47 protein-coding genes (1 of these 47 only partly in view) are annotated in these 57,671 nt (G+C 67.1%); 31 read left to right on the top strand and 16 right to left on the bottom strand.

The window, feature by feature from the left end:
- The first annotated feature begins 4 nt into the window (after nt 1-4).
- Complete coding sequence (locus tag ABD231_RS40635; protein WP_344165364.1) at nt 5-256, top strand: BTAD domain-containing putative transcriptional regulator; 252 nt, start codon at nt 5-7, stop codon at nt 254-256.
- Nucleotides 257-305: 49 nt separating this feature from the next.
- Here the strand turns inward: ABD231_RS40635 and ABD231_RS40630 are convergent, their stop codons facing one another.
- The 5 genes from ABD231_RS40630 to ABD231_RS40610 are packed head-to-tail and all read right to left on the bottom strand — an operon-like array spanning nt 306 to nt 5,981.
- The gene (locus ABD231_RS40630) at nt 306-1,265 is read right to left on the bottom strand and encodes an ABC transporter permease (protein ID WP_344165361.1); all 960 of its coding nucleotides are present in this window, start codon (nt 1,263-1,265) and stop codon (nt 306-308) included.
- A 10-nt stretch (nt 1,266-1,275) separates the two neighbouring features.
- On the bottom strand, nt 1,276-2,202 hold the full coding sequence (locus ABD231_RS40625; protein ID WP_344165358.1) for an ABC transporter permease: 927 nt from the start codon (nt 2,200-2,202) through the stop codon (nt 1,276-1,278).
- Entirely contained in the window at nt 2,199-3,212 is a 1,014-nt protein-coding gene (locus tag ABD231_RS40620) for an ABC transporter ATP-binding protein (protein WP_344165355.1), read from the bottom strand. Before ABD231_RS40620 ends, ABD231_RS40625 begins: the two co-directional genes overlap by 4 nt.
- Complete coding sequence (locus ABD231_RS40615; protein WP_344165352.1) at nt 3,209-4,183, bottom strand: ABC transporter ATP-binding protein; 975 nt, start codon at nt 4,181-4,183, stop codon at nt 3,209-3,211. Before ABD231_RS40615 ends, ABD231_RS40620 begins: the two co-directional genes overlap by 4 nt.
- Before the next feature lie 4 nt (nt 4,184-4,187).
- Nucleotides 4,188-5,981 carry an ABC transporter substrate-binding protein gene (locus ABD231_RS40610; RefSeq protein WP_344165350.1) on the bottom strand — a complete coding sequence of 598 codons (1,794 nt, stop codon included), beginning with the start codon at nt 5,979-5,981 and terminating at the stop codon, nt 4,188-4,190.
- 165 nt (nt 5,982-6,146) lie between these two features.
- Between ABD231_RS40610 and ABD231_RS40605 the strand changes: the two genes are divergently transcribed.
- The 7 genes from ABD231_RS40605 (at nt 6,147) to ABD231_RS40575 (ending at nt 13,089) form a co-directional block, all read left to right on the top strand.
- The gene (locus tag ABD231_RS40605; protein WP_344165348.1) at nt 6,147-6,830 is read left to right on the top strand and encodes a response regulator; all 684 of its coding nucleotides are present in this window, start codon (nt 6,147-6,149) and stop codon (nt 6,828-6,830) included.
- Between the two features lies 1 nt (nt 6,831).
- Complete coding sequence (locus tag ABD231_RS40600; protein ID WP_344165345.1) at nt 6,832-8,241, top strand: ATP-binding protein; 1,410 nt, start codon at nt 6,832-6,834, stop codon at nt 8,239-8,241.
- Nucleotides 8,242-8,634: 393 nt separating this feature from the next.
- On the top strand, nt 8,635-10,233 hold the full coding sequence (locus ABD231_RS40595; protein ID WP_344165342.1) for an ABC-F family ATP-binding cassette domain-containing protein: 1,599 nt from the start codon (nt 8,635-8,637) through the stop codon (nt 10,231-10,233).
- 42 nt (nt 10,234-10,275) lie between these two features.
- Nucleotides 10,276-10,707: a hypothetical protein gene (locus ABD231_RS40590; RefSeq protein ID WP_344165339.1), complete on the top strand. Its 432-nt coding sequence runs from the start codon at nt 10,276-10,278 to the stop codon at nt 10,705-10,707.
- Nucleotides 10,708-10,824: 117 nt separating this feature from the next.
- A complete protein-coding gene (locus tag ABD231_RS40585; protein WP_344165336.1) occupies nt 10,825-11,313 on the top strand; it encodes a hypothetical protein in 489 nt (162 codons plus the stop codon).
- Between the two features lie 7 nt (nt 11,314-11,320).
- Nucleotides 11,321-12,463, top strand: a complete 1,143-nt coding sequence (locus ABD231_RS40580; RefSeq protein ID WP_344165333.1) for a sensor histidine kinase — start codon at nt 11,321-11,323, stop codon at nt 12,461-12,463.
- Nucleotides 12,460-13,089, top strand: coding sequence for a response regulator (locus ABD231_RS40575; protein ID WP_344165330.1), 630 nt, complete (start codon nt 12,460-12,462; stop codon nt 13,087-13,089). The genes ABD231_RS40580 and ABD231_RS40575 overlap by 4 nt, the downstream gene beginning before the upstream one ends.
- Here the strand turns inward: ABD231_RS40575 and ABD231_RS40570 are convergent.
- Nucleotides 13,068-13,580, bottom strand: a complete 513-nt coding sequence (locus ABD231_RS40570) for a DinB family protein (RefSeq protein ID WP_344165327.1) — start codon at nt 13,578-13,580, stop codon at nt 13,068-13,070. The genes ABD231_RS40575 and ABD231_RS40570 overlap by 22 nt on opposite strands.
- 175 nt (nt 13,581-13,755) lie before the next feature.
- Here ABD231_RS40570 and ABD231_RS40565 point away from each other — a divergent pair, with 175 nt between their 5' ends.
- Together ABD231_RS40565 and ABD231_RS40560 are read left to right on the top strand one after the other, a co-directional pair.
- The gene (locus ABD231_RS40565) at nt 13,756-17,697 is read left to right on the top strand and encodes a LamG-like jellyroll fold domain-containing protein (RefSeq protein WP_344165325.1); all 3,942 of its coding nucleotides are present in this window, start codon (nt 13,756-13,758) and stop codon (nt 17,695-17,697) included.
- A gap of 2 nt (nt 17,698-17,699) precedes the next feature.
- Nucleotides 17,700-23,468: an RHS repeat-associated core domain-containing protein gene (locus ABD231_RS40560; RefSeq protein ID WP_344165322.1), complete on the top strand. Its 5,769-nt coding sequence runs from the start codon at nt 17,700-17,702 to the stop codon at nt 23,466-23,468.
- A gap of 15 nt (nt 23,469-23,483) precedes the next feature.
- Here the strand turns inward: ABD231_RS40560 and ABD231_RS40555 are convergent, their stop codons facing one another.
- The 3 genes from ABD231_RS40555 to ABD231_RS40545 all read right to left on the bottom strand — a co-directional run bounded on the left by ABD231_RS40555 (nt 23,484) and on the right by ABD231_RS40545 (nt 33,273).
- A complete protein-coding gene (locus tag ABD231_RS40555; RefSeq protein WP_344165319.1) occupies nt 23,484-26,453 on the bottom strand; it encodes an AfsR/SARP family transcriptional regulator in 2,970 nt (989 codons plus the stop codon).
- Between the two features lie 749 nt (nt 26,454-27,202).
- Nucleotides 27,203-30,226 carry an AfsR/SARP family transcriptional regulator gene (locus tag ABD231_RS40550; protein ID WP_344165316.1) on the bottom strand — a complete coding sequence of 1,008 codons (3,024 nt, stop codon included), beginning with the start codon at nt 30,224-30,226 and terminating at the stop codon, nt 27,203-27,205.
- 2 nt (nt 30,227-30,228) lie between these two features.
- The gene (locus tag ABD231_RS40545) at nt 30,229-33,273 is read right to left on the bottom strand and encodes an AfsR/SARP family transcriptional regulator (RefSeq protein WP_344165313.1); all 3,045 of its coding nucleotides are present in this window, start codon (nt 33,271-33,273) and stop codon (nt 30,229-30,231) included.
- A 250-nt stretch (nt 33,274-33,523) separates the two neighbouring features.
- Between ABD231_RS40545 and ABD231_RS40540 the strand changes: the two genes are divergently transcribed.
- Nucleotides 33,524-33,919 carry an ArsR/SmtB family transcription factor gene (locus tag ABD231_RS40540; protein ID WP_344165310.1) on the top strand — a complete coding sequence of 132 codons (396 nt, stop codon included), beginning with the start codon at nt 33,524-33,526 and terminating at the stop codon, nt 33,917-33,919.
- A 1-nt stretch (nt 33,920) separates the two neighbouring features.
- The gene (locus ABD231_RS40535) at nt 33,921-34,904 is read left to right on the top strand and encodes a cation diffusion facilitator family transporter (protein WP_344165308.1); all 984 of its coding nucleotides are present in this window, start codon (nt 33,921-33,923) and stop codon (nt 34,902-34,904) included.
- On the opposite strand, the gene ABD231_RS40530 is transcribed toward ABD231_RS40535, so the two are convergent.
- The gene (locus ABD231_RS40530) at nt 34,858-35,376 is read right to left on the bottom strand and encodes a GNAT family N-acetyltransferase (RefSeq protein WP_344165305.1); all 519 of its coding nucleotides are present in this window, start codon (nt 35,374-35,376) and stop codon (nt 34,858-34,860) included. The two genes, ABD231_RS40535 and ABD231_RS40530, sit on opposite strands and share 47 nt — an antisense overlap.
- 67 nt (nt 35,377-35,443) lie before the next feature.
- Between ABD231_RS40530 and ABD231_RS40525 the strand changes: the two genes are divergently transcribed.
- From ABD231_RS40525 to ABD231_RS40485, 9 genes are all read left to right on the top strand, one after another.
- Entirely contained in the window at nt 35,444-35,722 is a 279-nt protein-coding gene (locus ABD231_RS40525) for a DUF1905 domain-containing protein (protein ID WP_344165302.1), read from the top strand.
- A 145-nt stretch (nt 35,723-35,867) separates the two neighbouring features.
- Nucleotides 35,868-36,197 carry a hypothetical protein gene (locus ABD231_RS40520; protein ID WP_344165299.1) on the top strand — a complete coding sequence of 110 codons (330 nt, stop codon included), beginning with the start codon at nt 35,868-35,870 and terminating at the stop codon, nt 36,195-36,197.
- Between the two features lie 42 nt (nt 36,198-36,239).
- Entirely contained in the window at nt 36,240-37,358 is a 1,119-nt protein-coding gene (locus tag ABD231_RS40515) for an epoxide hydrolase family protein (RefSeq protein WP_344165296.1), read from the top strand.
- Between the two features lie 67 nt (nt 37,359-37,425).
- Nucleotides 37,426-38,028, top strand: coding sequence for a response regulator transcription factor (locus ABD231_RS40510; RefSeq protein ID WP_344165294.1), 603 nt, complete (start codon nt 37,426-37,428; stop codon nt 38,026-38,028).
- Nucleotides 38,029-38,046: 18 nt separating this feature from the next.
- A complete protein-coding gene (locus tag ABD231_RS40505) occupies nt 38,047-38,673 on the top strand; it encodes a DUF2461 domain-containing protein (protein WP_344165291.1) in 627 nt (208 codons plus the stop codon).
- 85 nt (nt 38,674-38,758) lie between these two features.
- Nucleotides 38,759-39,976 carry an FAD-dependent monooxygenase gene (locus ABD231_RS40500; RefSeq protein ID WP_344165288.1) on the top strand — a complete coding sequence of 406 codons (1,218 nt, stop codon included), beginning with the start codon at nt 38,759-38,761 and terminating at the stop codon, nt 39,974-39,976.
- A gap of 14 nt (nt 39,977-39,990) precedes the next feature.
- Nucleotides 39,991-40,692 (top strand): TetR/AcrR family transcriptional regulator, encoded by a 702-nt coding sequence (locus ABD231_RS40495; RefSeq protein ID WP_344165285.1) that lies wholly within the window; start codon nt 39,991-39,993, stop codon nt 40,690-40,692.
- A gap of 31 nt (nt 40,693-40,723) precedes the next feature.
- The gene (locus ABD231_RS42325; RefSeq protein WP_425554252.1) at nt 40,724-41,392 is read left to right on the top strand and encodes an alpha/beta fold hydrolase; all 669 of its coding nucleotides are present in this window, start codon (nt 40,724-40,726) and stop codon (nt 41,390-41,392) included.
- 27 nt (nt 41,393-41,419) lie between these two features.
- Nucleotides 41,420-42,289: a helix-turn-helix domain-containing protein gene (locus tag ABD231_RS40485; protein WP_344165279.1), complete on the top strand. Its 870-nt coding sequence runs from the start codon at nt 41,420-41,422 to the stop codon at nt 42,287-42,289.
- 282 nt (nt 42,290-42,571) lie between these two features.
- On the opposite strand, the gene ABD231_RS40480 is transcribed toward ABD231_RS40485, so the two are convergent.
- On the bottom strand, nt 42,572-43,444 hold the full coding sequence (locus tag ABD231_RS40480; RefSeq protein ID WP_344165379.1) for a helix-turn-helix domain-containing protein: 873 nt from the start codon (nt 43,442-43,444) through the stop codon (nt 42,572-42,574).
- A 469-nt stretch (nt 43,445-43,913) separates the two neighbouring features.
- Between ABD231_RS40480 and ABD231_RS40475 the strand changes: the two genes are divergently transcribed.
- Nucleotides 43,914-44,105 carry a hypothetical protein gene (locus ABD231_RS40475; protein WP_132403887.1) on the top strand — a complete coding sequence of 64 codons (192 nt, stop codon included), beginning with the start codon at nt 43,914-43,916 and terminating at the stop codon, nt 44,103-44,105.
- A 23-nt stretch (nt 44,106-44,128) separates the two neighbouring features.
- Nucleotides 44,129-44,317, top strand: a complete 189-nt coding sequence (locus ABD231_RS40470; protein WP_132176115.1) for a hypothetical protein — start codon at nt 44,129-44,131, stop codon at nt 44,315-44,317.
- A 159-nt stretch (nt 44,318-44,476) separates the two neighbouring features.
- On the opposite strand, the gene ABD231_RS40465 is transcribed toward ABD231_RS40470, so the two are convergent.
- Nucleotides 44,477-44,710, bottom strand: a complete 234-nt coding sequence (locus tag ABD231_RS40465) for a DUF397 domain-containing protein (RefSeq protein ID WP_344165197.1) — start codon at nt 44,708-44,710, stop codon at nt 44,477-44,479.
- Between the two features lie 281 nt (nt 44,711-44,991).
- Here ABD231_RS40465 and ABD231_RS40460 point away from each other — a divergent pair, with 281 nt between their 5' ends.
- Complete coding sequence (locus ABD231_RS40460; protein ID WP_344165196.1) at nt 44,992-45,801, top strand: SigB/SigF/SigG family RNA polymerase sigma factor; 810 nt, start codon at nt 44,992-44,994, stop codon at nt 45,799-45,801.
- A 240-nt stretch (nt 45,802-46,041) separates the two neighbouring features.
- Nucleotides 46,042-46,815 carry a hypothetical protein gene (locus ABD231_RS40455; RefSeq protein WP_344165195.1) on the top strand — a complete coding sequence of 258 codons (774 nt, stop codon included), beginning with the start codon at nt 46,042-46,044 and terminating at the stop codon, nt 46,813-46,815.
- Here ABD231_RS40455 and ABD231_RS40450 read toward each other — a convergent pair.
- Together ABD231_RS40450 and ABD231_RS40445 are read right to left on the bottom strand one after the other, a co-directional pair.
- Complete coding sequence (locus ABD231_RS40450; protein WP_344165193.1) at nt 46,812-48,272, bottom strand: alpha/beta fold hydrolase; 1,461 nt, start codon at nt 48,270-48,272, stop codon at nt 46,812-46,814. The two genes, ABD231_RS40455 and ABD231_RS40450, sit on opposite strands and share 4 nt — an antisense overlap.
- An 88-nt stretch (nt 48,273-48,360) precedes the next feature.
- Nucleotides 48,361-49,968, bottom strand: a complete 1,608-nt coding sequence (locus ABD231_RS40445; RefSeq protein ID WP_344165191.1) for a DUF8189 domain-containing protein — start codon at nt 49,966-49,968, stop codon at nt 48,361-48,363.
- A gap of 85 nt (nt 49,969-50,053) precedes the next feature.
- On the opposite strand from ABD231_RS40445, the gene ABD231_RS40440 reads away from it, so the two are divergent.
- Nucleotides 50,054-51,154 (top strand): NAD(P)/FAD-dependent oxidoreductase, encoded by a 1,101-nt coding sequence (locus ABD231_RS40440; RefSeq protein WP_344165189.1) that lies wholly within the window; start codon nt 50,054-50,056, stop codon nt 51,152-51,154.
- On the opposite strand, the gene ABD231_RS40435 is transcribed toward ABD231_RS40440, so the two are convergent.
- A complete protein-coding gene (locus ABD231_RS40435; protein ID WP_344165187.1) occupies nt 51,151-51,984 on the bottom strand; it encodes a GbsR/MarR family transcriptional regulator in 834 nt (277 codons plus the stop codon). The two genes, ABD231_RS40440 and ABD231_RS40435, sit on opposite strands and share 4 nt — an antisense overlap.
- 107 nt (nt 51,985-52,091) lie before the next feature.
- On the opposite strand from ABD231_RS40435, the gene ABD231_RS40430 reads away from it, so the two are divergent.
- The 4 genes from ABD231_RS40430 (at nt 52,092) to ABD231_RS40415 (ending at nt 55,366) form a co-directional block, all read left to right on the top strand.
- Nucleotides 52,092-52,940: an ABC transporter ATP-binding protein gene (locus tag ABD231_RS40430; RefSeq protein WP_344165185.1), complete on the top strand. Its 849-nt coding sequence runs from the start codon at nt 52,092-52,094 to the stop codon at nt 52,938-52,940.
- Entirely contained in the window at nt 52,937-53,776 is an 840-nt protein-coding gene (locus ABD231_RS40425) for an ABC transporter permease (RefSeq protein ID WP_344165182.1), read from the top strand. The genes ABD231_RS40430 and ABD231_RS40425 overlap by 4 nt, the downstream gene beginning before the upstream one ends.
- A gap of 258 nt (nt 53,777-54,034) precedes the next feature.
- The gene (locus tag ABD231_RS40420) at nt 54,035-54,298 is read left to right on the top strand and encodes a hypothetical protein (protein ID WP_344165179.1); all 264 of its coding nucleotides are present in this window, start codon (nt 54,035-54,037) and stop codon (nt 54,296-54,298) included.
- Between the two features lie 45 nt (nt 54,299-54,343).
- On the top strand, nt 54,344-55,366 hold the full coding sequence (locus ABD231_RS40415; RefSeq protein ID WP_344165176.1) for a LacI family DNA-binding transcriptional regulator: 1,023 nt from the start codon (nt 54,344-54,346) through the stop codon (nt 55,364-55,366).
- Here ABD231_RS40415 and ABD231_RS40410 read toward each other — a convergent pair.
- Nucleotides 55,355-56,329 (bottom strand): aldo/keto reductase, encoded by a 975-nt coding sequence (locus ABD231_RS40410; protein WP_344165173.1) that lies wholly within the window; start codon nt 56,327-56,329, stop codon nt 55,355-55,357. The genes ABD231_RS40415 and ABD231_RS40410 overlap by 12 nt on opposite strands.
- A 177-nt stretch (nt 56,330-56,506) precedes the next feature.
- On the opposite strand from ABD231_RS40410, the gene ABD231_RS40405 reads away from it, so the two are divergent.
- Nucleotides 56,507-57,671: the 5' portion of a discoidin domain-containing protein gene (locus tag ABD231_RS40405; RefSeq protein ID WP_344165171.1), read on the top strand. The gene runs 446 nt beyond the window's last position; 1,165 of the gene's 1,611 nt are visible here — the first part of the coding sequence; its start codon is at nt 56,507-56,509; its stop codon lies beyond the right edge, outside the window.

Genomic DNA, 57,671 nt, shown 5'->3' with positions numbered 1-57,671 from the left:
TGAGATGGCGGAGGGGGATCTGCTGGCGTTGGCCGAGGCCAAGGCCACCGAGGGGCGGGTAGAGGAGAGCATCGCCTTGTATCAGCAGGCTGTGGGCCTCGAACCGCTGCTCGAGGCTGCCCACCGCGCGCTGATCTCGCTGCATCTCATCCAAGGCGACCGCGCGGCCGCCGTCCGCCAGTACGACGCCCTCACCGAGATCCTGGCCGCCGTCCAGTCCATCCCGAGCCCGCAGACGACGGCCCTCCTGTTTTAGGGCGTGTCTCTCAATCCCCCGCCTACTGCGCGGAATTGAGAGACACGCCCTAGTGCAATCGGACTCGCGGGTCTAGGAACGCGTAAGCGACATCGACGAGGATGTTCGCGACCACGACCGCGGCCGACGCGAACAGCACGATGCCGATGATCACCGGTAGATCCTGGCGGTTGATCGCGGTGACCACGGTCTGGCCCAGGCCCGGAAGGCTGAACACGGTCTCGGTCACCACGACACCACCGACCAGCTGCCCGAGGTCGATCCCGAACTGCGTGACCACCGGCGTGAGCGCGCTGCGCAGCCCATGCCGGACGACCACCCGACTCTCCCGGATCCCCTTCGACCGCGCCGTACGGATGTAGTCCTCGCCCAGTACGTCGAGCATCGAGCCGCGCGTCAACCGCGTGTACGTCGCCGCCAGCAGCAACGCGAGCGCGATCCACGGCAACACCAGGTGCTGGAGCCAGGCCCCCGGCCCGGCGGTGAACGGCGTATACCCACCGGCCGGGAACCAGTCGAAACCGGCCAGGGTGAGCTTGAAGTACAGGAAGTACAGCAACAGCAGACCGAGCAGGAATGACGGGAACGAGTAGAAGAACAACGCGAACATCGTCAGTCCACGATCGGCCAGCGACCGCGGATGCACCGCCGAGATGACGCCGTTCGTGACTCCGAGGAGCAGCCACAGTACGGCGGCGCCGAGGGCCAGCGACAACGTGACCGGTAAGGCCTGTCCGATGATCGTTGTCACCGGCACCTGGTGGTAGTAGTCGTACCCGAGATCGCCCTGCACGGCGTTCGTGACGAAGTTCAGGTACTGCTTCCAGACCGGAAGGTCGAGACCGAGCCGGTGCTGGATCAGTGCGATCGTCTCCGGGGTGGCCTGGCGGCCGGCCAGCGTCTGCGCAACGTTGCTGGGGGCAATGAAGAACAGCGCGAAGATGGCCATCGAGATCAGCCACAGCACCAGCACCCCGTGCCCGAGGCGGCGGAGCAGAAAACGAGCCATCACAAGCCTCCTACGTCCGGTCGGCGCGCGGGTCGAAGGCGTCCCGGACGCCGTCGCCGAACAGGTTGAACGCGAGCGTCGTGATCAGCAGGGCCAGACCGGGGAAGAGGATGTACCACCAGGACGTCGTGTAGTAGTTCTGCGACGAGTTGATCATTCCGCCCCAGTCGGCGGTTGGTGGTGGCAGGCCGAGTCCGAGGAACGACAACGTCGCCTGGGTCACGATCACCACCGGCACCAGCAAGGTCGTGTAGACGATGACCGGTGCCAGCACGTTCGGCAGCACGTCGACGAACATGATCCGGCCGTCACTCGCCCCCAGCGACCGGGCTGCCTCGACGAACTCGCGTTCGCGCAGGGACAGCACCTGGCCGCGGACGATCCGGGCCACCGACGCCCAGCTGAAGAAGCCGATCACCAGCACGGTCACGGTCAGGCTCGGCCCGGTGATGGACACCAGGGCGATCGCCACCAGCAGGAACGGGACCGACAGCACCACGTCGATCAGTCGCGTCAAGATCGTGTCGGTGATCCCCCCGAGGAACCCCGCGGCAAGACCCAGTACGACGCCGACCACGACCGTGATCGCGGTCGCGAACACCCCCACCAGCAGCGACACCCTGGCGCCGTACGCGATCCGGACCAGGATGTCCCGGCCCAGGTCGTCGGTGCCGAACCAGAAGGTGCCGTTCGGCGCGCGCGGCAACCCCTCCGGCGTCAGACCGATATCGCGGTACTGCTCGTTCGGCGGATGCCCGGTGATCGCGGCGAAGACTGGCGCGAACACCGCCATCAGCACGATCAGGACGATCACCACGAGCGAGATCATCGCCACCTTGTCCCGCCGCAGCCGCCGCAACGCCAGTACCAGCGGGCTGCGCCCCTCGATCGCCTTCGGCTCGTCCAGTACGTCGACGAGCTCCAATGTGGCCGTCATGACGCCTGCAAATCGGGTACGGCGGTGGACAGGTCCTCGCCGAGTGTCAACGGATGCAGGCACGCCGTCCGATGGTCGTCGGTGTCCTCCAGTACGGCGACCAATGGCGGCTCGATCGACGCACAGTCGGCCCGGGCCTTCGGGCACCGCGTGTGGAACCTGCACCCCTCCGGCGGGTTCGTCGCGGCGGGGATGTCGCCCCCGAGGATGATCTGCTCCCTGCTGTCGGCGGTGTCCGGGTCGGCGACCGGTAGCGCCGACAGCAGGGCCCGGGTATACGGATGCCGGGTCTGGCCGAACAGTTCGTCCGTCGGCGCCAGCTCGGCGATCCTGCCCAGGTACATGACCGCGATCCGGTCGCTCACATGCCGGACCACGGAGAGGTCGTGCGAAATGAACACGTAGGTCAGGTCCAGCTCCCGCTGGAGATCGGCCAGCAGGTTGATGATCTGGGCCTGGATCGACACGTCCAGCGCGGAGACCGGTTCGTCGCAGATGATCAGCTTCGGGCGGAGTGCAAGGGCGCGCGCGACTCCGATTCGTTGCCGTTGGCCCCCGGAGAACTCGGCCGGGAACCTGTTGTAGTGCTCGGGATTCAGGCCGACGAGCTCCATCAGCTCCTGAACCTTCTTCTTGCGTTCGTTGCCGGAGGCAATCCCGTGGATGGCGAACGGGTCGCCGATGATCGATCCGACCCGCCGGCGTGGATTGAGCGAACCGTACGGGTCCTGGAAGATCACCTGGATCTCCCGGCGGATCGGCCGCATCGCTCGCCGGGACAGGGCGCTGATCTCGGTACCCTCAAACGACACCGAGCCCGACGTCACGTCGTACAGATGAGCCATGCAACGGGCCAAGGACGACTTGCCGCAGCCGGTTTCGCCAACCAGGCCAAGGGTCTCGCCTTTGAAGACCTCGAGCGAGACACCGTCGACTGCCCGGACCACCTCCTTTGAGTGCGTCGGGAACTCCTTGCGAACGTTGTCCACCTTCAGCAGTACGTCGTTCATGACGCGATCGCCTCGCTTGCCTGAACCGGGAGCCAGCAGGCCGATTGGTGCCGCGGCCCGATGTCGGCCAACGGCGGTGCATCGGTCCGGCACTTGTCGAACACGTGCGGGCAGCGGGACGCGAACGGACAGCCCTTCGGCAGGCTGATCAGACTCGGCGGACTGCCCGGGATCGGGGTCAGCCGTTCGCCGCTCCGCGCCGGCAGTGACGCGAGCAGTCCCTGGGTGTACGGGTGGTGGTTGCGATAGAAGATGTCCCGGCGTGGTGCCCGCTCCATCACAGTCCCGGCGTACATCACCACGACCTCGTCGGCCATCTCGGCGACCACGCCGAGATCGTGGGTGATCAGGACGATCGCCGTACCGAACTGCTGTTGCAGGCGTCGCATCACGTTCAGGACCTGGGCCTGCACGGTCACGTCGAGTGCGGTGGTCGGCTCGTCCGCGATCAGCAGCGCCGGGTCGAGTGCCATCGCCATCGCGATCATCACCCGCTGCCGCATCCCGCCGGAGAACTGATGCGGATAGTCGTCGATCCGTTCCTCGGCCCGCGGGATGCCGACCAGCGTGAGCAGTTCGGCGGCCCGCTTCCGGGCATCCTGCTTGCTGATCTCGTGGTCGTGCGCGCGGATCATCTCGACGATCTGCCAGCCGATCCGGTAGTGCGGATGCAGGCTCGACAACGGGTCCTGAAAGATCATCCCGATCCGGGCGCCCCGCAGACGGCGGAGCGTCGACTGGTCCGCGGTGATCAGGTCGGTGCCGTCGAAGTACGCCGTACCGGACACTGTCGCACCGCGGGTCAGACCGGTGACCGTCTGCGTGGACACGCTCTTGCCGGAGCCGGACTCGCCCACCACCGCGAGGGTCTGTCCGGCCTCGACATCGAACGACAGGCCCCGGACGGCGCGGACGGTACCGTCCGCGGTGTCGAAGGAGACCCTTAGGTCTCTTACTTCAAGCAGAGCCATGAGGTCAGCCGCCCTGCTTGTCCTTGGAGAGCCAGACGTTGGCTGGGTCGAAGTTCTGCAGGGACGGTACGTAGACGGCGTTCTGCACCTGGGAGGCGTGGTAGTTCGCCTGCTTGTTGTTGGTGAGCGGGAAGAACGGCGCCTGGTCCATCACCCGGGCGTCGGCCTTGGCCCACAGCTCGGCGGCCTCGTCCTCGGTCTGCGCCTTGGCGGCTTGCTGGATCAGCGTGTTGGTCTCGGCGTCGTCGTACAGGCCGAAGTTGCTGCCGACCGGCGGGAACGCCGCCTTGCCGTAGAACAGCGGCTTGAAGAACGACAGCGCCGCGTTGCCGTACCAGTCCGCGCCCCAGCCGGCCAGGGACATGTCCCAGACACCCTTCTGCGCCACGGTCGGTACCTGCAGATACTTCACGTAGAAGTCCGAGTTCGGCGACGGTACGCCGGTCACCGTGATTCCGGCCTTCGACAGGTCCTGCTGGATCGTCTGGAACGCCTTGCTGCTGCCCTCGGCCGCGTTGCGGTAGAGGAACTTCAGCGTGAGGTTCGGGTAGCCGGCCTCGGCGAGCAGTTGCTTGGCCTTGTCCGGGTCGTACGGGTACGGGTCGATCTGCTTGGAACCGACGATCACGTCCGGGAGCACGTGGGTGAGCGGGGGAGCGAGCGTCTTGCCGCCGAGCACCTGCAGGACGTGGTCGCGGTTGATCGCGTAGCTGATCGCCTGCCGGACCTTCGGGTTCGCCAGCGCCTTGTTGTTGTTCGGCGAGGCGGTGTTGTAGATGACGTACGGGTTGGAGCCCGCGGTGTCACCGATCTGCAGGTTCGGATCCTTCTTGGCCTGCAAAGCCGGCAGTTGCGACGGCGGTGGCGCGACATCGAACTCCATGTCGGCATTCGGCGTACCGGTCTGCAGTTGCTGCTGGATCGAGTCCTGGGTCAGCCCTTGGGTGACCACGACCTTGTCGACGTACGCCTTGCGGACCGGGTCGCTGGCGGGATCCCAGGCGGGGTTGCGGGAGTACGTGATCGACTTGCTCGGCACCCACGAGTCGACCTTGTACGGGCCGTCGGCGGGGAAGTTGTTGCCGAGCTCGGTGCTGGCCGGGAGGTACTTCAGCGACTCGACCGGAGCCGGCGAGAAGGCCGGCAGCGTCAGCATGTCGACGAAGTAGCTGGCCGGCTGGGTGAGGTGGAAGACGACCGTGCTGTCGTCCTTCGCCTCGACACCGGGCAGCGGGGTCTTCTCGATGTAGTCCTGGATCCCGGCGACCGTCTTCGGCGCCTTGGCGAATCCGTCGGCGAACTTCTGGTAACCCACGATCAGGTCGGCGAAGTCCGGCGTACCGCCGAAGGGCTGGACCGGGTTCGCGGTCCGCTTGACGCCGCGGACCACATCGGCCGCGGTGACCTGGCGGGCCGGTGTCGTCCCCCACTTCACGCCCGGACGGATCTTGATCGTGTACGTCTTCCCGTCCGCGCTGATCCCGCCGTTCGCGGTGGTCGGGATCTCCGGCGCGATGTCCGGGACCGGCGTGGTGTTCTTGCCGTTGAGTTCGGCCGGATAGGTGAACAGCTGGCGGCTCCACAGGCGTAAGCTCAGATAGCCGACGGAGTAGTAGCTGATATTCGGATCCATGTAGTCGACGTCCTGTGCGCCGAGCATGTTCAGCGTTCCACCGGCGACCGGTGCACCGGCGGTGCCACCGGATCCGGTCGGCGATCCGCCGTTGCTGCTGCAGGCGGCGAGCAACAGGCTCGCCACGGCGGCAAGGGATAGGGCCGCCAGCCTCTTTCGTGCCATGTGTCCTCCTCCAGGACTGGATGGCCTGAAATTAGGACTTCCGGACCCGGCCGGAACGGCGATCACCCAAGCGTCAAGGAGTTGTCATCTGGCTCCGGGGCGAACATGACGGATTCATGACAGCCGTAACCGCCGTCCGGACCGCTGGTGAGCGACACTGGTCCCGTGGCACACAGCCTGTTGCTGGTCGACGACGAGCCCCGCATCCGCCGGGTACTGCGGCTCGCCCTGGAAGACGAGGGCTACGAGGTCGCGGAGGCGGCCAACGGGTTCGACGCGCTCGCGGCGCTGCGCCGGCAACCACCGGACGTGGTCCTGCTCGACATCATGCTGCCGGACCGCGACGGGTTCGCCGTCTGCCGCGAGATCCGGCGGAACAGCGACGTACCGGTGATCATGGTGACCGCGCGGACCGACAGCCACGACGTGGTCGCCGGGCTGGAGGCCGGGGCGGACGATTACGTGACCAAGCCGCTGGTCGCCAAGGAGCTGTCGGCCCGGATCCGCGCCCTGCTGCGCCGGGTCGAGCCCGCCAACGCGCGGCAGCCCGACGTACTGGTCGTGGGTGATCTGACCATCGACGTACCGGGGGCCGAGGTGACGCGGGGTGACACGGTGCTGCCGCTGACGCGGACCGAGTTCAAGCTGCTGGCCGAGCTGGCCGGGGCCGAGGGTCGGGTGCTGTCGCGGGAGCAGTTGCTGTCCAAGGTGTGGGGCTACGGGTACTTCGGGGACAGCCGGATCGTCGACGTACACATCCGGCGGTTGCGGCTGAAGATCGAGCACGACCCGGCCAGCCCGACGCACCTCGTGACGGCCCGCGGTCTCGGCTATCGATTGGTGAGCTGAGTTGCGGCTCCTGGGCAGCACGAGTCTGCGCGGGCGGGTGACGATCGCCTACGGCCTGCTCGCGCTCGGGCTGTCGCTGGTGCTCGCGATCGTCACGTGGAGCATCGTCTCGGACTACCTGACCGAACAGCGCCGAGAGTCCGCGATCAGCCAGACCGCCGACAACGCGGCCGCCTTCCGTTACGGTCTGTACGGCGCCTCGACGCCCTGCACGCCGGCCCGGCTGCGGGTGGAGTGCGTTCCGGCGGAGCCGAGACCGGGCGTGACGCCGATGGATGTGCTGAACAGCCTGCCGACGAGCGACTCGGCCGCCTCGATGGTCTACGTCGACGGCGAGTGGTACTCGCTGACCGGCCGTCCCGAGGACCTGCCGCAGAACCTGATCCAGTCGGCCCGACTGGGGACGGCGACCGACCAGCGGATCGTCGTGAGCGGTCAGCGGGTGCTCGCGGTCGGCGTACCGCTGGAGCGACCGGGGAATGCGCTCTTCGAGTGGCACCCCTTGTCCGGACTGGACGACACCCTGCAGACGCTGCGGCTCACCCTGATCGCCGCGACGATCGCGACTCTGCTGGTCGGCCTAGCGGTCGGCCGGCTGGCCAGCACGCTCGCGCTTCGTCCGTTGGCCGAGCTGACCAAGGTCGCCGACGCCGTCGCCCGCGGCCGCCTGGACGCCCGCCTGGACGCCGAGCAGGACCGCGACCTCGGCGGTATCGCCCGCTCCTTCAACCAGACCGCCGCCAACCTGGAACGCCGAGTCGCCGCCGACGCCCGCTTCGCCGGCGACGTCAGCCACGAACTCCGCACCCCGCTGATGACCATGCTCAACTCGATGCAACTCATCCAGAACCACCGCGCCGAACTCCCCGAAGCCGTCCGCGAACCAGTCGACCTCCTGGGCGACGACCTCGACCGCTTCCGCCGCCTGGTCATCGACCTCCTCGAGATCTCCCGCGACGACGGCGGCGACCGCGGCAGCCGCGAGATCGTCCGCATCGCCGACCTCGTCCGCGCCGCCGCCGACGCCGCCGCCGGCCGCCCCATCACCACCGTCGAACCACGCGCCGAATTCCTCGTCATGCAAGCCGACAAACGCCGCCTCGAACGAGTCATCGCCAACCTCGTCGAAAACGCCGAAGACCACGCCGGCGGCTGCAAAGGCGTCACCGTAGCCCCCGGCGGCCTAGGCGTCATCATCACCGTCGACGACGCCGGCCCCGGCATCGCCCCCGAAGACCGGGACCGCATCTTCGAACGCTTCGGCCGAGGCGAAACCAGCGGCCGAGGCCGCGGCGTAGGCCTAGGCCTGGCCATAGTCGCCCGCCACGTCATGTGGCACCAAGGCACCATCCAAGTAGCCACCAGCCCCACCAACGGCGCCCGCTTCGCCATCGAACTCCCCGCCAAATAACCCCCACGCCCGCACCCCCGCGCTCCCCGCGCAAAGGTGGGTCGGCTGCTCTTTGTGCACGACCCTCCACTTTGAGAACCCACCGACCATTTCGGCGGGCTCTGGGTGGTTGGTGGGTGCACAAAGATGCGATTCGTGCACAAGGGTGGGTCGGCTGCTCTTTGGGCGCTAGGCGCGAGGGGCGGGGCCGCGGGGCGCGGGGTGCGGGGCGGGGAGCGCGGGGTGAGGCGCGGGGTGCGGGAGGGAGGGTGCTGCGTGGTGGGCGGTTATTCGGGTGACGGGGGGTGGGCGGGTCGTTATGGTGGGGGCATGGCTACTTGCCTCTGTGTCTAGGTGTGCGACCCGCTTCCGTACCCGAAGTGTGTCCGTATGCCTTCACAGAGAGTTATAGTCATGATCACCGTCAGTGGTGTAGATCTTCGCGTCGGCGCTCGTTTGTTGCTGTCCGACCTTTCGTTTCATGTCGGCCCGGGGGATCGGGTCGGGCTTGTCGGGCGTAATGGCGCCGGCAAGACCACGTTGTTGAGGACGCTTGCGGGGGAAGAGCGCCCCGCGGCGGGGACAGTCACGGTTGCCGGTTCTGTCGGCTACCTGCCGCAGGACCCTCGCGCGGCCGACCCCGGTACGACGGTCACCGATCGGATCCTGTCCGCTCGTGACCTCGACACGGCGATCCGTGACCTGCGGAAGGCCGAAGCGGCCATGAGTACGGCGACTGGTGCCGCCCAGGAGCGCGCGATGGCGGCGTACGCACGAGCCGAGACGCGGTTTCAGGCGGGCGGCGGTTACGCCGCGGAGGCTGAGGCGGCTCGGTTGGCCGGGGGTGTTGGGATGCCGGTGCGGGCGTTGGAGCAGCCGGTGGGGGAGTTGTCCGGTGGGCAGCGGCGGCGGGTTGAGTTGGCGCGGATCCTGTTCGCGCAGCATGAGACGCTGCTGCTCGATGAGCCGACCAACCACCTGGACGCCGACTCGGTGGTGTGGTTGCGGTCGTTCCTGCTCGGGTACCCGGGTGGGCTGATCGTGATCAGTCACGACCGGGAGTTGCTCAAGGCAACGGTTAACCGCGTGTTCCACCTGGACCCGCAGCGGATCACGATCGACGTGCACAACACCGGCTGGAACAAGTACCTCCAGCAGCTCGAGCTCGACGAACGCCGCCGGACCCGGGAGCGGAACACGGCCGAGCGCAAGGCGGCGATCCTGCATGCCCAGTCGCGCAAGATGATGGCCGGGGCGAACACGACCGTTGCCGCGCGCAACATGGCGCGCCGGGCCGACAAACTCCTGTCCGGACTCGAACCTGCACGCCGTACCGATCGAGTAGCCAAGATCCGGCTGCCCGAACCTGCACCGTCCGGCAAGACGCCGCTGACCGCTCAAGGCCTCAAGAAGGCGTACGGCGGTCTGCAGGTACTCGACGGTGTCGACCTGGCGATCGACCGCGGCAGCAGAGTCGTCGTACTGGGCCTCAACGGCGCAGGCAAGACCACCCTGTTGCGGCTGCTCGCTGGTCGGGAAGAGGCGGACGCGGGTCGCGTCGTACCGGGTCATGGTCTGAGGCTCGGGTACTTCGCGCAGGAGCACGACACCCTGGACCTGGCAGGGACGGTCCGGCAGAACCTGGCGGCGGTTGCGCCCGGTCTGACCGACGGTGAGGTCCGGAATGTGCTCGGCTCGTTCCTGTTCAGTGGCGACGACGTGGACAAGCCGGCCGGCGTACTGTCCGGCGGCGAGAAGACCCGGCTGGCCCTGGCCGGCCTGGTTCACTCCGGCGCCAATGTGCTCCTGCTCGACGAGCCGACCAACAACCTGGACCCTGCCTCCCGCGACGAGGTCCTCGGCGCGGTCGGCAGCTACCCGGGCGCGATCGTCATGGTCACCCACGACGAGGGTGCCATCGAGGCACTGCGCCCGGACCGGGTCCTGATCCTGCCCGACGCCGACGAGGATCTGTGGTCCGACGACTACCTTTCCTTGGTCTCGTTGGCCTGAGAGTGGCCTGAGATTGGCCTGATGCTCGGATAGCTTCGGCCCGTGAGGAATCGTTCGGGACTGGCGGCGCTGGCCTTGGTGCTGGCGTCGCCAACCGCCCTGTCCGGCTGCGGCCTGGGGTGCGGCGCAGAACTGTCGGTGGAGCCGGTGACGATCGTCGGCCACGGGAAGCCGACCGTCGACCTGTCACTCAGCGCACGCCTGACCAAGGACGGCAAGCCGGTCGCCGGCGTCAAGGTGGAATTCGCTGGGCTGGGCTCGGAGGGCCTGGTCCTCGGACTCGCCGAAACCGACTCCAACGGCATCGCCCACCTGAACGCCCGGAACGCTCTCGGCCCGGAGTCGATGAACAGCCGGGAGGGCCCGACCTGGACCAGTTACCGGGCCCGGGTCTGGTACCTGCAGTCGACCGACGAGGCCGCTGACACGGTCTGCGCCAGGAAGGTCACGGCTCCCTTCAAGTTCACGCCCTGACCTCAACCCCGGGGTTGAGGCCGAGGTTCCACCCGGGAGCGAACTGCGGGCTGACGTCACCCAGGTTCTTTCCGAGGAGATTGGAGACAACGAAAACTCCTCGGAAAGGACCTTGAAATGTCGGCCCACGTTCTGCTGGCGATCTTGGTGGCGGGCTTCGTGCTGGTGCGGGTGGTCGGGCGGCAGCTCACCGGCTCGCTGGTCTCGCAGCGCTCGTTGTTCTTGATGCCGGGCGTCCTGCTCACCATCGGACTGCTCACGCTGTGGCCGGTCCTCGGCCAGGCGTCGCCTGGTGAGGTCGCCTTCCTCCTGCTCGACTGCGTGGTCCTGGTCGGCTTCGGCGTCGCCCGCGGCGCCAGCCTGCGACTCACCAGCACCCCGGACGGACTCTGGCAGAAGGGCACCGGTACGACGCTCCTGTTGTGGCTGCTGACGATCGGGATCCGGATCGGCGGTGCGGTGGTCTCGCAGGCGATCTGGCCGCACAACGCAGTGAGCGAGGCCTCGCTGGTCTTCACCATCGGCGTCACGATCGCGGCTCAGAGCGCGATGATCTACCGCCGGGCCCAGCAGTTGCACATCCCACTGGTAGCTCAGCGGGCATGATGAGACCGTGGAACTGACACTCCAGGACCGGGTACGGCGCTCCGCCGGACCCGGCATGGTGTTGCGGGCACTGCCCAGCGTGCTCGTCGTGTTCACGGTCGTCACGGCCGACGACGTGCGTCGGCTGCCTTTCCCGGTGCTCATCGCGCTCGCGGCGATCGTTGTCGTCAGCAACGGCTGGCTGCTCTTCCTGCAGGACGGTGAGCCGATCGGGCGCCGGGCGATCGCGCTGCTGGCTTTTGCGATCGCCGGCTCGTTGCTGTGGTTCGGGCTGCCGTCGAGCGCACTGATCGCTCTGCCGTACTGGGCCGCCCGCATGGCGGTTCGCTATCACCGTGCCGGTCCCGCGGAGTGGGTCGTCGTCGGCATCGCCACGCTCGGCGCAAGTCTTCCGCTGTATCTGTCCACGGATTCCCTCGGCGTGGCGTTCGGGGCCGTCTTCGGCATGGCCGCGCTGGTCCTCGCGTCGACCAACCGCCGCAATCGCGAGGTCCAGTTGGAGGAACGCGAGGTCTCGCTCGCCCGCAAACAGACGGCGCTCGAGGAACACGGTCGCGCGGCGGCATTGGCCGAGCGGGCGCGGATTGCGCGCGACGTACACGACGTACTGGCGCATTCACTGGCGGGGCTGTCGCTGAACCTGCAGGGCGCGCGGTTGATGCTGGTTCGCGACGGTGCGTCGGCGGAGGCGATCGAGCAGGTGACGCGGGCGCAAGGGCTCGCGGCCGAAGGATTGGCCGAGGCGCGGCGGGCGGTCGCGGCGCTGCGGGAGGATGCGGTCCCCGACGAACGAGCGCTCGCCGACCTCGTCACGGCGTACCGGCTGGACAGCGGCACCGCAGATTTCGAGATCGTCGGTACGCCGCGGGAGCTGCCTGCCGAGGTGATGACCGCGCTGTACCGGACGCTCCAGGAGGCCCTCGCCAATACGCGCAAACACGCGGTGGGCGCGCCGGTGGTGGCGACGGTGGAGTACGGCGAAGATGTCCGGCTCACCGTGCAGGACCGCCCGGGGCGGCGGCCGGATCGCGCCGCGCCGGGCGGTTATGGTCTGGTCGGGATGCGGGAACGGGCCGAGTTGCTGGGTGGTTCGCTGGTGGCCGGGCCTACCGCGGAGGGTTGGCGCGTCGAGCTGAAGGTGCCGGGATGAGTGTGCGGGTCGTGGTTGCCGACGATCAGCGGGTGGTTCGCGACGGCCTGGTGACGTTGCTGAAGCTGCTGCCCGGTATCGACGTGGTCGCGGCCGCCGCCGACGGCGCCGAAGCGGTCCAGTTGGTGGCCGAGCACAACCCGGACGTGTTGCTCGTCGACCTGCGGATGCCGAACGTCGACGGTGTCGAAGCGACCCGCCAGGTCCGCGCGGAGTATCCGCAGACCGAGGTCGTCGTACTCTCGACCTACAGCGATGACGACTCGGTGCTGTCCGCCCTGCGCGCGGGTGCCCGCGGCTTCCTCACCAAGGACGCCGATGCCGAAGCGATCGGCCGTGCCCTCGAAGCCGCGGCCGCAGGTCAGTCCATCCTCGACGCAGACGTCCAGCGCCGCCTGATCGAAGGCGCCACCGCGGCCCCGAAACCGGTCGACACCGGTCTCACCCCGCGCGAGCTCGACGTACTGCGCCTGATCGCCGAAGGTCTGTCCAACACCGAGATCGCCCGGCATCTGGTCGTCAGCGAGGCGACGGTGAAGACCCACATCAACCACCTGTTCGCCAAGGCCAACCTCCGTGACCGAGCCCAGGCCGTCGCCTACGCCTACCGGCTCGGTCTCGCCTGACGAATCGCGTCGAGCAGCAGATCGAGATGCCCGCGATGCTGCGCGGTCTCCTCGATCATGTGCAGGTAGACCCACCGCAGGGTCACAAACTGCTCCCCGAACGACGCCCGCTTCGCCTGCTCGTCCAGCGAACTGATCCGCCCCGCCACTGCGCGACTGGTCGCGCACGCATCGACGTACAGCTTCCGTAGCTCGGCCACGGTCTGCTCAGCCGCCGAGTGCCACTCCCAGTCGGGGTCCTGGTCGAAGGGTGCTGACCGCCACGGCTCAGAGCTCGGTACGTCGAGCAGTTTGCGGTGGAACCACAGGTCTTCCACGGCCGCCAGGTGCTTGATGATCCCGCCGACGGTCATGTCGGTGGCGCCGAGGACCCGGGTGGCCGCCTCGGTGTCCGACACCTGGTCGAGGGCCTTCAATACGCGGTCCCGGTGGAAGTCGAGGAACTGTTCGAGGGCGTCGCGCTCGTCCGCGGTCGTACTGGGATAAGTCACCGCTCAAGTTTCGCTCAAGAAACCTGAGGCGGTGGAAATTTACGGTGGCAGCGCCCAGCGGTGAGTTCACACCGCGTGCCCGCCTATTTGTGAGGCTTCTATGTTCGGTCACCCGCCACTGAGACGTCTGACCACCACTTTGCTCACGGCCCTAGCTCTGCTGGCCACTACCGCGATGACCGCCCAGGCGGCGGATGAGCCGCCGGACGGCGAGCTCCCGCCGCGCACGTGTCCCACCTTCAACGGCGATCCCACCGCTCCGGACGAGTTCGAGGCGTACCAGCTCGCGCTCGCCTGCAACCGCAACGTCGAGGTGCTGTCGTTGCGCGATATCGATCGGCAGGCGTTCGCAACGCCGGCCGGTGTGCTCGACACCCAGATCGCGGTTGAGCCGTACTGGGTGCAGAACTCCGCGGGCGCGTGGGTCGACATCGACCCGACGCTCGCCGCGCGACCGGACGGGTCCGCGCAGGCGGCCGCGACGGTCATCCGCATCGAGACCGGCGCCGGCGGTACGGCGCCATTCGTGACCGCCACCGACCCGGACGGCGGCGTACTGTCGCTGACTTGGCCGAAGGGCCCGCTGCCCAAGCCGGTGATCAGCGGCGCGGTGGCGACCTTCCCGAATGTGCTTCCGGATGTAGACCTCGCCGTGCAGGCCGAGGCCGTCGGCTTCTCTTGGGTGCTCGTGGTGAAGACCCCCGAGGCGGCCGAGAACCCGGAGCTGGAAACGATCCGGGTCGGCATCACCACCACCGGGCTGACCGTGCGAGAAGACCCTGAGTCGGGGCGGATCGACGTACTGGATGCTGATGGTGACGTCATCTTCGAGGCCGGCCAGGGCATCATGTGGGACTCCACACCGGCTGGAGCGCGGAAGCAGACGGCGGCCGACCCCGCTCGGATCGGCGATGTCGACGTACAGAAGACCGCGACGGGTCTCACCCTGGTTCCGGACACGAAGATGCTGGCGGACCGGACGCTGAAGTTCCCGTTGTACATCGACCCGCCGTTCACGTCGACGCGCAAGGCGTGGGCGAACGTGTTCCAGGGTCGCCCGAGCCAGGGCTGGACGGGAGACAGCAGCTGGCCGCGATCCGGTGGTATGCGGGTCGGCAACGACACCTGGAGCACCTGTGGTGACGGCTGCGGTCTGTGGCGCTCGGCGATCAAGCTCGACATCGGAAAGCTGAAGGGGAAGTACATCGCTTCAGCCAGCGTCAACATGCTCCAGACGCACACCGGCGGTTGCGGTGACCAGGGCCTCCAGCTGTGGCGCACCGGCGAGATCTCGAACGGGACCTCCTGGAAGAACGTCAACTGGTGGTACGGCGCTCCGTTGCAATCCAAGACCGTGCCTTCGTCGAACACGACCGGCTGCTCCGGCAAGTCCGACGAATGGGTCGAGTTCGACGGCTCGAATGTCAAGAAGCGGGTCCAGTCGGCGGCTGCCCACAAGGACTCCACGATCACCTTCGGTCTGCGGTCGTCCAACGAGTCGTCCCGGGACGCTTGGCGCCGGATCAAGACCTCAAGCGTCAAGCTGCACGTCACGTACTACATCTACCCGCCGCACCCGGACCGGCTGACCGTCGACGGCAGCGGCTGCGACCCGACCGAATCCGGCTCGCCGTGGATCAACGAGCGCTTCCCGACCTTCGCGTCCCGCGTGCGGACCTCGGAGTCGGACTCGGTGTACTGGCGATTCCGGGTGCGCAAGTCCTCTTCGGAGACCAACTTCCACTACTACCGCACACCGGCCCCGGTCGCTGCGTCCCCGCAGTCCAAGAAGAGTACGACGTCGCTCCCCGACGGACCGTACAAGTGGCAGGCGCGCAGCGACTCGCGGCAGAGCGAGGCCGTGAACTCGGGCTACACGAACTACTGCTACTTCCGGGTGGACGCCACCACGCCGACCGTTCCTGCTGTGACCGGACCGACGGGGGCCGTCACCGAAGGATCGACCGTCAATCTCGCGGTATCGGCGAATGACCCCACCGTCAACGGATCCCGCTCGGGCCTGAACCGCTTCGAGTACTCGTGGAACACCGACACGTTTGACCAGAAGATCGCCTCGACCGGTACGGCGACCATCCCGCGCGCGGCGGTCACCGCTGGCCGGCACGTCCTGTACGTCCGCTCGGTGGACAATGCCGGCAACAAGTCGAAGCAGCGCGTGTTCACGTTCTTCGCGGGCCGCAACATCCCGAAGACGCCGATGGCCGCCTGGCCGCTCGGCAGTGATCTGGTCGACGACACGAGCCACGGTAAGGACATGACCGTGCTCACCGGCGACCCGGCGTTCGTGACCGACACCGTCGATCCCACCAACTCCGCGGTCGAGTTCGACGGCAACGACTGCCTCAAGGCGCCGACCGCGATCCGCACGGACGCCGCGTTCAGCGTTGCCCTGTCGGTCCGGATGGACGCGATGAACGCCACCGGGTACACCAAGGTGCTTGCCCAGGGCAACACGAGTCACTCGATGTACCAGATCCAGCACAACGGGGTGGACGACACTTGGTCCTTCTCGCTGGTCGATGCACCCGGCGACACCTACGGGTGGAAGAGCATCACCGTCGCGAACCCGGTTGCCCTCGGCAAGTGGTTGCGCATCGTCGCGACGTACGATCCGGATGCCGGACTGCAGCGGATCTACTTCAACGGCACCCTCGCCGGAGAGCGCGCCGTGAGCTTCACGCCGTGGAACGCTACCGGCTTCTTCAGCCTCGGCTGCCTGCCTACCTCGAGCGGCGGCGCGTCGCACGCGTTCACCGGTGCGGTGGACAACGTGGGCGTCTGGCAAGGCCTGATGACCCCGGCCGAGATCACGGCCGGGGCGAAACTCCCGTACGGCGAGATCGCGCACTGGGACCTTCGCGGCGACGGCACGGACTCCAGCGGATTCGGTCGCGATCTGACCCTGCCGGCTTCGGCCGAACAGTCCTTCGACCCGTTCGGTCGCCCGGATGGCGCGCTGGTTCTCGACGGTCAGTCGTGCGCCACGACGAGTACGCCGATCGTTCCGTCGGACACGCCGTTCGGTATCGGTGCCTGGGTGAAACCCGAGCAGGTCAAGGGCGGACGCCAGGTGCTGTTCTCCCAGGCGGACTCCGCCGGAGACGGTTTCGCGATGATGATCACCGCCGAAGGCAGGTGGGAGCTGGGATCGCTGTCCCAGATCGGCCTGTCGAGCATGGGCACTCGGTCGGCGGGAGGTATGTACATCGCACCGAAGGTCGGCTGGCAGTACGTCGAGTTCCAGTACCACGGCAATGCGAAATGGACGGCCAGTGTCGACGGCCGCGATGGCGAAATCTGGACCCGTGGTCTGCCCGGTCGCGCGGATGCACCGCTGACCGTCGGTTGCCACAAGACGGGTGACTTCTTCAAGGGCTTGATCCACGACGTCCAGGTGTGGCGTGGGGTCAAGCCGACGTACTCGCTGAAGGAATCCGCGCCCGCGGAGGTTGCCTCGTGGTGGGCGCTGGAGGAGACAGGCGTCGATGAGTCCGGGAAGGGCCGCAATCTGACCTTCACCGGCACACCGCGCTATAATGACGGCTTTTGGGACAACCCGGACAGCGCTCTCGAGTTGGACGGCACGAACTACGCGGCGACGACCGCGCCGGTGGTCAACACCGACGAGTCGTTCACCGTCGGAGCCTGGGTGCGACTCGACGCGCTCGATGTGCACCAGACCATCGTGGCGGCGGGCGGTGCGAACAACACCGCGCTCCGGCTGCGATACAGCCCGACGTACCAGCGCTTTGAGTTCGGTATGGCAGTGCAGGACGTCGCCGACAGCACGACTCATTGGACGAGTGGCGGTCCGGCGCCGACGGTCGGCACCTGGTACTTCGTCGTCGGCAGCTTCAACCTGCGCACCAAGGCCATGCGGCTGTACGTCAACGGCGATGAGGTCGGCGGCACCACCGGCCCGGCCAGCCCGTGGAAGTCCGCGGGACCGCTGGCGATCGGTGCCCATGACACAACCACCGGGTCACCTTCGCACTACTTGAAGGGCCGGGTGGACGACGTCGTGGTCTGGCACAGCACGGTGTCTGCCAAAGCCGTCAAGAACATGTTCGGCACCAACGAGACGGTGGTGAGTTGACGATGCGAAATCTCAAGGTCAAGGCCGGTGCGGTCGCGACCTCGATGGTCCTGTCCCTGCTGGTGCTCTCGTCCTCGGCGTTCGCGAACTTCGAGCGCAACCCGCAGGCGTACTCCTCGACACCCGTCGAGGCCGTCGCCGGTGCCGACTCGGCGTTCAAGGACGCCGCCGCGGACTGGTCGGGCGAAACCTCCGATGCGGCCGGTGACGCCGACGACGGCAACTGGTCGGCCACGGACCTGGCTGCGGCCGGGGCCTGGTCCCAGGGCGGCTCGTCCGGCGCCTTCTCCTACAACTACGACCTGCGGCTGCCACCGGCCGCCGGACCAACACCCTCGGTCGGCTTGTCCTACTCGTCCGCCGAGCACGACGGGCGGACCTCCGGGACGAACAATCAGGCGTCGATGGTGGGTGACGGCTGGTCCGCCTCGCCGAGTTTCATCGAGCGCACCTACATCGCCTGCTCCGACGACAAGAACGGCAATCAGGGCGACGACCCGACCGGCGACCGTTGCTGGGAAGGCGATTCGCCGTCGCTGAGCATCACTCTCGACGGCGTCAGTACGTCGCTCGTCCTCGACGACACCACCAAGAAGTGGAAGGCCGCGGACGACGTCAACTGGCGCGTCGAGCACTCCGGATCCCGGGCCACGGCAAGTGGCGCAACCACGGAACAGTGGACGATCACGACCACCGACGGAACCAAGCACCACTTCGGATCCGTAGCCACGTCCCGCTGGACGATGCCGGTGTTCGGCAACCACTCCGGCGAAGCCTGTTACAAGGCAGGCGATTTCAAGGGCTCCCGCTGCAATCAGGCGTACCGCTGGATGCTCGACAAGTCGGTCGATGTCCACGGCAACTTTGCGCAGTACACGTACGAGACCGCGACCGGTCGGTACGCACCGGCAGTCTCCTCCGACACCCAGGCGACGTACATCCGTGATGGCTGGCTGAAGACCGTCGAGTACGGTCAACGCACCTCCGTCAAGACGGCCAAGGTTGAATTCACCACGGCCGACCGCTGTCTTTCGGACTGCCGCGAATCCAATGGTGATCCGAAGACGTCGAAGTGGCCGGACACACCGTGGAAGCTGACCTGTACGGCGGGGACCAAGTGCGAGGAGTACTCGCCGGCCTTCTTCTCGGCGAAGCGGCTGGCGTCGGTCACCACCTATGTTGCCTCCGGCACCGGATACACGCCGGTCGACTCCTGGGCGCTGACCCACGAGTTCAAGAACTACGGCGACAAGGAACAGATCGTCCTCTGGCTCTCATCGGTCAAGCACACCGGCCACGTCGGCGGTACGGCGACCACCCCGCCGACCGAGTTCGGCGGAACCTTCCTGCCGAACCGCGTCGATAACGGGGAGTCGTTCCCCGGAATCTGGCGCCCGCGGCTCACGTCGATCAAGAGCGAGACCGGCGGCGTCACGACGATCAACTACACTGAACCGGACTGTCGCGCCGGGAGTTTGCCGGCCAGCGTGCACCAGAACAACCGCCGTTGCTTCCCCTCGCGATATACCCCAGAGGGTCTGACCGAGCCCGTCGACGTGTACTTCCACAAGTACGTCGTACGGTCGATCGGCGAGTCGGATGCGACCGGTGGCGGTGACACGGTCTGGAAGTTCTACGAGTACTCCACCGACGGCGGTGGTACGAATGCGCTGTGGGCGTGGAACGACGCGGAGTTCGTGCAGAAGAAGGACCGCGACTGGAACCAGTGGCGCGGCTACGCGCAGGTCACCACCCTGACCGGCGACCCGGCGGACCCGGGACCGCAGCTGCGATCCCGCTCCCGCTACTACCGCGGCCTCGACGGTGATCGGCTGCCTGGTGGTGAGAAGCGTTCGGTGACGGTGACGGGTGAAGCCGGCAATACCGCGCCGGATCACCGCGCCCTCGCCGGAGCCGAGTGGGAAACCGCCTCCTTCGACGACACCACCCTGATCGGCACCGAGAGCACCTGGTACTGGACATCCCGCACGGCGAAACGCACCTACGACGGTGGCACGATCGAAGCCTGGCTAACCGGCGAACGCCGTACCGACGCGCGCACTTTGCTGGCGTCCTCGGTCTGGCGGACGGCGCGCACCGAGACCGCGTACGACGACCTCGGGCGCGAGGTGCGAGTCGACCAGCAGGGTGATATCAGCAAGCCAGGCGACGAGCGCTGCGTCCGCACGACGTACGCCGACAACGCGACCGCCTGGCTCCTGGAGTCGGTGTCAACCGTCGAGTCAGTGTCGGTCGGCTGCGCCGCTACGGCAAACCGCCCGGCTGACGTGATCGGCTCGGTACGCGCGTTCTACGACGGCAGCAGCTCATTGACTAGCGCCCCAACCAGGGGCCTGATGACACGGTCCGACGCGCTCGAGACGTGGGACGGCACGGCGACGTACAAAACAATCGGTACGTCGACCTTCGACGCCCTCGGCCGTCAACTCACCGCAACCGACGCGCTCGGCAACAAAACGACAACAGCCCACACCCCCAGCGCCGGCGGCCCGGTCACCTCAACGGTCACCACAAACGCGCTGGGACACGCCACCACCACGAAGCTCTCGCCCGCCCGGGGTATGGCCACCGAGACAGTGGACGCGAACTCCCGGCGTACGGTCGCTTCCTACGACCCACTCGGCCGCCGGACCGCCGTCTGGCTACCCGGCAGGGATCCGGCGACGGAGGGTCCCAACCAGAAGTTCACCTACACCATCTCGCAGACCGCTCCGACCACGGTGAAGACCGAGCGAATGATCCACGACGGTTCGTATCTAGTGAGCGTCTCTCTGTACGACGGGCTGCTCCGCCAGCGCCAGGTACAAGCCCAGACCGACGGCGGCCGGCTCATCACGCAGACCGTCTACGACTCCTACGGACGAGAGCGCTACACCTCCGGAGCCGTTTACAACAACGCCTCCGGCCCGACCAACAAGCTCGTCCAAATCAGCAGGACGAACGACCTGTCCCGCACCGAGTTCACCTACGACGGCGCCGGCCGAGTCACCGACGAAATCTTCGTCGTCAAGGGCACCGAGAAGTGGCGCACGTCGTACCGCTTCGGCGGCGACACCACCAACTGGAAGACCACCGTCATCCCTCCGGAAGGCGGGACGAGCACGTCCACCTTGGACGACGCGCTCGGCCGCACGGTCGAGCTCCGGCAGCACCACGACCGCGGTGCGGCCGGTGCATTCGACGCCACGAAGTACTCGTACGCCGGAAACGGCCAGCTTCGCCAGGTCACCGACGCGGCCACCAACAAGTGGACCTACGAGTACGACCTGCGCGGTCGCCGTACGGCGTTGCACGACCCAGACACAGGGACGTCGAAGACGTCGTACAACGCCGCTGGTCAGACCATTGCGACGACCAATGCGAACAACGAGACCGTGGCGTACAAGTACGACGCGCTGGGTCGGCCGACGCAGGTGCTGTCCGGTTCCACGCTGCTCACCGAGCGCAGCTATGACGGAGCCGAGCACGGGATCGGGATGCCGCACAAGTCGACCAAGTGGGTCGACGGGCAGGCATGGACGACCGAGACCGCCAAGTACACAGCCGAAGGTCAGGCGAAGCAGGTCTACACGCACCTTCCCGCGGCTGCGGGCGCGCTGGCCGGCTCGTACTGGGAGGCATTCACCTACAACGAGGACGGCTCGCTGCACACGTACGGTGCGAAGGGCGCGGGCAGTCTGGACGAGGAGGTCATGACGCAGTCGTACGACTCGATGGGCCGACCCGGTCGGGTCACCTCGTGGGGCGACGACTTCGGGTTCGGGCAGGTCTACGTGGACCAGGCGGTCTACTCGCCGTACGGCGATCTGCTGCAGCGCAGGCTTGGCGACCCCGCTGATGTCAGCGGGACCTCCGGACAGACCTGGCAGACGTGGATCTACGAGGAAGGCAGCCGGAGGCTCTCGCAGTTCTACTTCGACAAGGACACCGCCGGCGAGTTCGACGGGTCCAACTACGGGATCGCGGCGTTGTCGTACCAGTACGACAACTCGGGGAACGTGCTGTCCATCAAGGACGATCCGGTACACACCTCGGACAAGCTGGACCCGGAGACGCAGTGCTTCCAGTACGACCACCTGCAGCGGCTCACGGATGCGTGGGCTCAGGCCGGAGTTGCGGCAGCCTGCGGCACCGAGCCGACGGCTGTCGGTGGACCGGGCGCGTACCGCTCGTCGTACCAGTACGACGTGGTGGGCAACCGGACCAGTGAGACCAAGTGGACGCCCACAGGTCCGGTGCAGAAGAAGTACTCCTACACCGGGGCAGGCGAGGCAGGACCGCACGAGCTCACCGGTGTCACCTCGACCGGCGGCGCCTCGACCGCCTTCACCTACGACAAGGCCGGCTTCACGACGAGCATTGACCGTGGCAGCCAGGTGGATGTCCTGAACTGGACCCCCACCGGCCGGCTGGAGACGATCAAGTCCGACGAGGGTACGGCGAAGTTCTTCGACAACGCCGACGGCCAACGGATCCTCCGCGCCGACGCCAACGGCGACCTGACGGCATGGGTCGCGGGCTACGAACTCACCTACAAGAAGGCGACGAACAAGGTCGAAGCCACCCGCTACTACAAGCACGGCGAGTCCGTCGTCGGCGTACGCAACGGCCTCGGCGACATCCAATGGCTGGCCGGTGACCACCACGGTACGAACCAATGGATCGTCAACGGCAACACCCTGACGGCAACAGTGCAAAGGCGAGACCCGTTCGGAAACGTCCGCGGCGCGGCCGCGCCGAGCTGGCCGGACCAGCGCGGTTTCGTCGGCGGTCTCGAGAACGACGACGCAGAACTCACCACCGTCGGAGCCCGCGAGTACGACTCAACCACCGGCCGCTTCCTGTCAGCCGACCCGATCATGGACCTGAAGGACCCCCAACAAATCAACGGCTACGCCTACGCCAACAACTCCCCGGTCACCAGGGCGGACCCCAGCGGTCTGAAGAGCGTCAAGAAGGCATCCCGCGGTGGCCCGGCGTCGAAGGGCAAGAAGCTCAAGAAGCAGAAGAGCAGCCAGGGAGCCGTCCCGCAGAAGCGCAAGCGTCCCGCGGGAAGCTCGATCGAAGCGGAACCACCGAGAATATCTAAGCCACTCCCGCACGGACTACCGGGCACGCCGCCGGGCCCGACGCCCGGGCCGAAGCCTGGTCCCAAGCCGGGCGGCCATGGCGTTGAGAGCAATCGGTTCAGCCCTATCGTCAGCTGGATGTTCGGGGAGATGCAGACCAACGCCAGCAGCGGTGCGACTGCTGCGATGCTGGCATGCAACACGCAGTTCGTGGCCCTGTGCAAGGCAGAAGCGTTGGCAACCTTCTACGGGAAGGTCCACGCAGGCGGCCCGTGGGATCACAAGCCGATGCTCGAGGACGCGCTCGGCGTCACCGACAACGATGACACCAGGTACGTGAATGTTCCTGGCACCAACTACCGGGTGAACCTTGATCTGTGGTCGAACATCCACTACGGCTACGTGGGATCCGCCGCAGGCTTCCTTCCCGGCGAACTTATCGTCGCCCAGAACCTCGACAATATCCCCGGAGTCGGAGGCGCCGGCGATCCCACGGACACGTACGCCGTGCAGATGGGGATCGATCTCTGGAACGAGTACGGTCCGGACATGACGGAGGAGGATTTCTCTCAGTACGTCGTGGACAATCTCGACGAGTTACACGCTCTGGGCGGCTCCAGCGTTCATGGGGATGGTGACTCGCAGAAAGTCGAGTGCCGAATAGGGCTCTCGAGTTGTTGATCGGAGCGGGCGGCATCACTCCCGCCCCCTCCGCCCTCGATTGATCGGAGCGGCTATCCGGTCGGCGGCAGCGCGATGCTCACGCGCGGTCTCGGTGTCTCCGAGGCCCGCGTGGGCATCGGCCAGCGCGACCAGCGCCAGCTCGTGGCGGGCGGGCCAGGGCATGGCGGCGAATGCGTCGACCGCGACCTTCGCGTGGGTGAGAGCAACCTCGTGCTCGCCCAGGATGTTGTGGATGCCGGCGGCAACGAACTCCAGGACGGTCTGGGTGGCGCCGGCCAGGTCGGCCCATTTCGTCCGGGCTCGGGCGGCGAAGTCGGCGGCCATCGCAGGGTTGCCGAGTTCGAGGTGGACCTCGGCGAGGTCGGCGCAGGTTTCCGGTTCGAAGGTGGGCAGCTTGCGGAGTTGAGACAGTCGGAGCTCCTCCTCGAAGGCCGCGCGGGCCGCGTCGGGGCGGCCCGCGAACAGGTTGATGTGGCCTTGGATTTTCATGCACCACATGTCGAGGAAGGGGTGCGGTTGCCGACGTGCCAGGGTGAGCGCCGCTTCGGTGGTTTCGAGGGCTTGGTCGTAATTGCCGACCGCGACCTGCACCTCGGCGGCGCACAGGTCGAGGCGAACACGAAGCGCGGGGGTGAGTCCATCAGCCCACAGTGTCTCGGCGCCCTGGACGTACGACTCGGCTTCGTCGAGCTGCCCGGTGCTGACCAGGGTCTGGATCAGGCTGCTGGTGAAGATCTGCTGCGACCGGAGATTGCCCGAGCCGATCGCCAGATCCACCGCTCGCCGCAGCGACGCGGTCGACCTGGCGTAGTCGCCGTGGTCGAACAGGTAGATACCGAGGTTCCCACTCGCAATGGTCTGTTCCCGGTCGCTGAGGCCCTCAGCCAAGGTCAGCGCGCGCGTGCCGAGCTCGATCACCTCCGTGGTGCTGCCTTCGGAGCGTTTGGCGTTGGCCATCATGCTCGTCATCCGGAACAGCCCGAGGTCGTCCCCGGCCTCGTCCGCTCGCCGAGTGGCTATCTCGATCAGGTCGTAGATGCGCCGGGTGACCCGCCACTCGTTGATGGTGTTCCGCAGGGGCAGGACGAGGCGCCACAGCCGCGGATGATCCTGGAGCGCCTCACACGCGAGGAAGACGTTGGCCTCCTCGTCGGTGATCGGCTGGTAGGCCCGGTCGTGATGCCACTCGATGAACCGATCGATCAGCACCGTCCGGCCATCGCTGTTCAGATCACGCTCGCCCGCGCGCCCGGCGTACAGGCGCACCAGGTCGTGCATCCGGTACCGCCCTGGCCGGTGCTGTTCAACCAGGTGCGCGGCAACGAGTCCGCGCAGCGTGCGGATCGTATCCGCCTCGGACAGCCCGGACACCGACACGATCAGCTCCTCGGCGAAGTCTTCGCCGGGCAGAGTTCCCAGCCGCGCGAACAGATCCCGGGCGTCCTGGTCGAGGACGCGATGCGACAGATCCAGGTTCGCGGTGACGGCCGCGGCGGGATCGCCGTCGACGGCCAGTACGTCCAGCCGGTCTCGTCGCTCCAGTTCCACCACGTAGTCCGCGATTCGGGCCGTCGGTTCACCAGCCAGCTGCGCCGCAGCGATCCGTAGCGCGAGCACCAGGTAGCCGCACAGCTCGGCCAGCCGTTCCGCAGCGGCCGGCTCCGACTCGACGCGCTCCGCGCCGAGGATCCGGGTCAGCAGTTCCACGGCATCCGCTCGTTCCAGCATGCCGACCGGCACGGGCCGCGCATCGTTCAGCGCGATCAGTCCCGTCAGCCGGTCGCGACTCGTCACGATCGTGAACGAGCCCGCGCCCGGCAGCAGCGGCCGGACCTGCGCGGCGTTGCGCGCATTGTCGAGAACCACCAGTACGCCGCGCTCGGCGGTGACCGTCCGGAACAGCTCGCCGGCCTCCCCGGCGCCCTCCGGCACTTCGTCCCGCGGCACGTTCATTGCCACCAGCAACCGTCCGAGCGCCTCCCGGGACGACATCAGTTCGCCCGCGTCGAAGCCACGCAGGTTCACGTACAGCAGGCCGCCCGGAAACCGCTCCACCATCGAATATCCCCAACGCACAGCCAGCGCAGTCTTCCCCGCGCCACCCGGCCCGACCACCACAGCAAGCGCCGCATCCTCCGCGAACTGGTCCAGCGCCTTCAGCTCCGCCGTCCGCCCGGTGAACCCGCTGATATCCGACGGCAGCTGGATCGGCGTGGCCGGTGTCTCCGCTGCATCCAACTGCGGGTCCTGATCCAGGATCTGCAGGTGCAGATCACGCAGCCGCTGCGACGGGTCCGCCCCCAACTCATCGCGCAGCCGGACCCGCACGGTCTCAAACCGAGTGAGCGCGTCAGCAGGCCGACCGCTGCGGTAGTAAGCAAGCATCAGCAGTTCAGCGACCGGCTCAGCCAGAGGCTCGGCATCGCTGAGCGCTGCCAAATCTCCCAGTACGGCGGCGTGGTGCCCGGCGTTGAGTTCGGCGGCGTACCGCTCGGTGAGCAGTTCGAGTCGTTCGTTGGCGAGTGCAGTGCGCGTGTCGTCGGCCCAATGGCCGCTCAACCCCACGAGCGCGTCATCGCCGACCAGTTCGCAGGCCTGGCGCCACAGCTCGAGGGCTTCGTCCATTCGCCCCGAGCTGTTCAGCTCAACCGCCTCGTCGCGCAGCGCCCGCACGGCGTGCAGATCGATGTCGCTTGGTTCCATCTCCAGCACGTAGCCGTGCGACCCAGCCCGCCGGATCGCCGCACCCGGAATCGGCTTCAGTGCGGATCGCAGGCGAGCGACGTACGAGTAGAGGACGTTCAGGACGGCATCGGGCGGATCCCCGTCCCAGACTCGATCGATCAGTTCGGCCTGCGCGACCGGCGTACCGGGCCGCAGAGCAAGCGCGGCCAGCACACACGCAAGCTTGGGCGCGCCGATGTGGGCCGAGTTGATGGTGATCGGGCCGAGCAACCGGATCCGGGACGGGGGAGGCGGCATGCTGTGCACGCTAACAGCCGCCGGTCTCAATCCGCCGAACAACAGGACGTATACGTCTGCTGGACGTATCGGCCCCGCTCACCGGCAGCCATCCGACGACGAGACCGATATACGTCCTGTTCTTGTGCATCTCCCCGGGCGGCTCGGATGCGGCCCGGGAGGTACGGCGCTGGTTGCTCGCCGCTGTGGCCGGCTCACAGAGGTGGGGTGGCTGGGCGGGTCTGTGGCTGAGCTGGTTGGCGAGGTCAGCGCCCGAGGTGAATGTCGCCTGGGGCTGACGGGCTGTGGTCGCTGCCGGACAGCAGCGACCAGGCCGGGTAGCTGACGGGTCGCCTTGTCTTTGTGCGCAAGATCCATCTTTGGGTATCCACCAACCGTTTCCGGGGGCTCGAAGTGGTTGGTGGGTTCCCAAAGATGAGTGGCGTGCACAGAGAGCGGNNNNCCGGGGTGAATCATCACCCCGGCGCTTTCCAGCCCGCGCGAGTGAACCCACCGTGCCCGCGAGCGAGGGGTGCCTGTCGAGGTGGGGGTTGCCTGTCGAGGTGGGGGGTTGCCCGTGGAGGTGGGGGGTTGCCCGTCGAGGTAGGGGGATGACCGTGGAGATTCTCGATGGGCAACCCCCCAACTCGAGGGATATCCCGGCAGGTGGTGCGGAGTCCTGCGACGCCTCATCGTCTACCGACCCACCACACCCAACCATCGCTGCTTGACACCCTTAGCTCCAGGGGCGGCTGTTCTTCGGAGGATGGCTAGCGGTGTCTCCGTGCTCGGTTGATCGGGGCGGCGATGCGGTCGGCGGCAGCTCGGTGCTCGGCGGCGGCTTCAGGTTCGCCGAGGCCGGCGTGGGCGTCGGCCAGGGCGAGCAGTGCCAGCTCGTGCCGTGCCGGCCAGGGCATGGCAGCGAACCCGTCCACCGCCGTCTTTGCTTGGGTGAGCGCCGCGTCGTGTTCGCCGAGTCCGTTGTGGATGCCGGCCAGCACGAGGTGCAGGAAAACCTGGAAGTTCTGGGACATCTTGGGCCATCTTCTGTGCCCTTCGGCGACGAGCTCCGCGGCCCGGGAGTACTCGCGGAGCTCGACCAGGACATCGGCGAGATCGCACAGGACCTCTGGTTCGAAGGAGACCATGTTCCGCTCGCGCGCGAGTGCCAGTTCCTCTTCGAAGGCTGCGCGTGCCGCCTCCGGGCGGCCCGCATGCAGGTGGATCTGGGCTCGTAGCTGCTGGCGCCACATGTCCAGCTGACCGTACGAGTCCTGGCGGGCGATGGCGTCGGCCGCGTCGATGGCGTCCATGGCCAGGTTGAACTCACCTGTGCTGAGACAGAACTCCGCGTCGGAGAGCGTGAGCCGGAGGCGCTGGTCGGGCGTGAGACCGTCTTCCCCAAGTGTCCACGCACTTCGTAGGTATGCCGCAGCGTCATCGAACCGGCCGAGCCGTGCCAGGACTTGGATCATGTTGCCGGTGAAGAAGATGAGCTGGGCCGGATTATGGCCCGTCGCCGTCAGCAGATCGACCGCCCGGATGAACGACGCGGCGGATCCCGTGAAGTCTGCGTAGTCGAACAGATAGATGCCGAGGTTTCCGCTCGCCGTGGCCTGTTCCCGATCGCTGAGAGAGTCGGCGAGCGCCAGGGCGCGAATGCTGGACTCCAGGGCATCGGCACTGTCACCGTGCGAGCGATGAGCGCCGGCCTGCATGCTCGTCATCCGGAACAGTCCGAGGTGGTCCTTCGAGTGCTCAGCCCGGAGGATTGCCACATCGATCAAGCGATGGACGCGGCTGATCGACCGCCATTCATTGATGGTGTTGCGAAGCGGCAGCACCAATCGCCACAATTTCGGATGATCCTGCAGTGCCTCACACGCGAGGAAGATGTTGGTCTCCTCCTCGCCGATCGGCTCGAAGGCGCGGTCGTGATGCCACTCCATGAAGCGCTCCACGAGCGCTGCCCGTTCGTCGTTGCTCAGTTCTTGTTCGCTCGTTCGGGCGGCGTACAAGCGGACCAGGTCGTGCATCCGGTACCGGCGCGCCCGGTGTTGTTCGATGAGATGCGCGGCGACGAGCCTGCGCAGTACTCGTGGTGTGTCAGATTCCGCGAGCCCGGCCACGGACATGATCAGCTCTTCGGAGAAATCCTCGCCGGGCAGGGTTCCCAGCCGGGCGAACAGATCGCGGGTGTCGTCGTCGAGAACGCGGTAGGAGAGCTCGAGGTTCGCGGTCACGGTCGCGGCCGGGTCGCCGTCGACGGCCAGCACGTCCAGCCGATCCCGCCGTTCCAACTCGGCTACGTAATCGGCGATCCGGATGTGCGGCTCACTGGCCACGTGGGCGGCGGCGATTCGCAGTGCGAGGGCCAAGTGCCCGCACAGCTCGGCCAACCGCTCGGCCGCCTGTACCTCTGCTTCGACTCGTTCCGCGCCGAGGATCCGGGCGAGCAGTTCGATGGCCTCCACCTTGCCGAGCGTTCCGACGGGCACCTGCCGGGCGTCGTTCAGTGCGATCAATCCCGTGAGACGATCGCGGCTCGTGACGATGGTGAAGCAGCCCACCCCGGGAAGCAGCGGCCTGACCTGCTCGGCGTTGCGCGCGTTGTCCAGAATCACGAGCACGCGCCGGTCGGCGGTGGTGGCCCGGAAGAGCTCGGCAGCTGCATCGACATCCTCGGGTACGGCTTCTCCGGGGATGTTCATTGCCACCAGCAACCGTCCGAGGGCTTCGCGTGGCGACACCATGTCACCTTCGTCGAAGCCGCGCAGGTTCACCGAGAGCAGGCCGCCGGGAAACCGGTCGACCATCGAATGTCCCCAGTGCACGGCCAGGGCGGTCTTGCCCGCGCCACCTGGTCCGACGACCGCGACAAGCGGCACCGACTCGGCGAGCTGATCCAGCGCCTTCAGCTCCGCGGTCCGTCCGGTGAATCCGCTGATGTCCGACGGCAGCTGGATCGGCGTGGTTGGTGCCTCCACCGCATCGAGCTGTGGGTCCTGGTCCAGGATCTGGAGGTGGAGGTCGCGCAGTCGCTGTGACGGGTCCGCGCCCAGCTCGTCGCGCAGCCGGACCCGGATGGTCTCGAAGCGAGTGAGCGCGTCAGCAGGCCGGCCGCTGCGGTAGTACGCAAGCATCAGCAGTTCAGCGACCGCCTCGGCGAGAGGCTCGGCGTCGCTGAGTGCAGCCAGATCCCCCAGTACGGCGGCATGCTGGCCGGCGTCCAGTTCGGCCGCATACCGCTCAGTCAGCAACTCGAGCCGTTCGGCCGCGAGCGCCGTACGGGTCTCGTCGGCCCACCGACCGCTCAACCCCACCAGCGCGTCATCGCCAACCAAGTCGCACGCCTGGCGCCAAAGCTCTAGCGCCTGGTCCGAGCGTTCCGCCGACTCGGCTGCCTGCTCTGGGTGTTCCGTCCGCTCGGGTGTCTCGTCCGGGCGTGCTGCTATCGTCCGGGCCTCGTCGCGCAGCGCCCGGACGGCATGCAGGTCGATGTCACCCGGCTCGATATCCAGCACGTACCCGTGGGACCCAGCCCGCCGAATCGCAGCCCCCGGCACCGCCTTGAGAGCCGAGCGCAGCCGGGCGACATACGAGTACAGAACGTTCAGGACGGCGTCGGGCGGGTCGCCGTCCCACACTCGATCAATCAGTTCGGTCTGGGCGACCGGCGTACCGGGTCGCACTGCGAGGGCGGCCAGCACACACGCAAGTTTCGGTGCGCCGAGGCGGGTTGACCCGATGGTGATCGGGCCGAGCAACCGGATCCTGGTCAGGGGAGGCGGCATGTCTAGCGGTGCCTTCGTAGTTGGTTGACCGGACACGCGATCCGGTCGGCCGAGGCTCGGTGCTCGCGTGCGGTGCCGGGATCGCCGAGGCCCGCGTACGCGTCGGCCAGTGCTACCAGCGCCAGCTCGTGCCGCGCCGGCCACGGCATTGCTGCGTAGCCCGTGACCGCTTCCGTCGCGTGGGCCAGCGCGGTCTCGAATTCGCCCAAGCCGTTGTGGACACCCGCGAGGACCAGGTTGACGAAGACCTGGAGGCCGCGGCCGACCTGCGGCTGTTTCCGGCGAGCCTCGGCGATGAGCTCGCCGGCCCCGGCGTACTCGCGGAGCTCGACCAGCACGCTGGCGAGGTAGGACAGGGCCTCCGGTTCGTAGGAGACCATCTTGCGGCTTCGGACCTGCCGGACCTCCTCGTCGTACAGGGCGCGGGCCTCTTCGGCGCGGCCGCTGTGCAGGAGGATCTGGGCTTGGACCTGCATGCACCACATGTCGAGATGGCCGTACGAGCCTTGGCGGGCGATGGCGATGGCTCGGTCGGCGGCCACCATCGCCCGCTCGAAATCGCCGCGGTTGAAATGGATCTCCGCGTTGGACAGTTCGAGCCGGATGCGCTGCTCGGGGGAGAGTGCGTCCTCGCCCAGGGCCTCGGCGCTCCGCACGTAGGCCTCGGCCTCATCGAACCGGCCGAGCCTGACCAATACCTGAGCCATGCTGCTGGTGAAGATGAGCTGGGACCGGGTATTGCCCGACGCGATGGCGAGGTCGACGCCCCGGATGAACGCCGCCGCGGATCCGGCCAGGTCGCCATAGTCGAACAGGTAGATGCCGAGGTTCCCGCTCGCGACGGTTTGCTCTCGGGCAGTGAGCGGTTCGGCGAGGGTGAGTGCACGGGTGCCGAGCTCGATCGCGGCATCGCTGTCGCCGGTCGCTCGGCGCGCAGTGGCCGCCATGCTCGTCATCCGGAACAACCCGAGACCGTCCGCCGCCTCTTCTGCTCGGCGGGTGCCCACTTCGATGAGTCGCTGGACGCGGCTGATGAAACGCCACTCGTTGATCGTGTTGCGCAGGGGAAGTACGAGTCGCCACAGCTTCGGATGGTCCGCCAACGTTTCGCAGGCGAGGAAGATGTTGGTCTCTTCGTCGTTGATCGGTTGGTAGGCACGGTCGTGGTGCCACTCGATGAAGCTGTCGATGAGTGTCGATCGGTCCTGCTCGCCCAACTCCCGTTCGCCCGTCCGTGCGGCGTACAGACGCACCAAGTCGTGCATCCGGTAGCGGCGGACCCGGGGTTGTTCCACGAGGTGTGCGGTGACGAGGCGTCGCAGCGCTCGCAGGGTGGCGGTCTCGGCCGACCCGGACGCCGAGGTGATCAGCTCTTCGGCGAAGTCTTCCCCGGGCAGCATCCCCAAGCGGGCGAACAGATCGCGGGTGTCCTGATCGAGGACGCGGTAGGACAGCTCCAGGTTCGCGGTGACGGTTGCGGAAGGGTCGCCGTCGACGGCCAGTACGTCGAGCCGGTCGCGCCGTTCCAGTTCGTCCACATAGTCGGCGATCCGGATGATCGGTTCACCGGCCAGGTGTGCCGCGGCGATCCGCAACGCCAAGGCGAGATGCCCGCACAGCTCGGCGAGTCTCGCGGCTGCCTCCGACTCTGACTGGACCCGGTCCGCGCCGAGGATCCGGGTGAGCAATTCCATGGCTTCGGCCTGGTCGAGCATGCCGACGGGTACCGGGCGGGCGTCGTTCAGTGCGATCAGTCCGGTGAGCCGGTCGCGACTCGTCACGATCGTGAAGGCGCCGGCGCCCGGCAGCAGCGGCCGGACCTGCTCGGCACTGCGGGCGTTGTCGAGGATGACCAGCACGCCGCGATCGGCCGTCGTCGCCCGGAACAGCTCGGCAGCCGCATCGACATCGTCTGGTACGGCGTCACCCGGCAGGTTCATTGCCACCAGCAACCGTCCGAGAGCCTCGCGCGGTGACACCATGTCGCCTTCGTCGAAGCCGCGGAGGTTCACGTAGAGCAGACCGCCTGGGAACCGGTCGATCATCGAATGTCCCCAGTGCACAGCCAGCGCGGTCTTGCCTGCGCCGCCCGGGCCGACGACCGCGGCGAGTGACGCAGACTCTGCCAGTTGCTCCAACGCTTTCAGTTCGGTGGTTCGGCCGGTGAAGCCGGGGATGTCGGAGGGGAGTTGGATGGGTGCGGCCGTTGGCAGGTCGAGGGTGGGGTCGTGGTTCAGGATCTGTAGGTGGAGGTCGCGTAGGCGCTGGGATGGGTCTGCGCCGAGTTCGTCGCGCAGCCGGGTGCGGGTGGTCTCGAAGCGGGTGAGTGCGTCGGCGGGTCGGCCGCTGCGGTAGTAGGCGAGCATCAGCAGTTCGGCGACGGGTTCGGCCAGGGGCTCGGCGTCGCTGAGCGCGGTGAGGTCTCCCAGTACGGCGGCGTGGTGGCCGGCGTCGAGCTCAGCCGCGTACCGCTCAGTCAGCAACTCAAGCCGCTCGGCGGCAAGCGCGGCGCGCGTCTCGTCGGCCCACCGACCGCTCAACCCCACGAGTGCGTCGTCGCCAACCAGCTCGCACGCTTGGCGCAAAAGCTCAAGTGCCTCGGCCGGGCGCCCCACTCGCTCGAGTGCCTGCTCTGGGCGTCCCGCTCGCTTGCGCGTCTCGTGCGGGCGTCGCACTCCCTCAGTTGCCTCGGCTGGGCGTCCTGCAGTTCTCCGAGCCTCGTCGCGCAGCGCCCGCACTGCGTGTAGGTCGATGGCGCTTGGGTCGATGTCGAGGACATAGCCGTGGGAGCCGGCTCGGCGGATGGCTGCACCCGGCACGGACTTCAGGGCTGCGCGGAGGCGGGCGACGTACGAGTAGAGGACGTTGAGGACGGCGTCCGGTGGGTCGCCGTCCCAGACTCGGTCGATCAGTTCGGTCTGGGCGACCGGGGTGCCGGGGCGGAGGGCTAGGGCGGCGAGGACGCAGGCGAGTTTGGGGGCGCCTAGGCGGGTGGGTTCGATGGTGATCGGGCCGAGCAACCGGATCCTGGACGGGGGAGGCGGCATGCGCGGAAATTTAACATTTCAACGGTCTAGTGTCCTGAGTCACAGGTTGGACGGCACCGGAGGCGCCCAGGCACGCACCTCGCTGCGTTGGCGAAGCATCCACGATGAACACCGCATCGAGGACGCTCCGCCGCCTTGCGATGCACGCACCTGGACACCTCCGGCACTCGCCCAACCTCTGACTCAGGACACTAGGGTGACCGCGGTCACGGAACTGGCCTCGCCGGATGCGATGGGTTAGCCTCCACATATGAACAGTTCTGCAGATGTGCAGGGTCTGGACGAGTGTGCGGTCCGGCTGGTCGATCCGGAGCGGGTGACGAGTGTCAACGCTCGGATGCCGGCCGAGAACGACATCGTCGACACCGCTGACGTGTTCAGTCTGCTCGGGGATCCGCGTCGGTTGAAGCTGTTGGTTGCGTTGCTCGACGGGGAGTTGTGCGTTTGCGACTTGGCCGCGGTGACCGGGCTCAGCGAGTCGGCGACATCGCATGCTCTGCGGCTGCTGCGCGCGCACCGAGTGGTCGCCGTACGGCGGGATGGGCGGAACGCGTTCTACCGGCTGGACGACGCGCACGTGCGGATGCTGGTCGATCTCGCGGTCGCGCACACCGAGCACACCGACGCGATTCACCCGGAGCGCTGACATGGCCGAAGTTGGGCACGGACACGGCCACGGGCACGCGGTGAGTGGGAACGCGGACCGGAAGCTCCTCAGCGGTGCACTGGCGCTGATCGTCGGGTTCATGTTGGCCGAGGTCGTCGTCGGGTTCGCGGCCGGTTCGCTGGCGTTGATCACCGACGCCGCGCACATGCTGACCGACGCGATCGCGATTGTGCTCGCGCTGGTCGCGATCCGGTTGTCGGCGAAGCCACCGGCCGGCGGGTTCACGTACGGGTTCAAGCGGGTCGAGATCCTGTCTGCCCAGGCCAACGGGATCACCCTGCTACTGCTCGCGGTGTACTTCGTTTACGAAGCCGTCAACCGGATGATCAACCCGCCCGAGGTGAAGGGCGCACTGGTTCTGATCACCGGTGTGGTCGGCATCGTGGTGAACCTGTTCGCCACCTGGCTGATCAGCAAGGCGAACCGCTCGAGCCTGAACGTCGAAGGTGCGTTCCAGCACATCCTCAACGACCTGTTCGCGTTCATCGCCACCGCGATCGCCGGTCTGATCGTCCTGCTGACCGGGTTCGCCCGGGCTGACGCGATTGCCGCGCTGGTGGTCGCCGCGCTGATGCTGAAGGCGGGCGTCGCGTTGGTGCGCGACTCGGGCCGGATCTTCCTCGAGGCTGCCCCGGCCGCGATCGACCCCCAGGCACTCGGCACCGAGCTGTGCGCGATCGATGGCGTCGTCGAGGTACACGACCTGCACGTCTGGGAGATCACCTCGGGTGAGCCGGCGGCCTCGGCGCACATCCTGGTTGCCGAAGGCCTCGACTGTCACCAGATCCGGGTCCGGATCGAGGAGCTACTGGCCGAGCGCCACAGGCTCACGCACTCCACGTTGCAGGTCGACCACGCGACTGGCGACGAGATCGACGCGCACTGTTCGGACGCGCACGGCACTGTGCACCGCTCGATCACAGCCGCTGGACGAGGACCTGACCTGGCCAATCCGGCGCATTGACCCGCGAGACGACGAAGCTGACATCCCGCGTGAAGCCCTGCGACTCGTAGTACCGGATCAGGGCGCCGTCGTTCCCGGCGAAACAGTCGAGCCGGACCTGGGCGATCCCCGCGTCGCGGGCGAGCTTGCGGGCGTGATCGAGCAGTGCGGCGCCGATGCCCTGGCCGGTCGACTTCCGATCGGTGACGAGTAGCCGGACGAACACCTCGGGCTCCTCGGCCGGCGGTACCGGTGGTTTCGCGGAGCCGATGGCGAGTGCACCGACCGCGCGACCATCGCCGACAGCGATCCACAGTCCGCCGTCGGTGGCGAACCCGGTGATCTGCTCGATCCGCCACGGGCTCGTCGAGTGCGGTTGCGTGCCCCACTGGTCGGTCCGCCCCTGGGCAACCAGCCACTCGGTCGCCCCGTCCAGCAGCGCCAACACCGTCGGTACGTCGTCCGCGTCACCCGGCCGCATCGTGATTTCCACGTATTTCAGAATAGATGTCGAAAGCGGTCAGCCAGTCTCTACCTAGGTGTGGAGAAAGGAGCTCAAGGTGAGCGCACAGAAGCTGGACAAGACCTTCACCGCACCGCTGCAGAAGAGCCCGGCCAAGGGTGGCTGGACCTACGTGCAGCTGCCGGGATCGGCGGAGTACTTCGGGACCCGCGGGCTGGTGAAGGTCCGCGGGACGATGGACGGGTATCCGTTCGAGAGTTCGTTCATGGCTCTGGGTGACGGAACCCACAAACTGCCGGTGAAGGCGGATCTGCGCGCCGTACTGGCGAAAAACCCTGGTGACGAGATCACCGTGCACCTCACCGAGCGGCTCTGAACCGGCCAGGATCTCGTGGCGACGATCACAATCTGTCATGTTCTGAGTAAGGACTCTGTGAAGAATCGTTGCTGACCCCCTCCTCGGCTGTGGTTCATCCGGTCCGGACCGTAAGTTCGGTGCGGGTGGTCCGTCGAGGTTTGGGGTGAAGGAACGTGCAACGGGGCTCGCGTGGTGTGCCGTCGGCATGCCCTCACGCGCCGGAGCGGTCATCGTGACGGTGCTGAACAGGGTGCTCGGTGTCGCCGGGGTGGTGGTCCTGCTGGGCGGGATCGCGCTCGGATTCCGCTCGGTGTCGTCGAGCGGGACCGTCTGTGGCTCGGCCTTCCGAACCGCGGCCGGGATCACGCCGATGACGTGCGACAGCGCGCTGAGCAGCGCGGGCACGCTGGTCACCGTGGTGATCGCCGTCGGCGTCGCGCTGCTGGTGGGCGCGATCGCCGTGAAGAAGATCTCGGCCCGCGCCGGCGACTGAATTCGGGTGCGATCATCGCCCGGTCGCGAGATGGTGTCCGGGATGACTATCGAACCCTTCCGGCTCGCCATCCCCGACAGCGAGCTCGCGGACCTGCGGACCCGGCTCGACCTGGTCCGCTGGCCCGACGAAATCCCCGACACCGGCTGGGAGTACGGCGTACCTCTCGCGTATCTGCAGGAGCTCGTCGCGTACTGGCGCGACACCTACGACTGGCGAGCGGCCGAGGCGCGACTCAACGAGTGGCCGCAGTTCACCACCACGATCGACGGCGCCCGGGTGCATTTCGCCCATCTCCGCTCATCCGCGCCGGACGCGATCCCGCTGATCATGACGCACGGCTGGCCTGGTTCGATCGTCGAGTTCACCGAGGTCGCCGGCCCGTTGCTGGAGTCGTTCCACCTCATCATCCCGAGCATCCCCGGCTTCGGGCTGTCCGGGCCGACCCGCGATCGCGGTTGGGAGTACCAGCGGATCGCGCGCGCCTGGGCGGTGTTGATGAGCGAGCTCGGCTACGACCGGTACGGCGTACAGGGTGGTGACTGGGGTGCCGCGATCTCGCGCGAACTCGGGCGGATCCACCCCGAGCGGGTGATCGGCGTACACCTCAATCTGATCCCCGGAGCCGGGGCGACCTCGGAACCGACGGCTGAGGAGTTGGAGCCGCTCGACCAGGCCGAGCGGGACCGGACCTGGGCGTCGTGGCGGCGATTCCAGCAGTGGTCGAAGGAGGAGCAGGGGTACGCCGATCTGCAGTCGACCCGACCGCAGACGCTGGCTTATGCGTTGACGGACTCGCCGGTCGGGCAGCTGGCGTGGATCGCGGAGAAGTTCGTGGCATGGAGTGATCCGGCGAGCGAGATCGATCGCGATCACCTGCTCACCAACGTGATGCTCTACTGGCTGACCCGTACGGCGGGGTCGGCGGGCCGCGTCTACTACGAGCGCGCGCACACGTCGTACGGGGATCTGACGTCGACGACTCCGACCGCTTTGCTCGATCTCGCGCACGAGAACTTCATCCCGTTGCGGCACAAGGTTTCGCGGACCGACAACATCGTCCGCTGGACGAGTCACCCACACGGCGGGCATTTTGCGGCCATCGAACAAGCGGCCGTTTTCGTCGGGGACGTCCGTGCGTTCTTTGTGAGCCTGTCCTAAGTTAGGTAGTGACATAACGGCTGGGGGGCCGTCAAAACGGCGGAACGTCGTCATGGGGGGCGGGGCCGTGATCCGAGTGCTGCTCGGACACCGGGGCGCATTGCTGCGTGGAGCATTGGCCACGGTGTTCGCTACCGAAGATGATCTGGAAGTCGTGGCTGTGATCGACCACGGGGACGACGTACTGCCGGCGTCCGTGCGGGGGCAGCCCGACGTGATGGTGCTCGACGTACACCTACCAGGTGCCGTCGGCATCGATGTGCTGGCGCGTCGGTCGGCGGCCGGTGGAGTGCTGGTGCTCTCCGACCGGGACCTGTCGGCGGGCGCGAGTCTGCGGCTCGTTCGGCAGGCGCCGCGAGTGGGCTTGATCGCAACCGATGCTTCACCTGGTGAGTTGGTCGGTGCGATCCGGCAGATCGCGCGGGGAGAGCCGGTGCTCGATCCGGAGCTGATGCTTGCCGCGATCCGGGTCCGGGACAATCCGCTGACCGATCGCGAGTGCGAAGTACTGAAGCTCGTCACCACCGGGGCGACTGCGCAGGAGGTCGCGCGGAAGCTGTGTCTGAGTGCGGGGACGGTTCGCAACTACCTGTCCCGGATTCTGACGAAGACCCATGCACGGACCCGGATCGAGGCGATTCGCAAGGCCGAGCAGGCGGGCTGGATCTGACCGACTAGGCTTCCTGGTATGGGTTTCACCGGTTTCCCGGCGGCAGCGCTGGACTTCTACGACGACCTCGAGATGGACAACAGCAAGTCGTACTGGACGGCGAACAAACACGTCTACGAGGAGTCGGTCCGGGCGCCGATGGCGGCACTGCTGGCCGAGCTGGAAGCCGAATTCGGTAAGGCGAAACTCTTCCGGCCGTACCGCGATGTCCGGTTCGCGAAGGACAAGACGCCGTACAAGACGCATCAGGGCGCGTTCATCGACCTGGCCCCCGCCACCGGCTGGTACGTCGAGGTGGCGGCACCGGGGGTTCGCGTTGCGGCGGGCTTTTACGAGGCGAGCGCCGAGCGGCTGGCGCGGGTTCGCACGGCTATCGACGACGACCGTCGTGGCAAGCAACTCGAGGGACTGCTGGCCGACCTCACCGCAGCCGGTTGGACGGTCGGTGGTGATCGGCTCAAGACCAGCCCGCGGAGTTATGACGCCGAGCACCCGCGGATCGAGCTGCTGCGGCACAAATCCCTGACGGTCACCAAGTCCTACGGCTTCGAACCCGTCATCCACACGCCTGAACTGGCGGCCGCGATCCGCGCCGACTGGCAGGCCACCCAGCCGCTCCTGACCTGGCTGACCGACAACTCCTAGACCGTGCCGACCCGGTCGCTGGCTGTGACGCGCCTCACCGACTGAACCAAATGACGAATTTGGTCAGTCGGTCTAATGTGGAGACATGACCACGACATCGGAACGGCAGCGCCGGGCTTTGGTTGTTGGGCTCGGCATCAGCGGCACCTCGACAGCACTCGCGCTCCTCCGGGCCGGCTGGACGCCGGTTCTGATCGAGAAGGCGCCCCAACGGCGTTCCGGCGGGTACTTCGTCGGTCTGTTCGGCGCGGGTAAGACCGCGGCCGAGCGGCTCGGCCTCCTGGATTCTCTGCACGACCGCACCGCGTTCGACGGGCGGAACTACGACGTCGACCGCTTCGGTGAGTGGCGCGCCGGTTTCGGGTTCCGGGACATCCCGGGTGAGCCGTGGCTGATGGTTCGCGGTGATGTCGAGCAGGCCGCGTTCGAAGCGCTGCCCGCGGACACCGAGGTTCGCTACTCGACTGTGCCGACCAAGATCGAGCAGGACTCCGACGGTGTCGACGTCACGCTGACCAACACTTCCGACGGCAGTAGCGTCACCGAGCGGTTCGATCTTGTCGTCGGCGCTGATGGTCTGCGATCGACGGTTCGCAAGCTGGCCTTTGGACCGGATGAGCGTTACCTGCATCGGCTCAACTACATGATCGCCGCGTTCCAACTGCCCGGTGGACTCGACAAACTCGCCGTACATGATGGGCTCACGTTGTTGGAGCCCGACCGTTCGCTCTGGGTCTTCCCGTTCGCCGACCACGCGCCGACTGTGCTCATTGGCTACCAGACCGACGACGTGGATGCCGAGTTCACTGAGTCACCGGGAGCGCGAGTCCGCAAGGCGTTCGGTCCGGAGCCGACTGGCGATGTGCTCGGTGCTGCATTGGAAGCGCTGGAGGCGACCGACGAGTTGCTGTTCGACTCCGTCGAGCAAGTGCACATGGACCACTGGCACCAGGGACGCGTCGTACTGGTCGGTGACTCAGCCTGGTGCGTCACCCTGTACGCCGGGATGGGCGTATCCGCCGGTTTGGCCGGAGCCGACCTGCTCGGGACCATGCTCGGCCGGTACGACGACATCGGGCGCGCGCTGTCCGAGTGGGAGAACCAGCTGCGGCCGCACATGGGCTACTACCAGCAGCTCGGGTTCCAGCAGACCGCGGTCTTCACGCCCAATCGCAAGCAGATCACCGTGCGCCGCCTGATGATGCGGGGGATGACGATGCCGGTAGCCTCGCAGGTGCTGCGATTCGTGCGGGCACACAACAAGTCCGGTCGCATGAAGGACCTCGACATCGCCCGGGTGTGAACGGAAGGACGACCATGGCTGTACTGGCCGAGCAGGATTCCGGCAGCGCGGCGCGCATTCTCGGCGCAGCGCGGGAGCTGGTGCTCAGACGCGGCGTCAAGGGACTGACGGTCGCGGAGATCGCGGAGCGGGCACATGTTGCCAAGGGCACCATTTACCTGCACTGGAGCACTCGCGAGGACCTGCTGGTCGGCCTGTTCGGCCGCGACTTCCTTGCCTCCCTCGATGAGCTCGGCGCCGAGCTCACCGCCGACCCGGAGGTCGCACGCCCCAGCCGGCTGCTGCCGCTGCTGATCCAGAGCACGGTCGAGCACCCGTTCATCCGCGCGCTACAGGTCGAGGACGACGACCTGCTCGGCGTACTCACCCAGCACCCGCGCAGTGCCTCGCTCCTGGAGAACCTCGGTCCCGCCGCACTCATGCGCATCGCGCTGCCGGTGTGGCGCAAGCATCATCTCGCCCGCACCGACTGGACCTTCGACGACCAGGCCTACGCGCTGCAAGCCCTGATCCGCGGCTTCGTCACCATCTCCGCCGAGCAGCGAGTGCTGGCCCACATCTCGGTCGACGATCCGATCCGAGTGCTCGCCGCCGCGGTGACCGCACTACTCGGTCCGGAAGAACCCGGCCCCGGCGACATCAGCGCCACCGCCGACGCAGCCCTCGCCGAACTCGCGACCAGGCGCGAAGCACTCCTGGAATCCATCGGCAAATAACAGAGGAGCCAAAACCCTTGCCCAGCAACAGATACGTCCGACTCAACGGCATTCCGCAGCCGGCTATCACGCTGTAGCTCCAGATCAACGCGGGTACGGCGCCAGTGACCGCCCGACCGCGATCGACCAGTACTCGATCTTCCACCTGGTCGGCGACGTCGTCGCGCTCATCCGCGAACTGGGGGAGGAGCAAGCCGTTGTCATCGGCCACGACTGGGGTTCCATCGTCGCCTGGAACACCGCGCTCCTCCGACCGGCCGTCGTACGAGGTGTTGTCGGTATCAGTGTGCCGCCGATCCCGCGCGGCACGTTGCCGCCATTAACTGTCACCGAACAACGCTTCGGCCCAGACTTCTACCAGAACTACTTCCAGGAACCCGGCATCGCCGACGCCGAACTAAATAAGGACGTCGAAGGCGCACTCCGCCGCATCTACGCCGGCGTCCCCGCCCCCGAACCAACCCCAGGCTTCGCCGGCCGCTTCCTCAACAAACCGCAGCCTGGCAAGACGCCCCCATCACCCCGGCCGCCCTCTACCTCAGCGGCGAGAACGACGGCGTACGAGCCATGTATCCCCTGGACGAAGCAGCCCGAGCTATCGTCCCCAACCTCCGCGGCGCAATCGACATCCCCAACTGCGGCCACTGGACCCAACAAGAACACCCGGAGTTGGTCAACACCGCGCTTCTCGAGTTCCTGAAGGGACTCTGACTCGTACGATGGGTAGATGCCGAGATCGCCAGGCCCACCCACCGTGCGCCTCCGCCGCCTGGCCGCCGAACTCACAGCGTTCCGGGCAGCGGCCAAGCTGACCCGCGAGCAGGTCGAGGACCAGACCGGCGTCAACCAGGGAACCCTGTGGCGGATCGAGAAAGGTCGCGCCAAGCCCCACAACGGCACGTTGGAGACGTTGTTCGATCTGTACGACGTTCCGGCGCGACGCCGAGCCGAGTTGATCGATCTGGCCAGCGGCGCGAAGTATCCGGGGTGGCTGCGGCAGTATCGTGAGTACACCAACGAGTTGTCAGATGGCTATGCCACCTACATCAGCTTCGAGTCCGAGGCGAAGGCGCTGCACAACTTCGAGACGATCGTCGTTCCCGGTCTGTTGCAGACGGAGGAGTACGCGCGGGCCACGATGATCGACGGCCTGCCGATGGAGGACGAAGGCATCGAGCGGCGCGTTCAGATGCGGATGGAGCGGCAAACTGTCCTGACCCGCAAGCGGCAAGGGGCCGACCCGCTCCAGTTCTGGGCAGTCGTCGACGAAGCAGTTCTGCACCGGGCAGTCGGAGGCCCGGCCGTCATGCGTGCACAGCTCGGCAGGTTGCTGGAGATGAACGAACGGCCCAACATCAACCTGCAGGTCATTCCGTTCGCCAAAGGTGCCCATCCGGGGATGACGGGACCGTTCGTACGGTTCGTCTTCGGCAGCCTGGCACCTGACCTGGTCTATGAGGAGCGACTGGCGGGGGATCTCTTCCTGGAGCTGGAAGCCGAGATCGACCGGTACGGCTATGTCTTCGACCAGTTGCGCGCCAGGGCACTGAGCCCACGCGATTCGAGCTCGCTGATCGCCGAGTTGATCGCCCGGTAGGGCGGTTGTCCACAACCTCGCGTTTTCGCTCCCCAGAGGTACACAACTGGGTCGGAAGGGGAGGCGCCCGACCCCGACCGAGCATCCAAATTCGGATGGTGACGATGCGATCACCGTCCGTACTGTCGTTTTATGACGACCAGATGTTCCATCAACGGATCAGCGGTCCCTGAGCAGCGGGGCGGGCATGCTGGTTCCCTGACGCCCGTGTCCGTCCCGCTTTCCAACTGCGTCATCCGATCGACAGCGGCCGCCTGGGACTGGGGGATGGCGGAGAGTCCGTCAGGCGTCGAAGTCGCGGCGGATGTCGGTGAGGATGTCGCGGGTTTTGTTCGGCGGCGGGGCTGCGACACAGAGCGCTTCCATCGTCGCCGTGTACTGGTCGAGGTCTTCCAGCTTGTCCAGGTAGAGAGCGCTGGTGAGGTGCTCGATGTAGACGACGTCGGCGAGGTCCGGCTCGGGAAAGCGGAGGATGCTGTAGGCGCCGCCGGTGGCTGCGTGGCCTCCGGCGCCGAAGCCCATGACCTGGAGAGTGACGTTGGGCAGCTGGCTCATCTCGATGAGATGGTCGAGCTGCATCATCATCGTCTTCACGCCGCCGATCGGCCGCCGAAGTACTGCCTCGTCGACGACAGCCCACAACCGGACCGGGCTCGGACGGGTGAGCACATCCTGGCGGCTGGTCCGCAGGGTGACCCGACGCTCGACCTCTTCGGCCGTGACCAGACCGCGGCCCAGTTGAACGACCGCGCGGACGTAGTCCTGGGTCTGCAGCAGACCGGGCACGAACTGCAGCTCATACGAACGGATCAGTGCGGCGGCCGACTCGAGTCCCAGATAGGAGTGAAACCAGCTCGGCAGTACGTCGCCGTACCGGTGCCACCAGCCGGGGTTGTTGGCCTCGCGCGCCAGGGCAAGCAGTCGCTCACGCTCGTCGCCGTCGTCCAGGCCGTACAGTGTGAGCAGGTCGCGGACGTCGCGCTCCTTGAAGCCGACGCGACCGAGTTCCATCCGGCTGACCTTGGACTCCGAAGAGCGGATCTCCCACCCGGCGTCCGCCCGGCTGATCCCGGCGGCGTCCCGCATTCGGCGCAGGTGCGCTCCGAGGATGATGCGGAGCGCTGTCGGTCCGCTTTGCGCGCCCGACTCGTTCACACTCACCTCCGGCCCCCAGTGACTCTTTCCTCAGCTTCCCCGGCGCGATGCCGGCGCGAACCGGTCCCGCAGGCAGACATCATCGCATGTCCGGCCTTCAATCTGCCGAAGTTCTTACATAAGCCACGCGAATCGCCATCGATCGTCACTTTCAGTGATTCAGGGTGCTCGCCGGCCAGCTTCCTTGTCAAGACAAACTCAGTGCCCGACAGGCCGTCGAACGGTGTTCGCTGGGGCCTCGGGGGACCCGGCTCGCGCCTGAATCGGCCGATTTGGGTCTCGAAACGGAAAACGTGCGGATGCACGTGCATCGGGCGCTTGCATTCGCAGCGTGCCGACGCCATGATTGATTCATGCACAGAAGGTGAGCTGGTTCTCGCAAACCGTGACATCGCGAGAGCCGGCAGGCCGGTCCTACGGATCGCTGGTGGCAAGTGCGCCGGCCTGACTGGTTGGGGAACCCGAGTCGATGATTGACGACGACAGTGAGGTAGCCGAGCACACCGCCTATGCCGGCGGACGCGCGCCCGACGAGCTGACTGAGCGGGAGATCCAGGAGCTGGTGGCGCGCTGCCCCGAGCAGCAGCGCTGGGCCTTCGAAGGCTGGTTGCGCGGTGTCCGTCAGCTCGACGGTGACCCCATCGTGAGTCTGGCCCCATGAACACGGACCGAGGAGGACGGAAGATGGTACGCATCTGGCTGGGAGATCACCTGATCGCGGAGTACCTGGCCGAGCCCGACCGTGCCTCCCGGTATCAGCGCGTGATGACGCCCAAGTTCACCGGTCTCCGGATCACTGTGGACAACGCCGCGACCGGCAAGGCGTCCGAGCTCCCGAGCAGCGAGCAACTCTGGCCGCTCACCGTGCAGTAGTCGGCAGTACAAGCTTTTCCGGTAACACCGAAGGCCGGTCCTCCCTCCGAGGGCCGGCCTTCGACGTGTGTTCGCGGGGCTGCCTGGAGCAGGGCAGGAAAAAGGGCCCCTTCGTCACTCGCCTGGCGAAGGGGCCCTGGCTTTTCCGAGGTTATGAGGTCAGACGAGGTAGTCGAACTCTCCGTCCTGGGCGCCGCCCAGGAAGGCCTCGATCTCCGCTTTGGTGAATACCAGCGCCGGTCCGTCGGTGTGACGCGAGTTCCGCATCGCCACGCCGCCGCCCGGCAGCTTCGCCACCTCAACGCAGTTACCGCTCGGTCCACTCCGCTGGCTCTTGCGCCAGGTCAGGTCCTCAAGGGAGTCGCCGGGCATGCCGTTGTAGATAGCAGTCATCAGCTGCACCTTCCGTACGTCCTTGGCATATGCACGTGCATTTGGGCTTGCATTTGCATCGTACACGTTTGAGGGTCTCGTGTCCGCTCCCTTACTTGCTGTGACCGTGTTGCGGTTAAACGACCGTTCGAACACGCCGATTCGGTCGCGATCAGTGAGCGAAACGGGGCTCTGAGAGGTGGGTGCATGCGATCGGAGCAGGTGGGTACGGGCAGGAGGCAGGCATGACCGTGGTTCAGCTAAGAGCCACGCCGTGACGAGCCAGTCGCGAGGTCATCCACATGAAGATCAGCAGCACCGTGCAGTGTTCGACCGCGGCCGATCGGGCCGCCCGCGAAGCAGCCACCCGGGACCTGATGGAACGCCGGGCAGCCAGCACCGACGAGGCCGAGCGGCAGGAGCTGCTCGAGGAGGTCGTCGAACTCAATCTGGAGATGGCGCGCGGTATCGCCCGCCGGTTCCGCGGCCGGGGTGCCGAGTCCGACGATCTGGAGCAGGTCGCCTATCTCGGTCTCGTGAAGGCCGCGCATCATTACCGGCTCGAGGCCGACACCCCGTTCATCGGGTTCGCGATCCCGACCATCCGCGGTGAGGTCAAGCGGTACTTCCGCGACTGCGCCTGGACCGTCCGGATCCCACGCCGCCTCCAGGAGATGCAGGGCACGATCGCCGGCAAACTCCCGGAGCTCGAACAGCAGCTCAACCGCGAGCCGACTCCCGCCGAACTGGCCGACTGCCTCGACGTCGAAGTGAGCGAAGTCGAGCAGGCGATGGCCGCCAAGGGTTGCTTCAACGTGCTGTCCCTCGACCGCCCGGCCGAGACCGACGCCGACCTGACCCTGGCCGACGTGGTCGCCGACACCGACGACAGCAGCATCGACCAGCTGGAGAACGTCGAAATGCTCCAGCCCGTCCTGTCCGGCCTGAACGAGCGCGAACGCCGCATCCTGCACCTGCGCTTCGTCGAAGGCTGGACGCAGTCCGAGATCGGCAAGGACATCGGCGTCAGCCAGATGCAGATCTCCCGAGTCCTCCGCAAAACCCTCGACCACCTCCGCACCCAACTAACCCCCCTCCCCACCGCCGCCTAACCCCACCCTTGCCCCCAGCAACCACCTACCCCCCAAAGAGCAGCCCACCCACCCTTGTGCACGAACCGCGACTTTGAGAACCCACCGACCATCGCCGCGGCCCCCAGATGGTCGGTGGGTGCACAAAGTCTCGGCGCGTGCACAAAGACACGGCGGCTGCTCTTTGGGCATGAAGGGGCCGACTCGCGTGGGGTGGTTGGTTACTGGGGGTGGTGGGAGCGGCACAATGGGGGGAGGAGAGTGGATGGAGTCGGTGGGTTGGCCTTCGGGATGATCAGGTCGGTGCCTGCGGATGCGGCTGCGATTGTGCGGGCGTATCCGCCGATGGTGGTCTGCTTCGCGGCGGCTCTCACCGGTACGGCGCTGGTCTTCGACATCTTTTATTTGGTCGCTAGCCCGGGGCTGACGCTGGCGCTTGTCTATACAGTGCCGGTTCTTGCTGGGCTGATCGCTGGGTTGGTGGCGGCGGCGGACGATGTCGGGCTGGAGCGGCGGGTGCTGCTTCGGACGGTCTGGGTGGCGGTTGCCGTGGGCATCACGAATGCGGTGGTGGTCGCGATGCTCGCCGCGATGACCCGTACCGGACCGTCCGACTGGGCGGCTGGGTTCCAGTCGATCCTGTTCGCGGGCTGCACGGTCTTCGCGGTCGCGGTGATGATCGCAGCCTGGAGCCGGTTGATCGACGCACTCGGGATCGAGCTCCGGACCAAGTTGCCGCGTCGCAACGTCCGGCCGCCGGTTGCGGCTGCCGCGGTGGCGATCGTGCCTCGGACAAGTAAGGAGTCGGTTGCCCGAGCGGAAGCACCTCGGCCGCCGACGCCGCCACCGGTAGTAGAAGAGAGGACCAAGCCGCTCTACATCCCGCCGCCACCCAAGGTGGTCGACCTGGACGAAGCGCGGCCGGTCACTCCCACTGCCCCGGCAGGCGGGGGCCACGCCGATCGCCTAACACCCCGCCCACGCCGTACGACGCCTCGCCGTACTAATAAGCCTGGTCGTCGCCCGGGCTACTAGCAGGTCTCGTCAGCCACCGGCAGCTTGCCGCTGAACAGGTACGACATCACCTTCTGGTCGGCACACGCGTTGCCGTACTCACCGAAGACACCGTGCTTCCGCGCGTTCTGCACGGTGAGCACCCGCGAGTTGCTGATGCTCTTCCGCAGCGCGGCGGCGTTCCCATACAGAGTCCGCGGGTCGTGCTCGGCGGCAACGATCAGCGCGTGCTCGGAGTTCGCGACCCGGGTCGGTGCCTCCTGCGGCTGCACCGGCCAGAAGGCGCACGGCGAGATGCTCCGCGTGATCGGCGCGTAGTGCGGTTCGCGGGCACGATGCGCCTGGATATCGCGCCAGTAAACAGCCGGATCGCGCGGTGCCGCCCGGTCGCCGCAGACGATCGCGGTCTGGGCGCTGATGGTCTGCGACATCGCGGGGGAGAGGATCAGGTCGAGGAGCTCGCCCAGGTCGGCCCGCGGTTCCACCGGCCCGTCGATCGCCTTCACCAACGTCTGGACGAGGACGGCCGCATCGGCACGCGGCGTTTCCCGGTCGTCGTTGATCGACACGAAGAGCAGCATCGGCACCAACCCCTCGCCGATCTTGTGCCCGCCGATCTCCAGTTCGGCCGTCCGCACGTGCCGGTAGACGCGGTCGATCGAGGCCAGCACCTCGCGCTGGGTCGCCCCCAGCCCGTACGTCGAGTTCCGGGCGGCCGTCCAAGTCGCCCAGGCCCGCAGGTTGTCCTCGTTCACCGGTCCCGCCTGCTGCAGGAGTCGCGGTCCAAACGTCTGCGGGTTCACCGGCCCGTCCAGCACGACCCGATCGGTCCGCCCCGGGAACAGTTGCAGATAGACAGCCCCGAGATAGCTGCCATAGGAATAGCCCAGGTACGAGATCTTCTGCTCGCCGAGCGCGACCCTGACCTGATCCATGTCCCGCGCAGTGTTCCGCGTGTTGACGTACTGCAGCATCGAGCCGACTTGCTGCTCGCAGCGGTGCGCGACGTCGGCCTGGATCGCCACACTCTTCGCGTACGACGCGCGCGTACTGCCGCCTGCCCACGGCCACGCGGCGAACGGCAGTTTGCAGTCGATCGGCGTACTGCGACCGACGGATCGCGGATCCAGCCCGATCAGGTCGTACCGCTTGCCGAGGGTCTCGATCACGTCCGGCCGTTCTATCGGCGCGCTCAGACTCGGACCACCGGGTCCACCGTTGTTGATGACGAGCGCGCCGATCCGATCACCGGTCGCCTTGATGCGCGACAGCGCCAAGGTGATCTTCGGACCATTCGGCCGGCTGTAGTCCAGCGGCACCTTCAGCTCACCGCATTGCGCCCCGGCCTCGTCGAGAGCCTTGCCTTCGGCGTCATTCTCGTTCAGCGCGCACTGATGCCATTCAATAGGCGTCGCCTCCGCGACTGCCGTCGTACTGGTCGGTGCGCCCAGGAGCGCCAGCGCCAGCAGTAGTTTCATCGTCCCCTCCTTGGAGTCACTGCAGACGCTAGAGCTGTGCTCCACCGCCCGCAGTGGCCCAAGGGCCCAGGCCGAGGTAGTTAGCGCGCTACCCCGAGATTGCCCGAAGGTGCCAGGGACCCGTGCCCGGCGCGTTCTGGTAAAGCCAGGTGTCTTGCAGCAGTACGACGAGCTTGCCGGCCGAGTCGGTATAGAGCACCGGGTCGACGGCAGCCGGCGCGGCCTCGTTCGTGGTGGCGTCGCGGATGATCGTGGCGTGCCACGGGTCCGAGCCGGGCACGTTCTGCCAGCCGTGCAGAATCCGGCTATCGGTGGTTCGGACGAAGTACGTCAGCTTGCCGCTGTTGTCCAGGCTGATCACCGGGTCGCCCGCGAGCTGCACAGTCTCGACGCCATCGGTGTCGGTGGTCGGCGCGATCACGGTCGACTGCCACGTGTCCGCACCCGGAGTCGACTGCCAGCCGTGCTGCAGTTTGCCGTCGGTGCCGCGAGCGAAGTAGACGAGCTTGCCCGAAACATCGAGCCCGACCGACGGGTTGCCGACGATGCCGGTCGCCGCCAGCGTGCTGACCACCCATGGACCGGTACCCGGCGCGGCCTGTCGTCCGTACCGCAGCTTGCCATCGGAGGTGCGAGCGAGGAACGCGATCCGCCCGTGCACGTCCTGCGAAACCACCGGGTCGCCGTCGAGCTGTACGGCGATACCCGCGCCGTCCCGAATGATCGTCGCGTGCCAGGCCGCGCTTCCCGGCTGGTCCTGCCAACCGTGCAGCAGCCGGCCGTCGCTGGTCCGGACGAAGTACGTCAACTTGCCGCGGGCATCGATCGCCTCAGCCACCCGCCCGACCGGCTGCACAGTCTCAACGCCATCGATATCCGTGGTCGGTGAGATCGTTGCCGACAGCCACGGTCCTGCACCTGGGCTGCTCTCCCAACCGGTCCGCAGCTTGTTGTCCGGCGTCCGCGCGAAGTAGTACGCCCGGCCGATCGAATCCGCCGCCGTCGCAATCGGTACGCCGGGAACCACGCCACCCGGTGGGTCGATCGTGCCGGTCTCCCAGGTGGTCGCGGCCGGACCGGTCTGCTCGCTCAACTGGACCGCGCCATCCGCGGTCGCCTCGAACCGCATCAGCCGCCCGGTCACGTCCTGACCGATCGACGACCCCGGGCTCGTGGTCGCCCCGACCACCTTGTTGTACCGGTACGGCGTGAACGTCTTGAAGTAGCTGTTCGTCCACACCCGTTCCTCGGCGATATGCCCGAAGTCGTACTCCTCCCGAACCTTCGGCCGAGTCCGCGCTGTGTCGTACCAGCCGACGAACAGTCCGACGTGGTTCACCCCACCCGATCGCCGCAACAACGCGTCGCCCGGCTGCAGGTCGTCGTACGTGATCTGCCGCATCACCGACGGCAGCGTCGACGTACTGAGTGAGCTGCTCAGATGCCAGGCCATCGACAGAAACCCCGAGCAGTCGCGGCGATAGCTGCCGAACTCGTTCACATGCGGGCTGTTGTTGTCCTGGCTGTACGGAACCTTGTCGCGGATCCACGACGCGGACCGCAGCAGCATTTCCTGCCGCGAGATCGGACCGTTCGCGACACTCTCGATCTGCAGATCACGGGCCTGCGCGGTGCTCGGAGCGAGGAGAGTGGCCCCGAACATCAGTACGGCGGCCGCGAGGAGGCGGATTCTCATGCGTCGATGGTCGCCGCCGTACTCACCGGAGTGAACCTGTTCGAACAGCCTCGAACACCGACTAGACCAATGGGAGACTGAGAACGTGAGGGATCTGGTGATCGTCGGCGCCGGACCAGCCGGAGCCGCGGCCGCTCTGGGCGCGCTCGCGGTCGACCCGGGCCTGTCTGTATTACTAGTGGACCGCCACGACTTCCCTCGCGACAAGACCTGCGGCGACGGGATCGCGCCGCACGTTTTCGACCTCCTCGCCGCGGTCGGCGTCACCGGGTTGGTCGACGACTGGACCCCGGTACGCCGTTTCGTTCTGACCAACGGGGCTGCCGGAGTCGAACGCGATATGGCCCGGCCGAACTGGGTCGTCCCGCGAGCCGTCTTCGACCACCGACTGGTCGCGGCCGCCCAGACTGCTGGAGCCGAGCTGGTACGGCGTCGGGTCCGCGGGCTCCACGAGTTGGATGGACGGTTCGTGATCGGCGCCGACGGCGCGCATTCCGTCGTACGGCGGGAGCTCGGCGCACCGCCGGGTCCGGTCGCACTGGCGATTCGCGGCTACGCGCCGACCCCGCCGGCCCGCGCTGCCAGTCAGGTGATCGCGTACGGCGCCGGCCGGCAACCGTCGTACGCCTGGTCCTTCGATCGCGGCGACGGCTGGTCAAACGTCGGGTACGGCGAACGTCTCGCAGCCGACCGCGCACACCCGACTCGCGCCGACCTGCTCGCGCAACTGGACGCTCTTCTCCCCGGCGCAACCGACGGCGGTACCGCGTGGCAAGGCCACCACCTTCCACTCACCGGCTGGTCCTGGCGGCCGCCGAAAGGCCCGGTCCTGCTCGCCGGCGACGCAGCCGGTCTGATCAACCCCATGACCGGCGAGGGAATCTACTACGCAGTCGCCACCGGCCTGCTCGCCGGTCGCGCAGTCGCAGAATCTCTGCATAGCAACGAGTCTGACCCCAGCAGCCGCTACAACCGCAGCGTCCGCCAACTCCTCGGCCGGCACCTCCGCCATACCGCGCTGACCGCCTACCTCACCAACTCCCCACACGTCCTCACCCGAGGCATCCGCGCAGCCGCAGCCGATCAAGCAGTCTTCGACGACCTCGTCGAACTCGGCCTAGCCGACGGCACCATCACGCCCCGCCTGCTGCGAGGCTTGGTCGCCGCTCGGGCGAAAGCCGACTAGCCGAGGTCACCTGCGAGAGCTGCTCGCTGCTCGGGGGTGAGCCGAGTCGCCGAGGCAACCTCGAGGGCCGCGACGACCCTCTCCAGCGGCCACTCCAGTACGGCGGCCACCCGGTCGGCGTCGACCACGCGACCGGCCTCCCGGTACATCGCCAGCACGGTCAGCGCATCGTCGACCACCTCGAATCCAGCGCCACCGCTCATGTCCTCGGCGAGCACGTGGAAGAAGTCAGCCATCTGCGCGAGCCGTCGCCCAGCCGCGCTGTCACCGAACAGAGCCGCACCTTCGGCCGCTGTGTCCGCCCAGCTCTGGTTGGTCTGCGAACTGACCTGCCACGCCTTCTGCCAGACATCCTCGGCCATCACGTAGTGCTGCAACCGCCGCCGCGGATCGGGCTCGCGATGCAGCATGCCGACCTGTTCCAGATAGCCAATCGCCTTCGAGATCGACGCCGGGCTGACCTGCAACGCGTGCACGAGTTGAGCCGCGGTGAGGCTGCGACTGTCGGCGGTGTACAACCGGGCCAGCACTCGCGCGGCCATCCGGGGGAGTCCGCCGTCGACCATGATCGCGGCGAACTTCTCGGCGTACTCGTCGGCGTCGCTCTGCGGTTTCGGCATCGCCGGTCGCCCGCGGCGTGCCCGGGAGGACGTGGCGTAGTGCGCGTGGTCGGCGCGATAACCGCGCCCGCCGCCGTTGCGGGCGACCTCGCGGCTGATCGTCGAGGTCGGGCGGTCGAGCTGCCGCGCGATCTCGGCGTACCCGAGTCCGTCGGTCAGGCCGGCCGCGATCGCCCGCCGCTCCTGATGGGACAGCCGGCCACCGGGCATGTTTCCCTCCAGCTCATTGCAACATCAGTGCATTCACCCACAGATCATTGCACAGATCCCGCTGATTGAGCTTTCCCCAGTGATGAACGCAACTTAGCGTTCGGAGCATGGTGCTGACAGTTGATGGCTTACAGATGCGGTACGGCGAGGTCCAGGTTCTGCACGACGTGTCGTTCGCGGCGCGGGCTGGGGAGGTGCTCACCTTGCTCGGGCCGAACGGTGCCGGCAAGAGCACCACGATCGAGATCCTCGAAGGGTTCCGGCTGAGATCAGCCGGCCGAGTCGAGGTCCTCGGTGTCGATCCGGCCCACGCCGACGAGAGCTGGCGCGCACAGGTCGGGATCGTGCTGCAGTCCTGGCGCGACCACGGCAACTGGCGGGTCGGTGAGCTGCTGCACCACCTCGGTTCGTACTACCCGGGACCCTGGCCGACCGATGAACTGCTCGCCGCGGTCGGCCTGACCGACAGCGCCGGCCACAAGATCCGCACGCTCTCCGGTGGTCAACGGCGGCGGCTCGACGTGGCGATCGGCATCGTCGGTCGACCCGAACTGCTCTTCCTCGACGAACCGACAGTCGGGTTCGACCCCGAGGCGCGACGTGAGTTCCACGAACTCGTCGCGCAGCTCGCCACCGAATACGGAACGACGATCCTGCTCACCACCCACGACCTCGACGAGGCCAGCCGGCTCGCGGATCGGATCATGATCCTGACCAGTGGCCGGATCGTCGCCATCGGAACGCCGAGTGAGCTCACCGCCGCGATCGCCGGCGAGGACGAGGTGCGGTGGAGCATCGACGGCCAGGCCTTCCGCAAGCAGACCGCCGATTCGACGGAATTCGTCCGCGGCCTGTTCGCCCAGTACGGCGCGGAGCTCCGCGAACTCGAGGTCCGCCGGGCCTCGCTCGAAGACACGTATCTCGCGCTCGTGCGCGGCCAGGAGGTCCAGTCATGAAAGCAGCGATCCGGGCCGGCTGGCGGCGTGGACTGATCGAGTTGCGGCAGTCGTTCACCAACGGGCCGGAGCTGGCCAGCCACTTCCTCTGGCCGGTACTCACCCTTGCTGCACTGTTCTTCCTACGCCACCGCGACTTCGGATCGAGCGGATTGCTGCTCGGAGCGCTCGCCCTGCCGAGCATTCTCGGGATGAACGCGGCGATGGGCATGGTCAGCATGAGCCAGCAGTTGACCGCCGATCGGGAGGACGGCACGTTGCTCCGGGCGAAGGCGACTCCGCACGGCATGCTCGGCTATCTGATCGGCAAGGTCGTCTCGGTGGCCGGCTCGCTGCTGGCGGATCTCCTCATCGTCCTGATTCCGGGGCTGATCATCGTCGGCGGGCTCAGCGTCGATACGTCCGGCTGGCTCACCCTGGTCTGGGTGCTTCTCCTTGGGATGGTGGCGACGCTGCCGATCGGCGCGGTTCTGGGGTCCGTCTTCACGAGTGCGCGGGCGCAGGGGCTGATCCAGCTACCGATGCTCGGCTTCATCGCGATCTCGGGCATCTTCTATCCCCTCACCGCACTGCCCAGCTGGCTGGAGTGGATCGGTCAGCTGACCCCGATCTATTGGATGGGGCTCGGGATGCGGTCGGCGCTCCTGCCCGACGAAGCGGTCGTCGTCGAGCTCGGCGAATCCTGGCGGCACCTCGAGACGGCCGGCGTACTCGGAGTCTGGGCGGTGGCCGGGCTGCTGCTCGCACCGGTCGTCCTGCGCCGGATGGCCCGCCGGGAGTCCGGCTCGGCGGTCGCCGACCGGCGGGAACGGGCGCTGCGGAGTGCGGTCCGATGAACCGGTTAGCCCGGTAACTCGTTGGTAAGCCGGGAGGAGCGTTAGGAATGAGTGAAGATTGCCGTTCCGGATGGGCCTGGGCTTCAACCACTGCTGCTAGGCGCGTTAGATTTGATCAAATCTGACAGGCGTCCAGGGAGCGTGAGCGTGCATGCAGGGTCTGACCACCGCGACTTGGTCGGGCTTGCCTGCCCTCCTGCCGAGCCTGCGGAACGGTCTGCAGCCGGGTCAGGCCCAGGGCGTGCCGAGAGCTGGGCAGTGCTGAGCAAGGTACTCGGCGCGGTAGGGGTCCTCCTGCTGCTGACCGGGTTGTTCCTCGCCACGCGGCCGCTGTCCGTCGACAGCGTCAGCTGCGGCTCGGTCTACGCGCCGGACAAGGGCATCACGCCGATGCAGTGCGACACCCGGCTGGACCAGCGGATGAACCTGGTGGCCGGTCTGGCCGGTGGCGGACTCGTCATCGCCGTGGCCGGTTTCGGCTACGCGGCCGTCCGCGAACGCCGTACCAACATCGCCTCCTGAACCGCGAACGTATACAGGAAGCCAAAGACCTCTAGGCTGGCCTGTATGAAGAAGGCCTCCGTGGTGACGATGGCTGATGTCGCCCGGTCCGCGGGGGTGTCGACCATGACCGTGTCCAACGTCGTCAACGGCCGGCCGCGGGTCGGCGCGGCGACCCGGGAGCGGGTGCTGGCGGCGATCGCCGAGCTCGGCTATCAGGTGAATCTGGCCGCGCGGCACCTGCGTGCCGGCCGGACCGGCGTGATCGGGCTCGCGGTGCCCGAGCTAGAGCGCCCGTACTTCGCTCAGTTGGCCGCTCGGCTCGCGGATCGGTTCGAGGCGCACGGTTTGCGGATCGTGATGGAGCGGACCGGCGCGAGTCGCGAGGGCGAGCTCGATGCGGTCGCGTTCTCCCGGCTCCGGATGTACGACGGCCTGATCCTCAGCGTCGTCGACCTCGACCCGGGGGAGTTGTCCCGGCTGAACACCGATGCGCCGGTGGTGATGATCGGCGAGCGGGCACTGCCGTCACGGTTCGACCACGTGATGATGGACAACGTCGAGGGCGCCCGGTTGGCGACCGCGCACCTGCTGTCCACCGGCGCTACCAGGGTCGCGATGATCGGCGGCGAGCCGTCCGGCACCCCGAGTATGCCGGGTCTGCGCGCGACCGGCTATGCCCTCGCGCACGGGGAGGCCGGCGTACCGGTCGATCCTTCGTTGAACGTCCGCTGCAGCTTCCGGCTGCAGGACGGGTACGACGCGATCCGGTCGTTGCTGGATGGCGGTATCTCGTTCGACGCGGTGTTCGCGCTGACCGATGTGGTCGCTATGGGAGCGCTCCGGGCGCTCGCGGATGCGGACCTGCGGGTGCCTGCCGATGTGCAGGTGATCGGGTTCGATGATCTGGACGAGGCGGCCTATCTGGTGCCGTCGTTGTCATCGGTCAATCCGGGCCACGAGGAGATGGCCGAGGAGATCATCTCGAGGATGCTGGCGCACCTCGGCGGCGCCGAGCCGACCGGCCCGAAGGAGCTGATCGTCCCGGCGCACCTGGTCCTGCGTGGAACGACGAGGTCAAGCGAGTAGGCCGCTGATCTCCTGCACCTGCTGGGGTTTCAGCGGTCCGAACTCGAGAGCCCGAGCGTTCTCCTCGGCCTGCTCGACCGTCCGGAACCCGGGGATCGGAACCGTCCGGGGACTGCGTGCCCACAACCAGGCCAGCGCTCCCTGAGCCAGGGTGCGCCCATCGCTCTGCAGCAGCTCGCGGATCGCGGACACCTTCTCCCACCACTCCGGAGCCGGTACGCCGCCCTTGTCGAAGAAGCGCAGCCAGGACGGCGGCAAGGTGCGGATGTCCGCACCGGTGGCCGGCCGGGTGGTGTCTCGCCGGCCGAGGATGCCCATCCCGAGCGGGGTCCGGTTGATACTCGCCAGGTCGGCCTGCTCGCAGAACGCGAAGAAGTCCCCGGCGTCGTGCAGGACGCTCGCCTCGTGCTGGACCGCCGAGCAATGCGTGCCCTCGGCAAACAACTTCGCACTGTGCAGGGTGTCCGTACTCCAGGCATAGCTACGGATCAGGCCCTCGGCGACCAGCTCCTCGCAGGCCGCTCGCAACGGCAGTGCCACCTCGTCGCTGGTGTCGAAGTGCAACTGGTAGAGGTCGAGGTAGTCGGTACCGAGGCGATCCAGCGAGGCATGAACGGCCTTGCGCAGGTACTCCGGTGATGCGTCCTGCTGGTGCATGACCCGCGTTGTCTCGTCGAAGGTGTTGCCCCACTTGCTGGCGATCACCACCTGGTCCCGCCGACCCTCCAGCGCCTTGCCGAGCACACGCTCGCTGTGGCCGGCGCCGTACACGTCGGCGGTGTCGAAGAACGTCACGCCGAGCTCGATCGCCCGGCGGATCGCCCGGATCGACTCGTCGTCGTCGACCTCGCCCCAGCCCAGCGGCTCACCGGCCGGATTGCTGAACGGCCCACCGATCGCCCAGCAGCCGAACCCGACCGGGCTGATCTCGATCCCTACTCGTCCCAACCTGCGCATCTCCATGGTGTCGAGCCAACCAGGGCGGCACTTATTCGTCCAATAGTTCTTCGGTGCCATGTTCATACGTGAAACGCATGAACACTGAGCACTGGACGAGTCGTTCACCTGGGGTTTACCTTTGCTCGCAACTGTTAGGTAACCTTCCTAACAATTTTCTCCGGCACGCCCACGGAGGTTGTCATGAGCAAACGAATGCGCCGGCTGTCGACGCTGATCCCCGTCGTCCTGGTCGCCGCACTGGGTGGATCGGCGGCCATTGCCGGTACCACTGCAGATTCGCTGCTGTCGCGGGGAAAACCGGTCCTCGCGTCCAGCATCGAGGACAACACATTGACCGCGGACAAGGCGGTTGACGGCAACACCACGACACGATGGGCCAGCATGGAAGGCCACGATCCGGAGTGGATCCGCGTAGACCTCGGCCAGCCCGCCGACATTCATCGGGTCAAACTGAACTGGGAGGCGGCCTACGCGAAGAGCTACCGGATCGAGGTCTCCGACGACGGTACGACGTTCAGTACGGTCAAGTCGCTGACCAGTCAGAACGGTGGGACCGACGACAACACCGGCCTGACCGGCCACGGCCGTTACGTCCGAGTCGTCGGTACGGCGCGCGGCACGGCGTACGGGTATTCGCTGTTCGAGCTCGAGGTCTACGGCGTCGGCGACTCGTCCGGTGACACCCAGGCGCCGACAGTGCCGACCGGTCTGCAGAGCACCGGGACTTCGGCCACCTCGGTCTCGCTGAGCTGGACCGCGTCGACGGACAACGTCGGAGTCACCGGGTACGACGTACTTCGCAACGGGACCGCGGTTGCGACCGCGACCTCGGCGTCGTACACCGACACCGGTCTGACGGCCGATACGTCGTACACGTATAGCGTCCGAGCCCGTGATCTGGCCGGCAATGTGTCCGGCGCGAGTACGCCGATCACCGTGAAGACGGGCACCGGCGGTACCGGTGGTTTCGTCATCGCGGCGGCCGGTGACATCGCCGAACAGTGCACGGCGTCGACGTCCACCTGTATCCACCCCAAGACGGCGAAGGTGGTCGATTTCATCAACCCGGCCAACGTCGTCACGATGGGCGACAGTCAGTACGACGACGCTCATCTGTCCGACTACACCAACTACTACGCAAAGACCTGGGGCAAGTTCAAGGCGATCACCAAGCCGGTCCCGGGGAACCACGACACCTACGATGAGCCGCAGTACAACGGGTACGACAAGTACTTCGGGTCTGCGATCGCCAAGCCACAGGGCAAGCGCTACTACAGCTGGGAGAAGGGGAACTGGCACTTCATCGCCCTGGACTCGTCCGACTACATGACGCATGACACCCTGG

The sequence above is a fragment of the Kribbella yunnanensis genome, assembly GCF_039529655.1.
In the GTDB taxonomy this organism is placed as follows: domain Bacteria; phylum Actinomycetota; class Actinomycetes; order Propionibacteriales; family Kribbellaceae; genus Kribbella; species Kribbella yunnanensis.
Note: the sequence above shows the minus strand (reverse complement) of the source record. Positions and strands in the feature narration are given on the sequence as shown.

Excerpts from the sequence above, each read along its gene's own strand:
- ABD231_RS40635 (WP_344165364.1), top strand. The coding sequence starts at position 5 with ATGGCGGAGGGGGATCTGCTGGCGTTGGCCGAGGCCAAGGCCACCGAG.
- ABD231_RS40630 (WP_344165361.1), bottom strand. The coding sequence starts at position 1,265 with ATGGCTCGTTTTCTGCTCCGCCGCCTCGGGCACGGGGTGCTGGTGCTG.
- ABD231_RS40625 (WP_344165358.1), bottom strand. The coding sequence starts at position 2,202 with ATGACGGCCACATTGGAGCTCGTCGACGTACTGGACGAGCCGAAGGCG.
- ABD231_RS40620 (WP_344165355.1), bottom strand. The coding sequence starts at position 3,212 with ATGAACGACGTACTGCTGAAGGTGGACAACGTTCGCAAGGAGTTCCCG.
- ABD231_RS40615 (WP_344165352.1), bottom strand. The coding sequence starts at position 4,183 with ATGGCTCTGCTTGAAGTAAGAGACCTAAGGGTCTCCTTCGACACCGCG.
- ABD231_RS40610 (WP_344165350.1), bottom strand. The coding sequence starts at position 5,981 with ATGGCACGAAAGAGGCTGGCGGCCCTATCCCTTGCCGCCGTGGCGAGC.
- ABD231_RS40595 (WP_344165342.1), top strand. The coding sequence starts at position 8,635 with ATGATCACCGTCAGTGGTGTAGATCTTCGCGTCGGCGCTCGTTTGTTG.
- ABD231_RS40585 (WP_344165336.1), top strand. The coding sequence starts at position 10,825 with ATGTCGGCCCACGTTCTGCTGGCGATCTTGGTGGCGGGCTTCGTGCTG.
- ABD231_RS40575 (WP_344165330.1), top strand. The coding sequence starts at position 12,460 with ATGAGTGTGCGGGTCGTGGTTGCCGACGATCAGCGGGTGGTTCGCGAC.
- ABD231_RS40565 (WP_344165325.1), top strand. The coding sequence starts at position 13,756 with ATGACCGCCCAGGCGGCGGATGAGCCGCCGGACGGCGAGCTCCCGCCG.
- ABD231_RS40560 (WP_344165322.1), top strand. The coding sequence starts at position 17,700 with ATGCGAAATCTCAAGGTCAAGGCCGGTGCGGTCGCGACCTCGATGGTC.
- ABD231_RS40555 (WP_344165319.1), bottom strand. The coding sequence starts at position 26,453 with ATGCCGCCTCCCCCGTCCCGGATCCGGTTGCTCGGCCCGATCACCATC.
- ABD231_RS40550 (WP_344165316.1), bottom strand. The coding sequence starts at position 30,226 with ATGCCGCCTCCCCTGACCAGGATCCGGTTGCTCGGCCCGATCACCATC.
- ABD231_RS40545 (WP_344165313.1), bottom strand. The coding sequence starts at position 33,273 with ATGCCGCCTCCCCCGTCCAGGATCCGGTTGCTCGGCCCGATCACCATC.
- ABD231_RS40540 (WP_344165310.1), top strand. The coding sequence starts at position 33,524 with ATGAACAGTTCTGCAGATGTGCAGGGTCTGGACGAGTGTGCGGTCCGG.
- ABD231_RS40535 (WP_344165308.1), top strand. The coding sequence starts at position 33,921 with ATGGCCGAAGTTGGGCACGGACACGGCCACGGGCACGCGGTGAGTGGG.
- ABD231_RS40515 (WP_344165296.1), top strand. The coding sequence starts at position 36,240 with ATGACTATCGAACCCTTCCGGCTCGCCATCCCCGACAGCGAGCTCGCG.
- ABD231_RS40505 (WP_344165291.1), top strand. The coding sequence starts at position 38,047 with ATGGGTTTCACCGGTTTCCCGGCGGCAGCGCTGGACTTCTACGACGAC.
- ABD231_RS40500 (WP_344165288.1), top strand. The coding sequence starts at position 38,759 with ATGACCACGACATCGGAACGGCAGCGCCGGGCTTTGGTTGTTGGGCTC.
- ABD231_RS40495 (WP_344165285.1), top strand. The coding sequence starts at position 39,991 with ATGGCTGTACTGGCCGAGCAGGATTCCGGCAGCGCGGCGCGCATTCTC.
- ABD231_RS40485 (WP_344165279.1), top strand. The coding sequence starts at position 41,420 with ATGCCGAGATCGCCAGGCCCACCCACCGTGCGCCTCCGCCGCCTGGCC.
- ABD231_RS40475 (WP_132403887.1), top strand. The coding sequence starts at position 43,914 with ATGATTGACGACGACAGTGAGGTAGCCGAGCACACCGCCTATGCCGGC.
- ABD231_RS40470 (WP_132176115.1), top strand. The coding sequence starts at position 44,129 with ATGGTACGCATCTGGCTGGGAGATCACCTGATCGCGGAGTACCTGGCC.
- ABD231_RS40465 (WP_344165197.1), bottom strand. The coding sequence starts at position 44,710 with ATGACTGCTATCTACAACGGCATGCCCGGCGACTCCCTTGAGGACCTG.
- ABD231_RS40460 (WP_344165196.1), top strand. The coding sequence starts at position 44,992 with ATGAAGATCAGCAGCACCGTGCAGTGTTCGACCGCGGCCGATCGGGCC.
- ABD231_RS40450 (WP_344165193.1), bottom strand. The coding sequence starts at position 48,272 with ATGAAACTACTGCTGGCGCTGGCGCTCCTGGGCGCACCGACCAGTACG.
- ABD231_RS40445 (WP_344165191.1), bottom strand. The coding sequence starts at position 49,968 with ATGAGAATCCGCCTCCTCGCGGCCGCCGTACTGATGTTCGGGGCCACT.
- ABD231_RS40435 (WP_344165187.1), bottom strand. The coding sequence starts at position 51,984 with ATGCCCGGTGGCCGGCTGTCCCATCAGGAGCGGCGGGCGATCGCGGCC.
- ABD231_RS40430 (WP_344165185.1), top strand. The coding sequence starts at position 52,092 with ATGGTGCTGACAGTTGATGGCTTACAGATGCGGTACGGCGAGGTCCAG.
- ABD231_RS40425 (WP_344165182.1), top strand. The coding sequence starts at position 52,937 with ATGAAAGCAGCGATCCGGGCCGGCTGGCGGCGTGGACTGATCGAGTTG.
- ABD231_RS40415 (WP_344165176.1), top strand. The coding sequence starts at position 54,344 with ATGAAGAAGGCCTCCGTGGTGACGATGGCTGATGTCGCCCGGTCCGCG.
- ABD231_RS40410 (WP_344165173.1), bottom strand. The coding sequence starts at position 56,329 with ATGGAGATGCGCAGGTTGGGACGAGTAGGGATCGAGATCAGCCCGGTC.